Annotated in this window: 50 protein-coding genes; 26 read left to right on the top strand and 24 right to left on the bottom strand. The window is 70.6% G+C overall.

Annotated features, from left to right (window positions below):
* Nucleotides 1-1941 (bottom strand): DUF4347 domain-containing protein (locus tag VED21_RS34795; protein ID WP_324890504.1); only part of this gene is annotated, 1941 nt, incomplete at its 3' end.
* Nucleotides 1942-2264: 323 nt separating this feature from the next.
* Nucleotides 2265-3275, bottom strand: a complete 1011-nt coding sequence (locus tag VED21_RS34790) for a DUF4424 family protein (protein WP_324890503.1) — start codon at nt 3273-3275, stop codon at nt 2265-2267.
* Nucleotides 3276-3443: 168 nt separating this feature from the next.
* On the opposite strand from VED21_RS34790, the gene VED21_RS34785 reads away from it, so the two are divergent.
* The gene (locus VED21_RS34785; protein ID WP_324890502.1) at nt 3444-4397 is read left to right on the top strand and encodes a hypothetical protein; all 954 of its coding nucleotides are present in this window, start codon (nt 3444-3446) and stop codon (nt 4395-4397) included.
* Between the two features lie 7 nt (nt 4398-4404).
* Here VED21_RS34785 and VED21_RS34780 read toward each other — a convergent pair whose 3' ends face one another.
* The 5 genes from VED21_RS34780 to hemC form a co-directional block, all read right to left on the bottom strand.
* Nucleotides 4405-6114: a PAS domain S-box protein gene (locus tag VED21_RS34780; protein WP_324890501.1), complete on the bottom strand. Its 1710-nt coding sequence runs from the start codon at nt 6112-6114 to the stop codon at nt 4405-4407.
* Nucleotides 6115-6260: 146 nt separating this feature from the next.
* On the bottom strand, nt 6261-7622 hold the full coding sequence (locus tag VED21_RS34775) for a heme biosynthesis protein HemY (protein ID WP_324890500.1): 1362 nt from the start codon (nt 7620-7622) through the stop codon (nt 6261-6263).
* On the bottom strand, nt 7619-9247 hold the full coding sequence (locus VED21_RS34770) for a COG4223 family protein (RefSeq protein ID WP_324890499.1): 1629 nt from the start codon (nt 9245-9247) through the stop codon (nt 7619-7621). The genes VED21_RS34775 and VED21_RS34770 overlap by 4 nt, the downstream gene beginning before the upstream one ends.
* Nucleotides 9248-9338: 91 nt before the next feature.
* Nucleotides 9339-10073, bottom strand: coding sequence for a uroporphyrinogen-III synthase (locus tag VED21_RS34765; protein WP_324890498.1), 735 nt, complete (start codon nt 10071-10073; stop codon nt 9339-9341).
* Nucleotides 10070-10996: a hydroxymethylbilane synthase gene (gene hemC, locus VED21_RS34760; protein ID WP_324890497.1), complete on the bottom strand. Its 927-nt coding sequence runs from the start codon at nt 10994-10996 to the stop codon at nt 10070-10072. Before hemC ends, VED21_RS34765 begins: the two co-directional genes overlap by 4 nt.
* A gap of 107 nt (nt 10997-11103) precedes the next feature.
* On the opposite strand from hemC, the gene VED21_RS34755 reads away from it, so the two are divergent.
* The gene (locus VED21_RS34755) at nt 11104-11868 is read left to right on the top strand and encodes an alpha/beta hydrolase (RefSeq protein ID WP_324890496.1); all 765 of its coding nucleotides are present in this window, start codon (nt 11104-11106) and stop codon (nt 11866-11868) included.
* 371 nt (nt 11869-12239) lie between these two features.
* A complete protein-coding gene (locus VED21_RS34750; protein WP_324890495.1) occupies nt 12240-12509 on the top strand; it encodes a hypothetical protein in 270 nt (89 codons plus the stop codon).
* A gap of 71 nt (nt 12510-12580) precedes the next feature.
* Here VED21_RS34750 and VED21_RS34745 read toward each other — a convergent pair whose 3' ends face one another.
* Nucleotides 12581-13426, bottom strand: coding sequence for a class I SAM-dependent methyltransferase (locus VED21_RS34745; protein ID WP_324890494.1), 846 nt, complete (start codon nt 13424-13426; stop codon nt 12581-12583).
* 62 nt (nt 13427-13488) lie between these two features.
* On the opposite strand from VED21_RS34745, the gene tsaD reads away from it, so the two are divergent.
* From tsaD to VED21_RS34715, 6 genes are all read left to right on the top strand, one after another.
* Entirely contained in the window at nt 13489-14562 is a 1074-nt protein-coding gene (gene tsaD / locus VED21_RS34740; protein WP_324890493.1) for a tRNA (adenosine(37)-N6)-threonylcarbamoyltransferase complex transferase subunit TsaD, read from the top strand.
* Nucleotides 14563-14838: 276 nt separating this feature from the next.
* A complete protein-coding gene (locus VED21_RS34735; protein ID WP_324890492.1) occupies nt 14839-15846 on the top strand; it encodes an NAD(P)H-dependent glycerol-3-phosphate dehydrogenase in 1008 nt (335 codons plus the stop codon).
* A complete protein-coding gene (locus tag VED21_RS34730; protein ID WP_324890491.1) occupies nt 15846-16598 on the top strand; it encodes a trypsin-like serine peptidase in 753 nt (250 codons plus the stop codon). Before VED21_RS34735 ends, VED21_RS34730 begins: the two co-directional genes overlap by 1 nt.
* A gap of 64 nt (nt 16599-16662) precedes the next feature.
* Nucleotides 16663-16791, top strand: coding sequence for a hypothetical protein (locus tag VED21_RS34725; protein ID WP_324890490.1), 129 nt, complete (start codon nt 16663-16665; stop codon nt 16789-16791).
* Between the two features lie 161 nt (nt 16792-16952).
* Entirely contained in the window at nt 16953-17237 is a 285-nt protein-coding gene (locus tag VED21_RS34720; protein ID WP_324890489.1) for a YciI family protein, read from the top strand.
* 12 nt (nt 17238-17249) lie between these two features.
* Entirely contained in the window at nt 17250-17663 is a 414-nt protein-coding gene (locus tag VED21_RS34715) for an EVE domain-containing protein (RefSeq protein ID WP_324890488.1), read from the top strand.
* 60 nt (nt 17664-17723) lie between these two features.
* On the opposite strand, the gene VED21_RS34710 is transcribed toward VED21_RS34715, so the two are convergent.
* Entirely contained in the window at nt 17724-17987 is a 264-nt protein-coding gene (locus VED21_RS34710) for a hypothetical protein (protein ID WP_324890487.1), read from the bottom strand.
* 334 nt (nt 17988-18321) lie between these two features.
* Here VED21_RS34710 and acs point away from each other — a divergent pair, with 334 nt between their 5' ends.
* A complete protein-coding gene (gene acs / locus VED21_RS34705) occupies nt 18322-20262 on the top strand; it encodes an acetate--CoA ligase (protein ID WP_324890486.1) in 1941 nt (646 codons plus the stop codon).
* Between the two features lie 101 nt (nt 20263-20363).
* On the opposite strand, the gene VED21_RS34700 is transcribed toward acs, so the two are convergent.
* From VED21_RS34700 to VED21_RS34675, 6 genes are all read right to left on the bottom strand, one after another.
* Complete coding sequence (locus VED21_RS34700; protein WP_324890485.1) at nt 20364-20690, bottom strand: hypothetical protein; 327 nt, start codon at nt 20688-20690, stop codon at nt 20364-20366.
* A 66-nt stretch (nt 20691-20756) separates the two neighbouring features.
* Nucleotides 20757-21077: a hypothetical protein gene (locus VED21_RS34695; protein ID WP_324890484.1), complete on the bottom strand. Its 321-nt coding sequence runs from the start codon at nt 21075-21077 to the stop codon at nt 20757-20759.
* A gap of 9 nt (nt 21078-21086) precedes the next feature.
* Nucleotides 21087-21575, bottom strand: a complete 489-nt coding sequence (locus VED21_RS34690) for a spore coat U domain-containing protein (RefSeq protein ID WP_324890483.1) — start codon at nt 21573-21575, stop codon at nt 21087-21089.
* Nucleotides 21563-23812 (bottom strand): fimbria/pilus outer membrane usher protein, encoded by a 2250-nt coding sequence (locus tag VED21_RS34685; RefSeq protein WP_324890482.1) that lies wholly within the window; start codon nt 23810-23812, stop codon nt 21563-21565. Before VED21_RS34685 ends, VED21_RS34690 begins: the two co-directional genes overlap by 13 nt.
* A gap of 55 nt (nt 23813-23867) precedes the next feature.
* A complete protein-coding gene (locus tag VED21_RS34680) occupies nt 23868-24596 on the bottom strand; it encodes a fimbrial biogenesis chaperone (RefSeq protein WP_324890481.1) in 729 nt (242 codons plus the stop codon).
* An 11-nt stretch (nt 24597-24607) separates the two neighbouring features.
* Complete coding sequence (locus tag VED21_RS34675; protein ID WP_324890480.1) at nt 24608-25051, bottom strand: spore coat U domain-containing protein; 444 nt, start codon at nt 25049-25051, stop codon at nt 24608-24610.
* 251 nt (nt 25052-25302) lie between these two features.
* Here VED21_RS34675 and VED21_RS34670 point away from each other — a divergent pair, with 251 nt between their 5' ends.
* Nucleotides 25303-26124, top strand: a complete 822-nt coding sequence (locus tag VED21_RS34670) for an MBL fold metallo-hydrolase (RefSeq protein WP_324890479.1) — start codon at nt 25303-25305, stop codon at nt 26122-26124.
* 1 nt (nt 26125) lies between these two features.
* Here the strand turns inward: VED21_RS34670 and VED21_RS34665 are convergent, their stop codons facing one another.
* Nucleotides 26126-26587, bottom strand: a complete 462-nt coding sequence (locus VED21_RS34665) for a thermonuclease family protein (RefSeq protein ID WP_324890478.1) — start codon at nt 26585-26587, stop codon at nt 26126-26128.
* Between the two features lie 129 nt (nt 26588-26716).
* Nucleotides 26717-26890, bottom strand: a complete 174-nt coding sequence (locus VED21_RS34660; RefSeq protein ID WP_324890477.1) for a succinate dehydrogenase assembly factor 4 — start codon at nt 26888-26890, stop codon at nt 26717-26719.
* Between the two features lie 128 nt (nt 26891-27018).
* On the opposite strand from VED21_RS34660, the gene htpX reads away from it, so the two are divergent.
* Both htpX and VED21_RS34650 read left to right on the top strand, forming a co-directional pair.
* The gene (htpX, locus tag VED21_RS34655) at nt 27019-27954 is read left to right on the top strand and encodes a zinc metalloprotease HtpX (RefSeq protein WP_324890476.1); all 936 of its coding nucleotides are present in this window, start codon (nt 27019-27021) and stop codon (nt 27952-27954) included.
* A gap of 100 nt (nt 27955-28054) precedes the next feature.
* Nucleotides 28055-28987 carry an exopolyphosphatase gene (locus VED21_RS34650; protein ID WP_324890475.1) on the top strand — a complete coding sequence of 311 codons (933 nt, stop codon included), beginning with the start codon at nt 28055-28057 and terminating at the stop codon, nt 28985-28987.
* Between the two features lie 102 nt (nt 28988-29089).
* On the opposite strand, the gene VED21_RS34645 is transcribed toward VED21_RS34650, so the two are convergent.
* The gene (locus tag VED21_RS34645) at nt 29090-30196 is read right to left on the bottom strand and encodes an alginate O-acetyltransferase AlgX-related protein (protein ID WP_324890474.1); all 1107 of its coding nucleotides are present in this window, start codon (nt 30194-30196) and stop codon (nt 29090-29092) included.
* A 30-nt stretch (nt 30197-30226) separates the two neighbouring features.
* A complete protein-coding gene (locus VED21_RS34640; RefSeq protein WP_324890473.1) occupies nt 30227-31651 on the bottom strand; it encodes an MBOAT family protein in 1425 nt (474 codons plus the stop codon).
* Nucleotides 31652-31797: 146 nt separating this feature from the next.
* Here VED21_RS34640 and VED21_RS34635 point away from each other — a divergent pair, with 146 nt between their 5' ends.
* From VED21_RS34635 to purH, 4 genes are all read left to right on the top strand, one after another.
* Nucleotides 31798-33090 carry an RsmB/NOP family class I SAM-dependent RNA methyltransferase gene (locus VED21_RS34635; RefSeq protein WP_324890472.1) on the top strand — a complete coding sequence of 431 codons (1293 nt, stop codon included), beginning with the start codon at nt 31798-31800 and terminating at the stop codon, nt 33088-33090.
* A gap of 125 nt (nt 33091-33215) precedes the next feature.
* On the top strand, nt 33216-34877 hold the full coding sequence (locus VED21_RS34630) for a heparinase II/III family protein (RefSeq protein WP_324890471.1): 1662 nt from the start codon (nt 33216-33218) through the stop codon (nt 34875-34877).
* Complete coding sequence (locus tag VED21_RS34625) at nt 34874-35122, top strand: hypothetical protein (protein WP_324890470.1); 249 nt, start codon at nt 34874-34876, stop codon at nt 35120-35122. The genes VED21_RS34630 and VED21_RS34625 overlap by 4 nt, the downstream gene beginning before the upstream one ends.
* A 129-nt stretch (nt 35123-35251) precedes the next feature.
* Nucleotides 35252-36829 (top strand): bifunctional phosphoribosylaminoimidazolecarboxamide formyltransferase/IMP cyclohydrolase, encoded by a 1578-nt coding sequence (gene purH, locus VED21_RS34620; protein ID WP_324890469.1) that lies wholly within the window; start codon nt 35252-35254, stop codon nt 36827-36829.
* A gap of 278 nt (nt 36830-37107) precedes the next feature.
* On the opposite strand, the gene VED21_RS34615 is transcribed toward purH, so the two are convergent.
* The 3 genes from VED21_RS34615 to VED21_RS34605 form a co-directional block, all read right to left on the bottom strand.
* Complete coding sequence (locus tag VED21_RS34615) at nt 37108-37380, bottom strand: hypothetical protein (RefSeq protein WP_324890468.1); 273 nt, start codon at nt 37378-37380, stop codon at nt 37108-37110.
* A 95-nt stretch (nt 37381-37475) separates the two neighbouring features.
* Nucleotides 37476-38747, bottom strand: coding sequence for an MFS transporter (locus VED21_RS34610; protein WP_324890467.1), 1272 nt, complete (start codon nt 38745-38747; stop codon nt 37476-37478).
* A 10-nt stretch (nt 38748-38757) separates the two neighbouring features.
* The gene (locus VED21_RS34605) at nt 38758-38991 is read right to left on the bottom strand and encodes a hypothetical protein (RefSeq protein WP_324890466.1); all 234 of its coding nucleotides are present in this window, start codon (nt 38989-38991) and stop codon (nt 38758-38760) included.
* A 120-nt stretch (nt 38992-39111) separates the two neighbouring features.
* On the opposite strand from VED21_RS34605, the gene VED21_RS34600 reads away from it, so the two are divergent.
* The 7 genes from VED21_RS34600 to VED21_RS34570 all read left to right on the top strand — a co-directional run bounded on the left by VED21_RS34600 (nt 39112) and on the right by VED21_RS34570 (nt 45955).
* Complete coding sequence (locus tag VED21_RS34600; RefSeq protein ID WP_324890465.1) at nt 39112-39468, top strand: hypothetical protein; 357 nt, start codon at nt 39112-39114, stop codon at nt 39466-39468.
* A 99-nt stretch (nt 39469-39567) separates the two neighbouring features.
* A complete protein-coding gene (glpK, locus tag VED21_RS34595; RefSeq protein WP_324890464.1) occupies nt 39568-41058 on the top strand; it encodes a glycerol kinase GlpK in 1491 nt (496 codons plus the stop codon).
* A gap of 115 nt (nt 41059-41173) precedes the next feature.
* A complete protein-coding gene (gene ugpB, locus VED21_RS34590) occupies nt 41174-42505 on the top strand; it encodes a sn-glycerol-3-phosphate ABC transporter substrate-binding protein UgpB (RefSeq protein ID WP_324890463.1) in 1332 nt (443 codons plus the stop codon).
* Nucleotides 42506-42654: 149 nt separating this feature from the next.
* Nucleotides 42655-43539, top strand: coding sequence for a sn-glycerol-3-phosphate ABC transporter permease UgpA (gene ugpA / locus VED21_RS34585; RefSeq protein ID WP_324890462.1), 885 nt, complete (start codon nt 42655-42657; stop codon nt 43537-43539).
* Nucleotides 43536-44399 carry a sn-glycerol-3-phosphate ABC transporter permease UgpE gene (gene ugpE / locus VED21_RS34580; protein ID WP_324890461.1) on the top strand — a complete coding sequence of 288 codons (864 nt, stop codon included), beginning with the start codon at nt 43536-43538 and terminating at the stop codon, nt 44397-44399. Before ugpA ends, ugpE begins: the two co-directional genes overlap by 4 nt.
* Nucleotides 44400-44402: 3 nt before the next feature.
* Complete coding sequence (locus tag VED21_RS34575) at nt 44403-45473, top strand: sn-glycerol-3-phosphate import ATP-binding protein UgpC (protein WP_324890460.1); 1071 nt, start codon at nt 44403-44405, stop codon at nt 45471-45473.
* Nucleotides 45474-45529: 56 nt separating this feature from the next.
* On the top strand, nt 45530-45955 hold the full coding sequence (locus VED21_RS34570) for a VOC family protein (protein ID WP_324890459.1): 426 nt from the start codon (nt 45530-45532) through the stop codon (nt 45953-45955).
* 57 nt (nt 45956-46012) lie between these two features.
* Here VED21_RS34570 and VED21_RS34565 read toward each other — a convergent pair whose 3' ends face one another.
* Nucleotides 46013-46540, bottom strand: a complete 528-nt coding sequence (locus tag VED21_RS34565) for a superoxide dismutase family protein (protein WP_324890458.1) — start codon at nt 46538-46540, stop codon at nt 46013-46015.
* A 186-nt stretch (nt 46541-46726) separates the two neighbouring features.
* On the opposite strand from VED21_RS34565, the gene VED21_RS34560 reads away from it, so the two are divergent.
* Both VED21_RS34560 and VED21_RS34555 read left to right on the top strand, forming a co-directional pair.
* The gene (locus tag VED21_RS34560; RefSeq protein WP_324890457.1) at nt 46727-47164 is read left to right on the top strand and encodes a Fur family transcriptional regulator; all 438 of its coding nucleotides are present in this window, start codon (nt 46727-46729) and stop codon (nt 47162-47164) included.
* A gap of 95 nt (nt 47165-47259) precedes the next feature.
* A complete protein-coding gene (locus VED21_RS34555; RefSeq protein WP_324890456.1) occupies nt 47260-47505 on the top strand; it encodes a hypothetical protein in 246 nt (81 codons plus the stop codon).
* Nucleotides 47506-47514: 9 nt separating this feature from the next.
* On the opposite strand, the gene VED21_RS34550 is transcribed toward VED21_RS34555, so the two are convergent.
* The coding region (locus VED21_RS34550) for a DUF1329 domain-containing protein (protein WP_324890455.1) at nt 47515-48771 on the bottom strand (1257 nt) is incomplete at its 5' end.

Below are 48771 nucleotides of genomic sequence, written 5' to 3'. Positions count from 1 at the left end.
GTTGCCGTACAGCGCGTCGTTGGCCATGTTGCCGTAGATCACGTCGGCGTCCTGGCCGCCGAACACCGTGTCGGCGTCCTGCCCGCCGAACAGCGTGTCCATGCCCAGGTTGCCGTACAGCAGGTCGGTCCCCTGGTTGCCGTACAGCACGTCGTCGCCCAGCCCGGCGGTCACGTTGTCGTTGCCAGCGTCGCCGTACAGCACGTCGTTCGCGTCGCTGCCGGTCAGCACGTCGTCACCGGCCCCGCCGCTGATCGCGGCGTTGCCCGGCGGGGGCGTCGTGGTGCCGCCGCCGGTTCCACCGCCGGTGTCCCCCCCACCAGTGCTTCCGCCACCGGTGCTGCCCCCGCCCGTGCTGCCGCCCGTGCCGGTGTCGCCGCCACTGGCGGGCGGGGCGTCATCGTCACGGATGACGGCTTGCGCGCTCGCCACGTCGATGGCCGTGCCGTCGGCCGGGTTGTCCAGCGTGACGGTGAAGCCCTCGTCCGGCTCGCGCGTGGCGTCGCCGGACACCATGACGGTGATGGTGGCGCTGGTTTCGCCGGCGGCGAAGCTGACCGTGCCGCCGGGCAGCGCGCCGCCGAAGTCGGCCGCGTTCGCCGCGTTGGTGCCGCTGCCGGACACCGACCAGGAGGCGGAGGCGGCGTTCAGCGTCAGGCCGCTGCGCGTCACCGTGAAGGTGTAGGCGGTCGTCCCGTTCGACCCTTCCGCCTGTGCGGCGTTCGCCGGAGCGATGGCGAGATGGGCGCGGGCGGTGTGCCCGACGCTGCCGCTGAGGTCGATGTCGCTGCCGTGCACCTGCAACAGCGAGATGTCGATCCACTCGTTCAGGTCGATGACCATGTCGGCGCCGGCCGCGTCGTCCAGGCCGATGTACAGGCGGGTATCCTCGCCGCCCGCCCGGTACTCGGCCTGGATCTGGCCGCGGCCAACGGTGGTCCCGTCGCCCAGCGTCACCGGACCCTGAAGCTCGGCACCGTCGATGCGGATGGTGTCGGTGCCGCGCCGGCCGAAGTTCGCCAGGAAATCCAGGCCCGTTTCATGGCCGGAATAGAGGAACACGTCGTTGCCGAGATAGCCGACGATGACGTCAGAGCCGTCGCCGCCGCGCACCGTGTCGTCACCCTCGCCGGCCTCGATGTAGTCGTGGCCGCGGCTGCCGACGATGTAGTCGGCGTTCTTGGAGGCGACGAGGTGCACCACGTCGACATGCTCCACCGACAGGCCGCTGAGGTCGACGTTGACCGTGGTCTCGGCGCTGAGGGGCTGGATCTCCACGCGGTCGGTGTCGTTCGGCTGCGGCGTCGAGCCGACGAAGTTCAGGGCCCGCGCCTGATCCAGCGTGATGCGGATGGTCGAGGAGCCGTCGAAGGTGCTCTGCACCCCGCCGTAGTTGCTGAGGTCGGTGCCCGTCAGGTCGACGTCCTGGCCGGTGACGACGTAGCGGTCGTTGGGCCCCAGCAGGTGCGGCCACGCCCCGGGCCCGGAGAAGGCGGCGCCGGCAAAGGCCGGCGGGGTGGCGATCGGCGCCGTGGCGGCGTCGAACGCCCAGGTGCCGCCCAGTTCGGCCGCACCCATGGGCTGCGTGGAGGCCGCCACGCGCGCACCGGTTGCGGCGGCGAGGCGGTCGAGGAACAGCCGGCCGGCCTCGCCCTCGGCGACGCGGCAGGCGTGGATCAGGATTTCGGTGCCGGCGGCGTCGGGCCAGGCGCGGTCCAGCAGGGACGCGGCGTCGAGCGGCCGCGCACCCAACAGGACTGCGCCCGGCGTGCCGTGCGCCAGCAGGTGGATGGCCGCCGGGCGCTGCGCCAGGACGTCCGTCAGCACGGCGTGGGCGTCAATGTCGGCGGGAACGGTGATGACGTCGATATCGGGGCGCCGCCGCTCCAGCAGGAGCGCAAGATCGTCGAGTTCGGCAGCGGCAATGATGACTTCAACCAATTCAACCCTCCCTCGGGTTCCGGTTGCCACGCCGTGGGGCAAAGCCGCCCCGTCCGGCCCAATTGATCGGGCCGCGTGCGGGGAGGACAACACAGGGTGGCAAATGCGTGCGGGCTGAAACTCGCCCGTCCCGGGGATGAATTCAACACCGTTGGTGGGGATAATACCACCGATCATGCAAGCAGAAGGTGCGCGCTATCTGCTTGTGTTACTCGCGCGGATTTCGTGGTGCCTGCCGAAGGAGCGAGTAAGCCGAGCGTGTTATCTTTTCAGCGATCGGAGTGTCATCGCCTATTAATGGTAATACTTTTGAGCTCTTCCCATCAATTCTGATCGGGCGGCACGGCGGGGGCGAACAGCACGCGCAGGTCACGGGTGGGGACGAAATCGGTGAATTCCGCGGTGAAGCGCGTCGGCGCGATCTTGCGCAGCCCGTCCATACAGAGCGACACGATGGTGTCCGGCTGTCCCTTGTCGATGGTCAGGCGGAAGCGGCGGATCGGCCCCGCCCAGTTGCGGGCGGTCTTGAGGACATAGGACAGGTCGGCGGCCTGGGCGTGGCCCTGGAAGCCGGGAATCGACATGGCGGCAATGCGCCGCGCCAGCCCGGCGGCCGTCGGCGGGTCGATGCAGAAGGTGGCCGCCGTCTCCGCGTCCGGCTTCTGTGGCAACCAGAAATAGCCGACGAACGGCTTGTAGCGGTGTTCGACCGTCACCGTGCGGCCGGCGGGGAAGGTCTGGCGCCAGTGATAGGCGCTGCGCACGTGCCACAGCGGGATGACCGACACGTGGCGGCCCTTCGCGTCCTCGTACTCGTCCACGTCCGCCGCGCCGGCCGCCTTCAAATCGGCCAGTGCTGCGGCGGGCAATCTGTCCAGGCCGGCGAAGAAATCCGGCGTGAACACCGCCAGCGGAATCCCGTGCTTCGCCAGCAGGGCGGTGACGTCCTTTTCCGGCGGGCCGGGCAGCACGGCGCGGATCTCCAGCGCCGGGGTGACGCGGCGGCCGTCAACGCTGACCTCGAAGTCCAGGAAGTTCTCCCCCTTCCGGCCGGGCACCAGCAGCGGCACGTTGGCGGCCATGGCCGTGTCGATGTCGGGGAACGGGAAGGCCACCACCGCTTCCACGTCGCGCGGCGCCAGCGTGCGGAAGACGTAGGCGACGCGCACCTCCTCGCGGCTGAGGAACAGGTCCTCCTGCTCCATGGCGACGGCGTCTGTCGCCTCCAGCCGCAAGCCGCCGGCCCCGAGCGTGGCGTAGGAGTCGTTGGCCGAGGCCGGCGCGCCGGTGAGAAGGGCCAGAGCCAGGGTGGCGATGTGGCGCACGATCGGCATTCGCATCTTCTTCTCGGGCCTCGTCAGGGGGGCGGCCGGTACGGTACACGTGGTCTCGACAAATTAGCAAAAAGTTAAGCCGCCGGGCGTGTGATGGCAATCGCCCCTTGCGCCTGTCCCCCTGGGCTGCAACGGCACGTTTACCCTGACGATCGGAGGGATGCGGAAATGACGATTTCGGTGACGAATGCTCCCGCTCCCGCCGTCGGTGCCGGTCCGGTGAGTGCGCCGGCAGCCGGCCCCTCACCATCGAAGGCGAAGGCCGAAGCGCCCGGCACGGGTGGCGCCGGGTCGGCGGCGGTCGTCGTCAGCCTCTCCGTCCAGGCGCAGACGATCGTCGCGACGGGCTCCGCCGCGCCGGCGGCGGCAAGCCCCTACGCGCGGTACTTTCCGACGCGCGATGGCGCGCCCGCCTCGGCCCTGGCGACCGCGGTGTCGAATCCCGGCGCGGTGTCCAGCTCGGCGGGGAAGAGCTTCGATCAGGTCGCCAAGGACGCCCGCGCCCGTATGGACGCCGTATACGCGGCCATGGAGAAGAGCGGAAAGCCGTTCGACTACAACAGTCACGAGGGTAAGGACTGGTACAGCCTGATGGGCGACCTCGACCGCCGCTCGCTCTATGCCGTCAGCAGCAACGCCGAGGGCCTGTTCACCAAGCAGGAGCAGGACATGGCCCAATCCATCATGTCGCAGCAGCAGGGCTTGGCGATGGGGCTCTACAACGGGCCGATCAGCCAGGAGGGGACGTTCACCGACCGCTTCCTGGGGAACGACGCCCAGCGCATGAAGGCCGGCGTCGCCTTCCTGGACGGCGTCAGCGACGAGGAGAAGACCTCGATCACCTGGGGTGTGAGCCGGGCGTCGGCCCAGATCTCCTACGAGTGGCTGTCGGAGCGCGACGGCAACCCGCCGGAGGACCTGGACACCGAGAACCCCCTGGCGAAGCTCATCAAGGCGGCCATGAACACCATGAAGGGCAGCGAGGAGCGCGGCTGGACGAAGGGCAACATCAGCACCGCGGAGGAGCTGAAAAGCCAGGCGTGGTTCCAGGGCTTCGAATCGCAGCTCGACGACGCGCTTCGGAAGACGCGGGAGATGGCCACGCGGGGCAGCGGAGCCTAACGCGCGCTCACCGCGATGGCGGGAAGCGCAGCGTCGCCGTGGTACCCTGGCCAGGGCTGCTGGACAGGGCGATGCTGCCGCCGTGCAGCTCGACCAGCGCCTTGGTGACCGTCAGGCCCAGCCCCGCGCCCTCGTGCCGGCGCTTCAGACCGCCGTCGCCTTGGCGGAACGGCTCGAACACGGCGCTGAGCGCGTCCGCCGCCATGCCGACGCCGGTGTCGGCGACGGCGACCACCACGGTGCCGTCCGGCTCCGCTGCGGCGCTGACGCGGGCACTGCCGCCGGGTGGCGTGAACTTCACGGCGTTGGAGAGCAGGTTCAGCAGGATCTTCATGACGGCCCGGCGGTCGCCCCACAGGCCGATGGGCAGGATGCCGGTGTCGTCCACCAGCGTCACCTCCGCCTTCACCGCGCGGTCGCGCATCATGGTTAGGCACGAGCGGACGACCGCGCCCAGGTCGATGGTCTCGCACGACAGGCGGTGCTCGCCCGCCTCGATGCGCGACATGTCCAGCACGTCGTTGATGATGCCCAGCAGGTGGTTGGCGCCTTCGAAGATGTCGGCCGCGAACTCCTGGTACTTGGCGTCGCCCAGCGGGCCCAGCGCCTCGCCCATGATCAGTTCGGAAAAGCCGATGATGGCGTTGAGCGGCGTGCGCAGCTCATGGCTCATGGTGGCCAGGAAGGTGGTTTTGGCCTGCGATGCCGCCTCTGCCTTCGCCTTGGCGTCGATCAGGGCGGCCTCCGCCACCTTGCGGTCGGTGATGTCGCGCAGGTAGGCGGTGAAGAACAGCTCGTCGTAGACGCGCGTGGGCGTCACCGACAGTTCGGCCGGGAACTCGCCGCCGTCGGCGCGCATGGCCGTCACTTCGACGCGCCGGCCGACCATGCCGCCACCCTCGCCGGCCAGATAGCGGGCGAAGCCTTGGCGATGCGCCTCGCGCCCGTCCGGCGGGATGACGAGATCCTCCATGCGCCGCCCCAGCACCTCGGCCCGGCTGTAGCCGAAGGTGCGCTCGGCGGCCGGGTTGAACTCCACCAGCAGGCCCGAGGCGTCGACGGTGAGGATGCAGTCGAGGGCACTCTCCACGATCGCCCGGCGCCGCGCCTCGGAGCGGTGCAACTCGGTGTCGATCTGCGTGCGCTGGATGGTGCCGGCCAGCATGGCGGCGGCCGAGGCCAGCACCTCGACCTCCAACGCACTCCAGGCGCGGGCAGGGGCGGCATCGTCGAAGGCGATATGGCCCCACCAGCGCCCGTCGATCATCACCGGCACGACCAGGGTGGAGCGCACGCCGCAGGGTTCGCCCAGACCGGCGGCGGCACCGTGCACGGGCCGGCCGTGCATCAGCTCGTGCACCCATTCGGTCAGCGTGTGGTCGGCGGTGGAACCCAGCACGGCGACCAGCCGAGCCGGATCGTCGCCGAGTCGCGGCACGCCGGGGGCGGTCCATTCGTGCAGGCAGGCCTGCGCGAAGCCGCCGCTTTCCAGCGCGTGCACCTGGTGCAGGCTGGCGCGGACCACGCCCATGGCGGTGCCCAGGCGGCGCAGCAGCTCCTCCATGCCGCTCAGCCAGTCGCCGTGGCCGATAAAGCGGCCGGCGGCGGCGATCATGGCGTCCAGCATGGCGGCACGGCGCGTCAGGTCACCGTCCGAGCGGGTGGGTGTCGCTTCGGCCAGCAGCAGGCCCACGGGATCCGGCGGCGGAGCGGTCATGGCGAAGCGGTCATGCGGTTTCCCCCGTGCGCACCGATGCGCCGGTCCCTTTGTGTACGGGGGGTAGTGTTGCGAAATCCTTTACCGCACCGCGGGGTGGGCCGGCCGTCCCCTCCCTCGCCCGAAGGCGGGGGAGGGGATCCGGGTCAGCGCGTCGCCTGGGCGAGCGTCGGCAGGTTGGCGTTGGAGGCGGCGTGCTCCGGGCCAGCCAGGTGCAGGGCCAGCGACGGCTGCTTCCAGTCGAAGCTGTCGAAGGCGCCGCAGTTGCCGCAGAGCCCCGCCCACGACGGGGTGACGGCGCCGCAGCTGGTGCAGGTCCAGGCCGGGTCGGCCGGGGCCGACGCCGCCTGGATCAGCCACGCGCGCGCCGCTTCCTCGTTGCCGTGCTCGGCACGCTCCAGGTCCGCCAGCAGCTGGTAGACGCGGCGGGACGGCTGCAGCTCCTGCGCCTTGGTCAGGTGGTTGCGCGCCTCGCCCCACAGTTGCGCGTCCAGCGCGGCGCGGGCCAGGGCCACATGGCTCTCAACGCTGTTGGGCGTGTGGGCGTGCAGCTTCTCGAACAGCTTCACACGGGCCAGCGGCTCGTAATTGTCGAGGATCTCGCGGTAGACCTCGGCCAGCTCCGGGTGCGGCTGCTGGCGCCACGCGCGCTCGACCACCTTGGAGGCCTTCTTGGGATGGCCGCCGCGCAGCTGCAGCCGCGCCACCCGCACCGACGCCGGCACGTAGGCCGGCGCCAGTTCGTACGCCGCCTGGGCGTGGTAGAGCGCCGAGTCGGCGCGGCCGCGCCGCTCCGCCTCGAAGCTGCGCTCCATCAGCAAGGCCGCGCGGTGGCGGCGCCCTTCCTCCTGCGGCACGGCGCCGGCCTGCACGGCCGCCTGCAGCGTGCCCTCCGCCGCCGCCCACTCGCCGGCGCGGGCCTCAAGGTCATAGAGGGTGGCAAGCAGCCACGGCGTGTTGGGCTGCAGCTGCTGGGCACGGCGGGCGAGCGCCAGCGCCTCCACCCGGTCGCCCTGCTTCAGCGCCTGCGTCAGCAGGCCGCGCAGGCCGAGGAAGGCGGTCTCCGGCCGTTCCAGCATGGCGTGGAAGTAGTGGCGGGCCGCCTTGTCGTCACCCATCAGCTGGGCCGCCTGGGCGGACAGCAGCATGGTCAGCGGCGGTTCGTTCAGCAGGCCGTCGGCCTTCTGCGCCATCTTCTTCGCCGTGGCGGCATCGCCCGCGGCGACCGCCACCATGCCCTGGGTCAGCGCCTTGTAGCCGCGCTCACGCCGGCGCGAGCGGCTGTAGCGGCGGAAAGACCCCGGCGCGTTGCGAATGCCGCGCCAGACCTTGTAGAGCACCACGACGACGCCCAGCACCACCAGCAGCCCCAGCACGAACATGGCGATGGAGGTGTTGACGGCATAGCCCAGCCACTCGAAGCTGACGTTGCCGGGGTTGTCGGCGAACCACAGCACGATCGCGATGACGACCGCGACCTTCGCCATGAACCATAGGGCGCGGATCATTGGCTGCCCTCCGGCTTGGCGCCGCCCGCTGCGGTGAGCGCCGCGATGGCGCGGCCGGTCAGCTGCTGCGAGGCCTGGTTGGCGGCAAGGCGCGCCCTGGCGTCGGCCAGCCAGCCGCCGGCGGCTTGCGCGGCCGGACCCTGCAGCTTCGACAGCTCCTCCACCGCGACGGCGAGGTTGCCCTGCTGCATCGCCGCCTCGGCGCGGGCCACGGTGGCCTGCGGCGTGTCGCCGACGATGCCGCCGCCCTGGCGGCGCACGGTCACCAGCGTGGACAGGGTGCCGGTCACCTGGTCGATCCAGTCGGACGCCTCGCCCTTCTGCGCCGCCTTGACGATGTCGTTGGCCAGCGGGTCGAAGCGTTCGGCCAGTTGCGCCTGGGTGGGAATGCCCTTGGGCGCATAGGGCGCAACGGCATCCAGCGAGGCCTTGACCTGCGCGTCACCGCCGGCCAGCGTCTGCACCGCCTGCAGCTCGCCCTGGAAGGGCTGGCTGCCGGCCAGCGCGCCGCGCAGCTGCCCGGCGGCCAGCACCAGCGCCTGTGCGTTGGCGGCGGCGTCGCGCCGGCCCTCCGCCTGCTTGGCGAGGCCGGCGACCTCCTGCTTCAGCGTGCTCACCTCCTGCGCGGCGGCGGCGTTGGCGCCCACCTTCTGCTCCAGTCCGGCGATGCGCTGGGCCAGCTGCTGCGCCTGCTGGGCAGCCTGCTCGCCGCCGGCGGCCTTCTGCTCCAGCGCCGCGAGGCGGTCGGTCAGGGCCTTCACCGCGTCGGTATTGTTGGCCACAGGGGCGGGCGCGCTGGCAACGCGCTGCTCCAGCGCCGTCACCTTGCCGGCCAGTGCCTGCAGGTCGGCCGAGGACGCGCCGTTGGCGGCGGTGCCGTTGGATGCCGCCGGGCGCTGCTCCAGCTTGGCCACGCGGTCGGTGATCTGCTGGATCTGCGCGCGCAACGCGCCGTCGTTGGCCGGGGCGGAAGCCGTCGGGGTGTTTCCGCCCATCACGGTGGGACCCCACCAGGGCTGGGTCAGCGCGGCGGCGCCCACCAGCAGGGCCAGCAGCGACACGGCGGTGGCGAAGCCGGCGCCGCCGGACGTCTTCTCCACCGGGCGCGGCGGCAGGCTGTAGGTGCGGGCGCGCTCGCGCTCCTCGGCTTCCGCGGTGGCGGGGATCTCGGGCGTGGCGGGCGGGGTGATGACCGGCGCCGGCTCCGACGGGGCGGCCGTGGTCTCGGCGGCGTCGGCGACCTTGCTGTCGGGCACCGTGCTGTCGATCACTTTGTCCTGGGCCAGCTTGTCTTCCGGCTTGTCGTCCGGCTTGTGATCGGGGGCCGGGGCGGTGCCGTGGCGGTCTTCGGCCGGGGTGGCGGCTTCCAGGTCGGCCTCGTCCAGGGTGATGCCGTGCTTGACGGCGGCGGCGCGCAGGTCGGCGTGGCGCGACAGCGGGATGGCCCCGCGCTTCTTCCAGCCCTGCACGGTGGTCACCGGCATGTCGAGCTTGTGGGCCATGGGGCGGATGCCGCCGAAGCGTTCGATGATGCGTTCGGTGGCGGTGCCGCTGGGCGAGTGGTCGGACGGGTTCTGGCCGTTCGGGTCCGCCTCGGGAGTGTCGGAGCCTGGACGAGGGGTCATGCGGGTGTGCCTTCTTGGTCGCCTTTTATCGTTCCGGCGCCGTCGGCGGGGGCTCGCCGTGGCGGCGGTGGGGAGCCCCGGTGCGTGCCGTTCAGGGCAGCAGGGCGAGCAGGCTGTCCTGCTCCGGCCGATCGGCCACTCGTACGTGTCGCCAGGGCACCGGACCCATGTCGGACGTACGGACGGCGTCCGCGACCGCGGGGCTGAGGCAGAGCGCGTCGACCGTACGCAGGCGGTCGAGCAGCCCGGCTTCGCGTACCAACCTAACAAACGAACGGGCCGTACGGGGAGAAAAAATCAGCACCGCGTCGATCTGACCTTCGGCGAGCCGGCGTGCCGTATCGCTCCCCAGAACGGTGGAGGGACGGGCCTCGTACATGGCCTCCCGCCGCACGGAAAAGCCTTTCTCCGCCAGCATTCCGCCCAGGTCGCCGGCGACCGTCGTACCTGCGACATGAAGCAGCAGGCCCCCCTGCGGGGCGCAGCGTTCGCCCACCAGCGCCGCCAAGGCGTACACGTCGCCGGACGCACTTTCCACGGATGCGAAACCGGCCTCGCGCGCGGCGCGCGCGGTGGCGTCGCCGACGGCGTATGCCGGACGGTCAGTACGCCCTGTACGTCTGGTGAAAGCCCGTACGCCGTTTGCGCTGGTGAACAGCAGCGCCTGTACGTCGTCAAGCTCAGGCTCCGGCCCGTCGAGCCAGACCATGTCCAGCATCGGCTCGACGGCCGGGGCGTGGCCCAGCGCGGCGAGGCGCCGGGCCAGCGGCTCGGCGTCCTCCGCCGGCCGCGTGATGAGCAGGCGCAGGGACGCCCCGCCCGTCACGGCAGGAAGAAGCCCGGCGGCAGCTGCGCCTTGACCTCCGCCCCGGCGTCGGCGCCCATCGCCGCGGCCTCTGCGGCGGTCCCGGCGCGGCGTGCCGTGAACACCTGCCGGCCGTCCGGCGACAGCACCTTGGCGTCCAGCGTCAGCGCATTCCCGTTCAGGCGCGCCATCGCCGCGATCGGCGTGCGGCAGGAACCGTCGAGCGCGGCCAGCAATGCCCGCTCCGCCGTCACGCGCACCGCCGTCTCGGCGCAGTTCAGCGGCGCCAGCAGCGCGCGGGTACGGTCGTCGCCAGAGCGGATCTCGATGCCGATGGCGCCCTGCGCCACGGCGGGCAGCATCACGTCGGGCTCCAGCACCGCGGTGATGCGCTCGGTCAGGCCCAGGCGACGAAGGCCGGCCAGCGCCAGCAGCGTGGCGTCCACCTCGCCGGCGTCCAGCTTGGCAAGGCGCGTCTGCACGTTGCCGCGCAGCGGCACCACCGTCAGGTCCGGCCGGCGCTCCAGGATCTGCGCCTGCCGGCGCAGGCCGGCGGTGCCGACCACGGACCCGGCGGGCAGGTCGTCCACCCCGTGGCCGGAGCGCGAGAAGAAGGCGTCGCGCACGTCCTCGCGCGGCAGCAGGGTGGAGATCTCCAGCCCGTCCGGCAGCCAGGTGGGCACGTCCTTCATGGAGTGGACGGCAAGGTCGGCGCGGCCGTCCAGCAGCGCCTCCTCCAGCTCCTTGGTGAACAGGCCCTTGCCGCCGGCCTCGGCCAGCGTGCGGTCGAGGATGCGGTCGCCCGTGGTCTTCAGGACCACGATCTCGATGGCGCCGGGGGTCGCCAGATGCGGGTGCGCCGCGGCGAGGCGGTCGCGGGTTTCGTGGGCCTGCGCCAGCGCCAACGGGCTGCCGCGCGTGCCGATGCGAAGCGGTGTCGTCATGGGCCGTTTCTATGCTCTTCGCCCCAGTTTGCAACCCCCAACCGTCCGCGCCTTGACCAAAGTCAGGCGTCGTGCACCTTTGCGCACGGCGGAACAAGGAGCGGACCATGGTTCTGGGGCATGCGGTGCAGGGCGGCGGGGCGGAGCCGGTGATCGTGCTGCACGAATGGCTGGGCGATGGTGCCAACTGGGACCTGATGCGTCCTTACCTGGACGGTGGGCGCTTCACCTGGGTCTTCGCCGATCTGCGCGGCTATGGCCGGTCCAAGGGCATGGAGGGCGCGCACACGGTGACGGAGGCCGCCGCCGACGCGCTGGCCCTGGCCGATGCGCTGGGTTTCCGGCGCTTCCACGTGGTCGGCCATTCCATGTCCGGCATGATCGGCCAGTACCTTGCGCTGACGGCGCCGGAGCGGGTGAAGTCCCTGGTCGCCGTCTGTCCGGTTCCGGCCTCCGGCTTCCCGGCCGACGCGGCGGCGAAGGCGCGCATGGCGGCGGTGCTGGATGATGACGAGGCGCTGCGCGCCGCCATCCGCCTGCGCACCGGCGACCGCTACACGGCCGGCTGGGTGGAGTTCAAGCTGGGCATCGCCCGGCGCGCGGCGACACCGGCCGCGCAGCGCGGCTATCTCGACATGTTCACCGGTACGGACTTTTCGGCCGCGGCGGCGGGGCTCGCCACGCCGATCCTGGCGCTGTTGGGGGCGCACGACCTGCCGCTCTACCAGGAAGCCTCGGTGCGCGAGCGCTTCGGCGCCCTGTACCCGAACCTGGAGGTGGCGGTGTGCCAGGAGGCCGGCCACTACCCCATGCTGGAATGCCCGCCGCTGACCGCCGCGCTGATCGAGCGGTTCGTCGCCGGCCTTGTGTGAGCGGTCGGGCGACCGCTCATAGGGGCGCATGGTGCTGTACTGCGCGTCTCATTGGTTGCGGTGTGTGGACGGCATGGAGAATATATGGACGCCCTTTCCCTTTCCTCTCCGCAAGAGATAGACGAAAAGTCCGGCAAGGCTGTGCCGTCGATACCTGGAGAAGTGTCAGTTGGCGTACGGACGATCGAGATCTGGGAAGTTCCTGGTTCCGGTGTTTCACTGGAGTCTGCTTGGCGAATCCCTTCACGGGCCGCCGAGATCCCGAAAAACCTCTGACATCACGCGGCTTCGCAGCAATCGGTAATTTGCTGTCGCCAGATGTTGCTGTCGTATGCGGAGGTGGAGAAACAAATTTCTAAGGAGTCGCAATCATGTTGCGTGCATCGCTCATCACAATGCTGGGCGCCCTGGCGATTCTGTCCTTCAGCCCGGGCACAACCCTTGCCGTGTCGCCGTCGGAGGAGGAGTGCGCGGGTGAGTTCGACCGCGACCGCGGCGAGGTGACCTGCGAAGAAAACGTCGGCAACAGCGAGAACAGCCAGACGAAGACCGACAGCGGCCAGGGCAACCTGACCAACGAGAAGAAGGTCACCTGTGAAGGGCCGGGTGGCAGCGGCGAAAACTCGGCCCACTGCAAGTAACGGGCAGATGACGGTCCCTTTGATCGCGCGACGGTGCCCGCCCCCGTTTCGCCCGGGGAAGGGGGCGGGTGTCAGCGCCGCTGCACCGTTCGTTGCGCCGTCACCACGATGCGGGCGCTGTCGACGCCCCAGCCGGCGTCCTCGAAGTCGCCGGCGACGCGGGTGGGGGTGAAGCCGGCCTCAGCCAGCATCAGTTCCAGCTCCCAGCGGAAGATCAGCCGCCAGTGGAAGGAGAAGTCGCAGATCGTCTGCTCCCCATCCGGCAGCAACTCGTCGTACCAGCCGTAGACGCGCTGGCGCTGCTGCTCGTCCAGGCGGGTGTTGCGCGAGTTCTTGACGTAGGGATTGCCGGTCAGCGGGTTGCGGCGCGCCTCCGACGGGACCGGCCGGTTGTCGGCCTCCAGCGCCAGCGTCAGTGGGTTCATCACGTCCAGCGCCAGCCGGCCGCCGGGCGCCAGATGCGCCGCCACGCCGGCCAGCGTCCGACGCTCCGCCTCGAAATCGGCGATCAGCATCAGCACGTTGAAGGGCAGCACCGCCAGCGCGAAGTCCCGCCGCGCCAGGGACAGCGCCGCCGCGTCCGCCTGCGCCACCTCGACCCGGTCGCGGATCTCCGCCGGCTCGGCGGCCAGCTTGGCGCGCAGCTGCTCCAGCATGGCGGGGGAGGCGTCGACCGCCGTCACTTTCAGCCCCATGCGGGCCAGCGGGATCGTCAGCCGGCCGGTGCCGCAGCCGATCTCCAGCACCGGGCCGCCGGTCTGCGCCGCCTGCTCCTTATAAAAGGCGACGTCGCCCAGGATGCCGATGCGCGCCAGCCGCGCCACGTCCTCCGCGCGCGCCTCGCCGATCTCCAGCGACGGGTAGTCGCCGTCGTAGTAGAGGATCGAGCCGTCGCGGTCGGGGACATCCCTGTTCATCGCATCTCCCTTGCGGCCCAAGAGTCTATACCGGCGCGACGCGACGGGCTAGTTTGGCGGCCATGATCATCCTTGGAATCGAAACCAGCTGCGACGAGACGGCCGCCGCCGTGGTCACCGACGCGCGCGAGATCCGCGCCGACGTCGTGCTTTCCCAGATCGCCGACCACACGCCCTACGGCGGCGTCGTGCCGGAGGTGGCGGCGCGCGCCCACCTGGAGCATCTGGACGGGCTGATCCGCCGCGCCATGGAGGACGCCGGCATTGGCTTCGCCGACCTGGACGCGGTGGCGGCGACCGGCGGCCCCGGACTGATCGGCGGCGTCATCGTCGGCGTCATGACCGCCAAGGCGATCGCCGCCGCGCGCAACCTGCCCTTCGTCGCCGTCAACCACCTGGAAGGGCACGCGCTGACCGCCCGGCTGACCGACGACGTGGCCTTTCCTTACCTGCTTCTGCTGGTGTCGGGCGGGCACTGCCAGTTGCTGGTGGTGGAAGGTGTGGGGAAGTACCGGCGCCTGGGCACCACCATCGACGACGCGGTGGGCGAGGCGTTCGACAAGACGGCCAAGCTGATCGGCCTCGGCTACCCCGGCGGCCCGCAGGTGGAAAAGGCGGCCGCCGCGGCCACCAACCCGGATCGGTTCGAGTTGCCGCGACCGATGGTCGGCCGGCCGGGCTGCGATTTTTCCTTCTCGGGGCTGAAGGCGGCGGTGCGCCGGCTGGTGGAGGACTTGCCCAAGCCGCTCTCGGAGGCCGATCAGGCGGACCTCGCCGCGGCGTTCCAGAACACCGTGGCTGCCGTGATGGCCGACCGCGTCAAGCGGGCCATCCGCGCCTTCAAGGAGGCGCACCCGGAAGGATCCACGCTGGTGGTGGCCGGCGGCGTGGCGGCGAACAAGGTGCTGCGCGCCCGGCTGGACGCGCTGGCGGCGAAGGAGGGGATGCGGTTCGTGGCGCCGCCCTTGCGGCTGTGCACGGACAACGCGGCGATGATCGCCTGGGCGGGGCTGGAACGGTTCCGGCTGGGCCAAAGCGACGGGCTGGACTTCGCGCCGCGCCCGCGCTGGCCGCTCGACCCCACCGCCAAGCCCGCCATCGGCCGGCCGGACGTGGGGTCGGGGGTAAAGGCGTAAGCGGTTGCTGGAAGGTCAGCGCAGTCCGAGGAAGGACAGGATTGCCAGGACGACCACGATGACGCCGATGATGTAGAAAATATTCATACTGCATCCTCCGGCTTGGCGGAGCGGCATTATTTCGCACGGCCGCCCCTCCACTTGATGGGAGACGGACCAGGAAACGGCCGCCAGCCGGCAAAGGTTCCGGCGGCAAAAGGGGATCGGCCCCGCGCACTTGCGGCTCGCCGCGCGCTGGCCTATCCATTTGCCCGTAACCAAGGCGGAGCGGGATTCATGAGCGGCACCTTCCAACGCATCGGCATCGTCGGCGGCGGCGCCTGGGGCACCGCGGTGGCGCTGGCGGCGTTGCGCGCCGGGCGCCGGGCGGTGCTGTGGGCGCGCGAGCCGGCGGTGGTCGAGGCCATTACGACCACCCGCGAGAACCGCGATTACCTGCCGGGCGTGCCGCTGCCGCCGGAGCTGGAGGCCAGCAGCGACTTGGCGGCGCTGGGCGACTGCGACGCGGTGCTGCTGGTCGCTCCGGCGCAGCATCTGCGCGGCGTCTGCACCCGCCTCGCCCCGCACCTGAAGCCCGGCGCGCCGGCGGTGATCTGCGCCAAGGGCATCGAGATCGAAACCCAGGACCTGATGAGTGATGCCGTGGCGGCGGCGCTGCCGGCCGGCACGCCGGTTGCCGTGCTGTCCGGCCCGACCTTCGCGGCGGAGGTGGCGCGCGGCCTGCCCACGGCGGTGACGCTGGCCTGCGCCGACACGGCGCTGGGCGCCCGGCTGGTCGATGCGCTGGGCAGCCGCACCTTCCGCCCGTACTGGAGCGACGATCTGGTCGGCGCGCAGGTCGGCGGGGCGGTGAAGAACGTGCTGGCCATCGCCTGCGGCGTGGTGGTGGGGCGCCGTCTGGGCGACAACGCGCGCGCTGCGCTGATCACCCGAGGCTTGGCCGAGATCACGCGCCTCGCCCTGCGCCTGGGCGGCCGGGCGGAGACGCTGATGGGCCTGTCGGGGCTGGGCGACCTGACGCTCACCTGCTCCAGCCTGCAGTCGCGCAACATGTCGCTGGGCGCGGCGCTGGGCGAGGGGCGCACGCTGGCCGACGTGCTGGGCGAGCGCCGCTCGGTGGCGGAGGGCGTCTACACCGCGCGCGCCGTGGTGGCCCTGGCCGCGCGCGTCGGCGTGGAGATGCCGATCTGCACGGCGGTGAACGCCATCCTCAACGAAGGGGCCGGCCTGGACGACACCATCCAGGCGCTGCTGGCCCGCCCGTTCCGCGAGGAGGGGCGGTGATGCGCGCGCTGGCACTCACCCTTCTTCTCCTGACCGCCGCCGTTCCGGCGCGCGCGGCGTGGGAGAACCCGGCGGAGCTGCCGGGGCTGGGCACGGTGGACCGCCGGGCACCCGTCGACGTCGGGCAGGACCCCTGGCGTTCGGTCGGCAAGGTGCAGACCAACCTGGGTGCCCGCTGCACCGGCGTGCTGGTCGGGCCGCGGCTGGTGCTGACGGCGGCGCACTGTCTGTTCAACCCGCGCACGCGGGCCATGCTGCCGACGTCGTCGCTGCACGTGCTGTTCGGCTACCACCACGGCGAATACCGCACCCACGCGACGGTTGAGCGCTACACCCACGATCCCGCCTTCGACGGGCGCAAGAACGTCGGCCATCTGCACGGCGACAACGCGCACGTCGACTGGGCGCTGCTGACGCTGGCCTCACAGCCGAAGGTGACGGAGCCGGTGCTGCCGCTGGCCGTCAAGCCGGCGCCGGCCGGCACGCCGCTGGCCCTGGGCGGCTTCAACCAGGACCGCTCGCACCAGCTGCTGGCCGACACCGCCTGCAAGGTGCTGGGCTGGGGGAACTTCCCGAACGGCGCGCCGATGATGCTCCACGACTGCTCCGCCACGCGCGGCACCAGCGGCGGCCCGATCCTGGCCAAGCGCGACGGACGGTGGGAGGTCATCGGCGTCAACGTCGGCGCCTCGCCCAAGGCCAACATAGCCGTGCCCGCCGCCACCTTCGCCGCCGAGGCGGCGAAGCCATAGGCTTGCCGAAGCATCCGCATGCGGATATGTTGGCGGCATCCTTACCCGATCGAGGAGTGCCGTTATGTCCGCCCCTGAGCGCCGCCCGTCGTCCCTGCTGGCGCTGCTGCCCGCCGTCGCCGTCCGCCTGCGCCTGTTCGGCCAGGGCGGCGAACCCGCGGGCCAGGCGGAGGCCAAACGCCGCACGGCCTGAACCGACGCCCCCGCAGAACGCCGTGCCTTTGGCCCGCGTCCCGTTCCTGAGCGTGTACCGGGGCCCTGTGCACCGGAGACGGTGAGCTTCCGGTGCGGTGGCGTTTGCGCTAGGGTCGTCGCGCCCATAGGCCCATGAGCCGACAAGAAGGAGGGGACACCGTGATCTTCATGTTCCACTGCAAGGACAAGCCCGGCTCGGCCGACGTGCGGGCGGCCAACCGCGCCGCGCACCTGGAGCACCTGGAGGGCTTCAAGGACCGCATCGTCGCCGGCGGCCCGCTGCTGAACGACGAGGGCACCGGCATGATCGGCAGCCTGCTGCTGGTCGAATGCGCCGACCGCGCCGACGCCGAGGCCTTCGCCGCCGCCGATCCCTACGCCAAGGCCGGCCTGTTCGAGTCCGTCGAGATCCGGCCGTGGCGCCGGGTGTTCCCGAAGGACTGAGGGGGTCCCGGCATGGCCCGCTGGCTCGTCAAGTCGGAACCCGTCAAGTACTCGTGGGACCGCATGGTCGCCGACGGCCGCACCCACTGGGACGGGGTGCGCAACCATCAGGCGTCGAACAACCTGAAGGCCATGAAGGCGGGCGACCGCGCCTTCTTCTATCACTCCAACGAAGGGCTGGAAGTGGTCGGCGTGGTGGAGGTGGTGAAGGAATATTACCCCGACCCCTCCGACGCCGGCGGTCGCTTCGGCATGGTCGACGTGGCGCCGGTGGTGCCGGTGAAGACGCCGGTCACGCTGAAGCAGATGAAGGCCGATCCGCTGCTGGAGAACATGGCGCTGGTCCGGCAGTCGCGCCTGTCGGTGTGCCCGGTGACCGACGCCGAGTGGGCCCGCGTGTGCGAGCTGGCCGGGATCGAGGCATAGAACGTCCCAAGGATCGTGGCGCCGGGCCGGCGGCAACGCGGCCCGGCGCCGGCCCCTTCGTCACTCCGCCGCTTCCGGCTCCATGATGGTGGCCTGGAAATCCAGCGCCGCCTGACGCATGCGGCGCGCCAGCGCGCGCACCTCGGCCGCCGCTTCGAGATAGCCGGCATCGCAACCGGCGGCGTCCTTGGGCAGGGCGCGGAAGGTGGCGTCGATCACCATCAGGTTGGTGCGGTTGCTCATCTGGCTGAGCCGCCCGACCACGTCCCCGCCACCCGACGCGCCGCCGCCTGACTTGCCGTCCGCATTGGTCGTGCTGGACATGGTTCCCCCGTGGTGCGCTGGAATTCTTACGTGTGGCAACCCTAGTGTCCACGCGGTTAAGGCGGGGTTAAGCACGTGCTGGCCGGCCGCATTGTCAGATGATGCGGCATTCCGCCGCACACGCGGCCCGTCCGCATGCGGCGCGCAAGATCCTGTCGCTGCAACGCAGCAAATCGAACGCTCTCAGCCGTTTGGGTGGGGGTTCCGGGTGCCTGTGTGACTTGTCGAGTTGCCGCCTTGTGTGGATAATGCCCGCCAAACGGGGTGGCGCCCGGCCGCCCCACAACGCCTCTCTAGGGCACGAACCAGAAGTTAGCGGGGGAATCGCAAAAAAATGACGGACAACACCTACTTTCCCGTGAAGCCCGAGGTTGCCAAGGCCGCCTGGGTGGACGAGGCCGCTTACGCTCGCATGTACGAGCAGTCGATCAAGGACCCCGAGGGCTTCTGGGCCGAACACGGCAAGCGCGTTGACTGGATCAAGCCGTACACCAAGGTCAAGGACGTCAGCTACACCGGCGACGTCCACATCAAGTGGTTCTACGACGGCACCCTGAACGTCTCCGCCAACTGCATCGATCGCCATCTGGCCAAGCGCGGCGACCAGACCGCCATCATCTTCGAAGGCGACGACCCCGGCGTCTCGAAGCACATCACCTACAAGGAACTGCACGAGCAGGTCTGCCGCCTCGCCAACGTCCTGAAGAAGAACGGCGTCAAGAAGGGCGACCGCGTCACCATCTACCTGCCGATGATCCCCGAGGCCGCCTACGCCATGCTGGCCTGCGCGCGCGTCGGCGCCGTCCACTCCATCGTGTTCGGCGGCTTCTCGCCGGACAGCCTGAAGGACCGCATCGTCGACTGCGACAGCCACTTCCTCATCACCTCGGACGAGGGCCTGCGCGGCGGCAAGAAGGTTCCGCTGAAGGCCAACGCCGACAAGGCCGTGGCCGCCGCGCCGATGGTCAAGAACGTTCTGGTGGTCAAGCACACCGGCGGCGACGTTGCCTGGACCGCCGGTCGCGACCTCTGGTACCACGAGGAGATGGCTTCGGTTTCCGCCGACTGCCCGCCGGAGGAGATGAGCGCCGAGGATCCGCTGTTCATCCTCTACACCTCGGGTTCGACCGGCAAGCCGAAGGGCGTGCTGCACACCACCGGCGGCTATCTGGTCTACGCGTCGATGACGCACCAGTACGTCTTCGACTACCATGACGGCGACGTCTACTGGTGCACGGCCGACGTGGGCTGGGTCACCGGCCACAGCTACATCGTCTACGGCCCGCTCGCCAACGGCGCCACCACGCTGATGTTCGAAGGCGTGCCGACCTACCCGGACGTCTCGCGCTTCTGGCAGGTGATCGACAAGCACAAGGTCAACATCTTCTACACCGCGCCGACCGCTATCCGTTCGCTGATGCGCGAGGGCGAGGGCCCGGTGAAGAAGACCTCGCGCGCCAGCCTGCGCGTCCTGGGTTCGGTCGGCGAGCCGATCAACCCCGAGGCGTGGCTGTGGTACTACAACGTGGTGGGCGACGGCCGCTGCCCGATCGTCGACACCTGGTGGCAGACGGAGACCGGCGGCATCCTGATCACTCCGCTGATCGGCGCCATCGGCCAGAAGCCGGGTTCGGCGACCAAGCCGTTCTTCGGCGTGAAGCCGATCGTCGTCGACAACGAAGGCCAGATCCTGGAAGGCGAGACCGAGGGCAACCTCTGCATCGCCGAATCCTGGCCGGGCCAGATGCGCACGGTGTTCGGCGACCACGAGCGCTTCGTGCAGACCTACTTCTCGACCTTCGCCGGCTACTACTTCACCGGTGACGGCTGCCGGCGCGATGCCGACGGTTACTACTGGATCACCGGCCGCGTCGACGACGTGATCAACGTGTCCGGCCACCGCATGGGCACGGCCGAGGTGGAGAGCGCGCTGGTGGCGCACCCGAAGGTGGCCGAGGCCGCCGTGGTGGGCTACCCGCACGACCTCAAGGGCCAGGGCATCTACGCCTACGTCACGCTCAACGCCGGCGAAAACCCGTCGGAAGAGCTGCGCAAGGAACTGGTGAACTGGGTCCGCAAGGAGATCGGCCCGATCGCCTCGCCGGACCTCATCCAGTGGGCGCCGGGCCTGCCGAAGACCCGTTCGGGCAAGATCATGCGCCGCATCCTGCGCAAGATCGCCGCGAACGAGCATGAAGCGCTGGGCGACACCTCGACGCTCGCCGACCCGACGGTCGTCACCGAGCTGGTCGAGAACCGCATGAACCGCAGCTGATCCTGCCGGTCAGGCGTGTAAGCTACGGACCAGGGGCCTTCGGGCCCCTGGTTTCGTTTCGGGGTGTATTCTCTCCCTCACTCGCCCTTCGTAGGGGGAAGTTACTCCTTCTTCTCTCCATCGCTCCTGCCGCTGAGCGGTTCGCCCTTCAGGCCCGTTTCGCCTTTGGATGCGTCCGGGATGGTGCCGGAGCGTCCTTCCTTGGCGGTCTCGATGGCGTTCAACTGCTTGTCGGTGCGGCGCTCGCCCATGGTGGGGTCCTGGGCGCCGGTGCTGCCCAGCCAGGATTCGCCCTGGATCGCCGGCTTCTCGCCCAGATCGCTTTTTCCGGGGGCGCTTTTGTCCTTCTCCTCGGCCAGCGCCGTGGCGGCCAGGGAACCCAGAACCACCGCGGCGGCGATCAGTCCGCCCTGCCAGACGTTGCGCATGCGCTCTCCCTCCTCATCCGACGTGTGGCGGAGGAACGCGGCGCACGGCACCGGCGTTCCCCGGCATCAGAAATCCACCTGGAACAGCGCCGGGGTGCGGCCGGCCACCGGCGGCGCCATGCGCGCGTCGAGTCGGCAGCGGTCGAGCGCCGCCGCCGGCAGCGGCTCGGCGTCCAGCGGGCCGAAGCCCACGGCGCAGCCGGACGTGGTGCGCAGGCAGTCCAGCGACAGGCGGACGGCGGGGACGGCGGCGGCCTCGATCCGCGCCGCGACGGCGCAGCCGCCCAGCACGAAGGCGCTCACCGTCAGGCCGGCGTCCACCTCCGCAGCCGGCACCGGCGACGGCGCCGCCAGGGTGATCAGCAGGAGCGCCAACGGGACGCGCATGCCCCCTCCTCAATAGGACACGGTGACGACGATGCTGTCGGTATAGCGGCCGGGGGCCGGGTACTGGCGGGCGAAGATCCGGCCGTAGACGTCGCTCTGCACCCAGGTGCCCAGCAGCGCCGTGCCGTAGGATACCGTCACCTGGGAACTGCTGCCGGCCTCGCCCCACACCTGGGTGCGGGCGGCGTCGCTGTAGAGGTTGTAGAGCAGCCGCTCGCCGTCCAGGCGCATCTCGCGCGGATTGGTGCTGCCGGAACTGCCGGCCGACAGGCCGATGTCGTAGCTGACCAGGACGGGCAGCACGCCGGTGCCGGCCAGCGAACAGCGGACGCGCACGGTCGCCACGTCGTCCAGCGGCGCCGCGGACAGCGGGTTGTAGTTGCCGAAGTTCAGGTTGCCGGTGTTGGCCGTGCAGACGCACAGCAGGCAGTCGGCCGCCGCCGGGACGGGGGAGAGGGCGGCCAATAGCAACAGCGTCAGCATCCTTAGGGCGTGCATGCGTGTTCCCCCACATCCGGCATCGGGTCGGGCATCGCCTGGTTCGGGTCGATGCGGCCCAGCGTCACCGTGCAGCGCAGCCCGTCCCATTCCACCGCCAGAATGGTCCCGGTTCGCGCGCCGGGCACGAAGACACGGCCCTCTTCCCCGGCGATCAGCGCGCCGTCCGGCTGGCGAGCCGCCAGACGCACGCCGGCCGGCAACGGCCGCCCGTCGGGCAGGCGGACGGTGACGAAGGCGCCGCCGCCGTCGCGCACGGCGAATTCCACCAGCGCCGTGCCGCGGTAGGCCGGCACCGCCATCACGTGGTCGCCCTGCACGGCGGCGGTCAGCGGCAGCTCGTCCACGTTGATGGAGATGCGGTTCTCCTGGTAGGGCAGCAGGTCGGCGACCAGCGCCGTCCCATCGGCATCCAGCGTGCCCGCCGGGCGGTTGTGCGCGTACACCGTCAGCCCCTCGCGGCCGGGGATGCGCACGATGGCGCGGCCGGCGCGGCTCTTGCGGGCGGCATACAGCCCGTCTTCCACCGCCACGAGGCTGCCGGCGGCACCCAAACGCGCGGCGCTGCCGCCCGGCGTGCGCTCGGCGTCCAGCGTGGCGCCGCCGCGCGTCCCGTCCCAGGTCAGCCCGGCGCGCATCCGGCGGTCGGCGCCGGCCTCCACGCTGGCGTGGGCGCCCAGGCCGTATCCGTCGGCCGGGCGGTGCTGCGCCGACGCCACGGTGGTGACGCCCTGCCGGGTGCGCCGCACCTCCGCCCCGGCCAGCGTGTCGGGGCCCAGCGGCACGGTGAGGAACAGCGCCAGCGTGGTGTCGCGCCCCTGCAGGTCGCGCAACGCCGTGGTGCTGAGGAAGGCGCCGTCGAACAGCGGCACGCCATAGGTGAGGGAGGCGACGCTCGATCGGTCCCCCGCCGCGAAGCGCACGGACGCCAGGGAGGCGGCGACGCTGCCCCACCCGTCACCCAAGCCCAGCGATGCGGTGGCGGCGATGCGCTGCACGATGGGATTCGCGGTGCTGCGGCCCAGCTGGGCGAAGTTCCGGCTGCTGCGCTCGAACCCCACGCTGGCGCTGAAGCGCCCGCGGACGTAGCGGTAGCTGCCCGCCGCCAGCCAGCCGGTCGCCCCCTTGCCCCAGCTGCCGGCACCCGACAGCTCCACCTCGCCCAGGGGTGCCACGGCGGCGGCGACGCTGGCCCCGGCGGTGCGCCAGCCGCGCGCCGCCTCGCCCGCCAGTTCCACCGTGGTGCCGCCGCCGGTGCCGTAGCGCCAGTGACCGGCCGCGAAGGGTTCGCCATAGGAAAAGCTGCGACGCGCGTAGTCCCGGCGCAGCAGGCCGGCCTGGAAGGCGAAGTCGCTGGCCCCGTCCGGCAGCACGCGGGGCGAGACCAGGAAGGGGGCGGACACCGCCGTCTGCCGTCCCAGCGCGTCGCGTACGATGACCTGCGCCTCGCCCGCCCCGGTGATCAGCGGCACGCCGTCCAGCGCGAAGGGGCCGGGCTCCACCCGCGTGCGGTAGCGCAGCACGTTGTCGACATAGACCTCCACCGTCGACGGCAGCTCGGCCCGGCCCTGCAGCAGCGGGCCGGCGAAGCGCACGGCGTTGGGCTGCAGGCTGTAGTCGCGACCGACCTGCACGCCGCCGAAGCGCGCCGGGCGGCCCCACGACGGGGGCCGGGCGATGGCGTCGCCAACGACCCACCGTGTCGGCCCGTCCGGATCGTCGTGCACGAAGGCGCTCTCCAGCCGCACCGGCGCCCGGCCGGAGCGGTAGAGTGCCGACGTCGACAGCACACCCCAATCGCCGGACACCCCGGCGTCGAACAAGCCACCCAGCGTGCGCGTGCCGCGGTAAGCCTCGGCCACCACGTCGTAGTCGAGGAAGGCGGAGAACACCTGCCGGCTCAGCACCGGCGCACCGCCGGTGGCCGCCACCCGGCGGCGCTCCAGCCCGTCGTCGGTGACGTCCAGCAGCAGGCGCTGCCCCGGCCGGTCGATGCGCGCCGTCACGCCCGACGCACCGCTCAGCACCGCATAGGCCTTGCCCTGCCGCTCCGCACGGGCCAGCCGGGCGGTGTCCAGGCGCAGGTCGCCCAGTTCGTGCAGGGGTGCCAGAATCCGGCCGCCGTCCTCCTCGACGAGGAGGACGGCGCCGGTGTCGTAGCCGTTGAGGACCACGGCAAGGAGTTGCTCTTCCGCCGCGGCCGGGTGTGCGGATGCCAGGAAGGCCAGCGCGGCCACCCCGCTCAGAAGGGGGATCGCGCTGCACCGTCCGGCGCGCCGTCTTCGGGCGCGCTCAGCGGATGGGCACCGTCTCCCGGCTGGGTCCATGGCTGGTCTGCGCCTCGATGTCGATGGTCCGGGTGGATCCCGGAACGCGGTTGGCCTGCACCACGAAACGGCGGGTGGCGCCCGGCAGGACGTAGCCGCCCAGCCCCTCCAGCGGGCGCGGCGGCGCCCCGGCGGAAGCGACGGACAGGGCATGGATGCGCGCGTGCGCGGTGCCGGTGTTGCGCGCCTCCAGCACCAGGGCACCGCCCTCGCGCCGCGCCGCCCAGCCCAGCGCCGGGGCGGCGCCGCCGGCCGTGTTGACGAACACCGGCACGCCGACGCGCAGCAGCGTGCGCACCGCCTCGCCGCGGTGGGCCGCCGGCTCCGGCAGTTCCTGGAGGAAGATCCGGTAGGCGCCCTCGACGCCGCCGGCCGTGCGCCCGCCCGCCGTGTGTTCAACGAGGCCGACGCGCACCACCTGCTCGGCGCCCGGCGGCAGTTCGAACACCGGCGGCGAGGCCAGCACGGCGCGCGTCGGCTGGTAGGCATCGGCGCCGCCGTCCTGTGCCCAGGCGGCGGTGCGCACCTCCACCGTCATGCGCTCGGCCCCGGTGTTGCGCACCTTCATGGTGGCCGATGGACGCTCGGCCGCCAGGTCGATGCGCACGGGGTAGAGTTCCATCGACCCGGCCAGCGCGGGTGCTGCGTTGAAGAAGGCGACCAGGAGCGCAAAAGCCGTCATTCGCCGACGCATGCCCGCCTCCCTCAATAGGTCACGGTGACTTGGACGGTGTCGGTGTAGGCGCCGGCCGGCACGCTCTGTCCCGTGGGGATGCGGCCGTAGACGGTCAGCGTCTGGGCGGCACCGTTGCCGGTGCCGGCGACCGGCGCCGCGGCGTTCCACACGGTGGTCCGGCCGGAGTCCGAATAGAGCTCGTAGGCGAGGTAGTTGGACCCGTTCGCCATGCGCCGCGTGCTGCCCGACGCGTTGGCGCCGTCGTTCAGCGCCACGGAATAGCTGGTGCCGTTGCCGCAGGTGACGGTGACGGTGGTGGTCTGGTCGGTGTTGCCGGTGCCCGTGTAGCTTCCGAAGGCGAGGTTGGACGCCGACACGCTGCACGTCGCCACCACGGTGGCGGAAACGGTGAAGGTGGTGCTGGTGTTGGCCGCCCCGGCCGGCACGGCGGCCAGCCCGGCGAGACACGCCATACAGACGGATAAGGACGCTTTCCTCATCGCTCAGCCCCGCTCGCAATGGAGATGTCAGGCTCGTAACCACCAATGTGAGCGAAGGTGCCGCGGAAGATAACCCGAGAGATCGGAGTAGTGCCGTTAACAATGGGCAACCCCTTAGGCGCGCAGCCCCTTTTACCGAGGGCGTATGACCGGCGAGGGTTGCCGCTTTTCCGTGCGATCGCCGCTCAGCAACTGTTGTGGCCGAAAGCATACGGGGGCGTGCGATGCGTATCCATCACATCAATTGCGGCACCATGTGTCCGGTCGGCGGCCGGCTGTTCGATGGCTACAGCCATGGCCTGACGGCGCACCTCGTGTGCCACTGCCTGCTGATCGAGACGGCGCGGGGGTTGGTCCTGGTCGACACCGGATTCGGCCTGCGCGATGTCCACCGGCCGCGCCCGCGCCTCAGCCCGTTCTTCCGGGCGCTGAACAACATCCAGCTGCGCGAGGAGGACACGGCGCGCCGGGCCGTCGAACGCCTGGGCTTCAAGGCCGAGGACGTGCGGCACATCGTCGTCACCCACCTGGACTTCGACCACGCCGGCGGCATCGAGGATTTCCCCAACGCCACGGTGCACCTCTATGCCCGCGAATTGCAGGCCGCGCGCGACGAGCGCACAGGCTTCATCGCCCGCAACCGCTATCGCCCCCGGCAGTGGGACGAGGGGGTGCGCTGGCATACCTACGAACCGGGCGGGGAGCCGTGGTTCGGCTTCGCCGCGGTGCGCGACCTGGAAGGGCTGCCGCCGGAGATCCTGCTGGTGCCGCTGGTCGGCCACACCTGGGGCCACTGCGGGGTGGCGGTGCAGGACGCCGGGGGCTGGCTGCTGCTGGCCGGTGACGCCTACTTCTTCCACGGCGAGATGGACCCGGCCCGCCCGCACTGCCCGCCGGGTCTGCGCGCCTACCAGCGGATGATGGAGGTGGACCGCGCCGCCCGCCTCGCCAACCAGGACCGCCTGCGCGACCTCGTCCGCCAGCACGCGGGCGCGGTGCGCGTGGTGTGCTCACACGACAAGGTGGAGCTGGAGCGGTGCGGCTGACCTATCGCAACGCCGCCACGTCGCACCAGGACTGGCGGCGTTCGCCGTGGTAGCGGCGGGCGAGGCCGGCGGTGAGCAGCGCCTCGGCCACGTCGGCGCCGGCGGCGGTGAGCACGCGGGCGCGCACGCGGCCGCCGTATTTGTCGTTCTGCACGTCCAGCAGGGTCACCCGGCCGTCGGCGACCAGGGCGCGCAGACGCTCGTGCGCGGCCTCGGCCAGCTGCTTTTCCTGCGGGCACTGGGCGCGCCGCTCCGGCGTGTCGATGCCCTCCAGACGCACGCGTGTCTCCACCGAATGGCCCAGCCAGACGGTGGCGCGCACCGCCAGCGTGTCGCCGTCCACCACCTCCAGCACGTCCGCCGGGATCGGGCCGGGCAGCACGGGGCGCTCGGCCAGGGCCGGCGCGGAGGCGATCATCACGACAGCGGCAAGCAGGGCCTTGGCAGGCAGGATGGGGCGCACGCGGGTCCCTCCACGCGGCGGGCAACAGCCCGGTTCACGCTTGGGATCCTATCCCTGCAACGGGAACGCATCAAGTAAGAAATAGGTAAAAGGTCCTGCATGCGTATGTGTGCAGGGCCTATGGTCCTATCAAAAGTCGGTGCAGCGGCCCTTGTTCTCCCAGTCGCCGAAGCGCGTCGGCTCGGGACCCTGCGGGCCGCCGATCTCGCCGGGCATCTGCTCCGGCCCCTTCAGGCCGGGCTGGGGCTCGGCCTTGCCGGTCTTGCGGTCTTCCGTCTCGGGAAGGATCTTCGTCTCGCTCATGGGTGCGTCCTCACGCCAGCGCAAGCGGCGCCGTGTCCTCTTGAACGGCGCGCGCGGGCAAGCCCATATCACCACCGATGCCCGGCGGGAAGCCCCGTCGGGGCACCCCACTCGGATGAACACGGGCTATGACCAGCTATCTGAAGACCTCCATCCTGCTTGCCGGGCTCACCGCGCTGTTCGCCGGCATGGGCTACCTGCTGGGTGGGCAGGGCGGCATGATGATCGCCTTCCTGATGGCGCTGGGCATGAACGTCTTCGCCTACTGGAACTCCGGCAACATGGTGCTGTCCATGTACGGCGCCCAGGAGGTGGACGCTTACACCGCGCCCGACTACTACGGCATCGTCCAGCAGCTGGCGCAACGCGCCGGCCTGCCCATGCCGCGCGTCTACGTCATCCAATCCGACCAGCCCAACGCCTTCGCCACCGGCCGCAACCCGGAGAACGCGGCGGTCGCCGCCACCACCGGCCTCTTGAACATGCTGAGTGCCGAGGAGGTCGCCGGCGTCATGGCGCACGAGTTGGCGCATGTGAAGAACCGCGACACGCTGATCATGACGATCACCGCCACGGTGGCCGGCGCCATCTCCATGCTTGCCAACTTCGGCATGTTCTTCGGCGGTTCGCACGGCTCCAACGAGGAAGGGCGGGGCGGCAGCCCGCTGGGCTGGGTGGGCGCGCTGCTGGTGGCGATCGTGGCGCCGATGGCGGCCATGGTCGTGCAGATGGCCATCAGCCGCACCCGCGAGTACGAGGCCGACCGCATCGGCGCCGAGATCTGCGGCCAGCCGCTGTGGCTGGCCAGCGCCTTGGAGCGCATCCACCAGGGCGTTGCCCACTACCGCGACCCGCAGGCCGAGGCGCACCCGGCCACCGCGCACCTGTTCATCGTCAACCCCCTGCACGGCGGCGGCATGGACAACCTGTTCTCCACGCACCCGAACGTGGAGAACCGCGTGGCGGCACTCCAGCAAATGGCCGGTTACGGCGGCTATGGCGGCGGCTACCACCAGCCGCCGGCCAGCCCGTGGGGCGCCCCGCCGCGCGGTCCCTGGAACTGAGGGGCTCCGCGTCCAACCGTCGCCCCTCCCGGCGGTTGCAGCAGCGGACGGTTGCGACTACGCTCGCGTCTCCCGCCGGAAGGGGCGTATTGGGGGTCGAATGAGCGAGAACGCGAAGTACCGTCTGGTCACCCGGTCCGATTTCGACGGGCTGGTCTGCGCCGTGCTGCTGAAGGAACTGGACCTCGTGGACGACATCAAGTTCGTCCACCCGAAGGACATGCAGGACGGCAAGGTGGAGATCACCGGCCGCGACATCACCACCAACCTGCCCTACGTGGAAGGTGCGCACCTCGTCTTCGACCACCATTTGTCGGAAACGATCCGCGTCGGCAAGAAGCCCAACCACATCATCCATCCCGACGCACCGTCCGCGGCGCGCGTGGTCTACGACCACTTCGGCGGCGCGGCGCGCTTCCCGCGCGTGTCGGACGAGATGATGCGCGCCGTCGACCAGGCGGACAGCGCCCAGTACGGCCGCGACGACATCCTGGAACCGACCGGCTGGACGCTGCTGAACTTCCTGATGGACGCGCGCACGGGGCTGGGCCGCTTCCGCGACTTCCGCGTGTCGAACTACCAGCTGATGATGGAGCTGATCGACTACTGCCGGCAGCACACTATCGACCAGATCCTGGCGCTCCCCGACGTGAAGGAACGCGTCGACCTCTACATGCAGCACCGCGAGCCGTTCGTGGACCAGCTGAAGCGCTGCGCCACCGTGCACGGCAACGTCGTGGTGCTGGACCTGCGCAACGAGGAGACGATCTTCGCCGGCAACCGCTTCATGATCTACGCGCTGTTCCCGGAGACGAACGTGTCCATCCACGTTCTGTGGGGGCTGAAGCAGCAGAACACGGTGCTGGCCTGCGGCAAGTCGATCCTGAACCGCTCCTCCAAGACCAACATCGGCGCGCTCATGCTGGAACACGGCGGCGGCGGCCACCACGCCGCCGGCACCTGCCAAGTCGACAACGACAAGGCGGAGGCGGTGCTGGCCGGCATCGTGGCGCGGATGCGGGCGGACGGGTAAGCGTTCCGGCGTTGGGTTTTCGCTGCGCTCAACCCAACCTACAGGGGGCACGTCCCCGTAGGTTGGGTTGAGGCCGAAGCCGAAAACCCAACGTTCACCGCGTCAGCTCTGCGGTGCCGGCCAGGGCACCTCGATGAAGAAGTGGTCGAGGTAGCGTTCCACGCGCATCTCGATCACCACATCCGGCTTCTCCTGCAGGATGACGGCCGGGTTGACGGCGCCGCGGTCGAAGACGGCTTCGCGGAAGTGCTGGGCCAGGAACGGCACCATCGCGTCCATGAAGGAATCGTGGAACACCACCGCCTTGGGCAGGCGCCCGTCGTCGCGGCGGGTGCGGTAGAGCTGGCCGATCTGCATCGGCGGACAGGCGCTGGCCTGCACCGTCAGCAGCGCCGCCCCGGTGGCGCAGCGCGCCGGGAACTCCTCCGTCCCGAACAGGCGCGGGGCCGCGTTCTCGATCAGCGGGACGGAGGCGATGGCGGACATGTCGCCGTAGTAGGGGCCGCGCACCTCCTTCAGCCGGGCACGCTCGATGGGTCCCACGCCGGGCAGCAGGGCGGCCAGACGCTCGGCCAGCACGCGGTAGCCGACGAAGGCGCCGGTGGGCGACCAGTGGGTGTCCGTCTTGAAGTAGATCTGCGACTCCGTACGCGCCGCGCGCAGGGCCGGCGTCAGGTCGATCGGCAGACCGGGGTCGAGGTGCGCCAGCGCCTGCTCCAGCCGCGTCGGGCCGGCGCGGTGCGCCGGCACCCCGTCGGGCAGAAGGTCGGGGTAGACCGTCTGCTTGTTGGGGGCGACGGCCGCGACGTAGCGGATGCCGCGCCGCTCCATCTCCGCCGCGCGGGCGCGCAGGATGGTCCGCCAGCGCTCCAGCGTCGCGGCGTCGACGCGCAGCTGGCCCATGGCGTCGTCGATGCCCGGCCCGTCCTTGGCCTTCTCCGAGCGGTAGAAGAACCAGCCGTCCTTGCCCTGCAGGACCGACGGCACCAGCGCGCCGAAGGCCGTCCAGCGCACCTGGTTGTAGGCGTCGCGCAGGCGCTGGCGCCAGGCGAACTGTTCCTCGAAGCGCTTGTCGATGTCGGCGAAGGGGCGCAGGCGGCCATTGTCCAGCACCACGTCCGGCACGATGGCATGCTGGCGCGCCATGGGCAGCCACAGCCCGCCCAGGAAGACGGCGGCGAGCGCGGCGGCGAAGACCTTGCGTGTCATAGGGGGACGGGGCAGGGGCGCGGCCATGGGTCAGAACCGGAAGTAGATGAAGGGGTTGAAGCTGCCGGCGGTGAGCGACGCCGTGCTGGCCAGCATGATGGCGCCCAGCCCCGCCAGCCGCAGCGCCAGCCAGGGCGACAGCAGCAGCGGACGTTCCGCCGTCGCACGCTCGATCCAGGCGTAGGCGCGCTCGGCCACGCGCAGGGAGGCGAGCGAGCCGACGGCGATCACCGCCAGCACCTCCGGGCTCACCGTGTCGATCGGCCACGCGAGGCCGGCCGGCGCGCTGCCCAGCCCGGCCATGGCGCGCAGGTAATCCAGCGCGTGCCCCAGGCTGTCGGCCCGGAAGAACACCCAGCCGGCCAGCACCAGCGCCAGCGCGTAGGCGTGCTGCGCCACCCGCGGCAGCGCCGCCACCAGCGCACCCAGTCCCCAGCGCTCGGCCGCCAGGAAGAAGCCGTGCCACAGGCCCCAGACGATGAAGGTCCAGGCCGCGCCGTGCCAGAAGCCGCACAGCAGGAACACCACGAACAGGTTGAACGCCGTGCGCACCGGCCCGCCGCGGCTGCCGCCCAGCGGGATGTAGAGGTAGTCGCGGAACCATGACGACAGCGAGATGTGCCAGCGCCGCCAGAAGTCCTGAAGGCTGGTCGCCGCGTAGGGGAAGTTGAAGTTTTCCAGGAAGTGGAAGCCCAGGATCCGCCCGATGCCGATCGCCATGTCGGAATAGGCGGAGAAGTCGAAGTAGATCTGCAGCGCGTAGCACACCGCCCCGTACCACGCGAGGCCGGGGGTGAGCTGGTCCGCCGGCAGGGCGAACACCGCGTCGGCCGGCCCGGCGACGACGTTGGCGATCAGCACCTTCTTGCCCAGCCCCACCACGAAGCGCCCGATGCCCGACGCGATGTCGTCCAGCCGCGTGGCGCGCCGCCCGACTTCGCCCGCCACGTCGCGGTAGCGCACGATGGGGCCGGCGATCAGCTGCGGGAACAGCGACTTGTACATGCCGTAGGCGACGAAGCCCCGCTGCGCCTGCACGTCGCCGCGCGCGATGTCGACCACGTAGGAGATGGCCTGGAAGGTGAAGAAGGAGATGCCGATGGGCAGGTGGATGGGGTCCAGGTGCAGGATGCTGCCGCCCAAGGCCGCGTTCAGGTTGTCGGTCAGGAAGTTGGCGTACTTGAACCACAAGAGCGCGCCGAGGTTCGCCACCACCGCCCCGCCCAGCAGCCAGCGCCGCGCCGATCCAGACGCCCCCTGGATGAACAGCCCCGCCGCCCAGTTGAAGGCGATGGAGCCCAGCATGACCAGCACGTACCAGGTCTCGCCCCAGGCGTAGAACAGGATGCTGGCGGCGAAGAGGAAGCCGTTGCGCAGCACCCGCGGCAGCAGGAAGTACCCGGCCAGCACCAGCGGCAGGTAGAAATAGAGAAACGGCAGCGAACTGAAGACCATCCCCGCACCCCCAGGCGCCCGGCCCCCGGGCGTGCGCGGCGACACTACCGGGCCGGGCGGCGCGGTTCAACGGGGGTGTGCGAACAGAAGGGGCGTCGCGCCGCTTCCCCATCGACACCGCCGGCCCGCCGCGCTACATCCCCCGCATGACCGACGCTTCCCTGGCCGCCCGCGCGGTGGCGCTCGACCTCGTGCGCGAGGTGCTCCGCAAGTCCGTCCCGCTCGACGACGCGTTCGACGCGCACCCCGACCTGGGCGCGCTGGAGCCGCGCGACCGCGGCTTCGTGCGCCTGCTGGTCTCCACCGTGCTGCGCCGGCTGGGGCAGATCGACGCGCTGATCGAGGGCAGCCTCGCCAAGCCCGGCCTGCCCAAGGCCGTGGTGCACGACGTGCTGCGCCTGGGCACCGCGCAGCTGGTCTTCCTTGGCACCCCGGCGCACGCGGCGGTCGACACCTCGGTCGAGCTGGCGGCGGCACGCGGGGCGGCCCCCTACAAGGGGCTGATCAACGCCGTGCTGCGCCGCCTGTCGCGCGAGGGGGCGGAACTGGCCAAGGCGCAGGACGCCGGCCGCCTCAACGCGCCGGACTGGCTGTGGCTGGCGTGGCGGCAGGCCTACGGTACCGCCCGCGCCCGCGGCATCGTCGAGGCGCACCTGACCGAGGCGCCGCTGGACGTCACCGTCAAGGAGAACCCGGCCGCCTGGGCGGCACCCTTGGAGGCGACGCCGCTGCCCACCGGCACGCTGCGCCGCCCCGCCGGCGGCGCCATCACCGAACTGCCGGGCTTTGCCGAGGGTGCGTGGTGGGTGCAGGACCTCGCCGCCTCGCTGCCCGCCAAGCTGATGGGCGACGTCAGGGGCAAGCGCGTCTACGACCTGTGCGCCGCGCCGGGCGGCAAGACGGCGCAGCTCTGCGCCATGGGTGCCGACGTGGTGGCGGTCGACCGTTCGGCCCGGCGGCTGGAGCGGGTGAAGGAGAATCTCGCCCGCCTGCACTTGACGGCGGAACTGCTGGCCGCCGACGTCGCCACCTGGGACGCCGGCGCGCCGGCCGACGCCATCCTGCTGGACGCGCCCTGCACCGCCACCGGCGCCATCCGCCGCCACCCCGACGTGCAGCGCCTGAAGCAGCCCGACGACGTGGCCAAGCTGGCGCGCGCGCAGGGGCGCCTGCTGGCGCACGCGGTGGACCTGCTGAAGCCGGGCGGCACGCTGGTCTACTGCACCTGCTCCATCCAGCCGGAGGAGGGCGAGGCGCAGATCGACCGGCTGATCACCAGGGATGATCGGGTGGAGCGTGTGCCCGTCACCCCGGACGAGCTGGACGGGTTGGCCGAGCTGATCAACGAGCGGGGCGAGGTGCGCTCCCTGCCCGGCATGCTGGCCGACCGGGGCGGCATCGACGGCTTCTTTGTGGCAAGACTGCGACGCCTGCCCTAAAGGTTTACCGCTCGCTTGCGGTGGGCGCGCCGAATTGTTACGAACGGGTATGTCCCTGATCGCCCGCGCCCTCACCGCTTTCCGTTGCCCGGCCGGCCTTGCCCGCCGCGGGGCGAGGTAGGCCCATGTCCGGCGTGCGCGACACCTTCGGGCGCTTCCGCGATGGCGTCGCCCAGATCGCCTTCGGCAACCCCATCTATTCCCTGACGCTGGGCGGCCGCGCGCCGACCGCGCTGTCCGTGGTGCCGCCCGATCCCTGGCCGGGCAACGCGGAGGCCGGGGCGGCGCTGATGGCCGGCGTCTACCGCTTCGCCGGAACCGCGGTGAACGGCGATCCGAACGGCGAGGCGCCCTGGCACCCCGTCGGCGCATCGGCCGCCTGGATGGACGCGCTGCACGGCTTCGAATGGATGCGCGACCTGCGCACGGCCGGCGGCGACAACGCCCGGCGGCGCGCGCGCGCCCTGGTCCTGTCCTGGCTGGAGCGCAACGGCACCTGGAACGCGCAGACCTGGGCGCCGGACGTGCTGGGCGCCCGCGTCTCCACCTGGATCGGCCTGCACGACTTCTTCTGCGCCAGCGCCGACGACGAGTTCCGCGCCCGCGTGTTCGACAGCCTGGCCCGGCAGACGCGCCATCTGGCCCGCGTCACCCCCGGCACGCTGGAAGGGGCGGCGCTGCTGGCCGCCATCAAGGGCCTGCTCTACGGCGGCCTGTGCCTGCCCGGCAGCGAGCGGGTGGTGGGCGACGCCCTGCGCCTCCTGGAACGCGAGCTGCCCCGCCAGATCCTGCCCGACGGCGGCCATGTGGAGCGCAGCCCGTCGGTGCAGATGCAGGTGCTGCGCCACCTGATCGACATCCGCGCCGTGCTGCGCGCCGCCCGTGCCGAGACGCCGGAGGCGCTGCAGCACGCCATCGACCGCATGACCCCGGCCCTGCGCTTCTTCCGCCACGGCGACGGCGGGCTGGCGCTGTTCAACGGCGGGCACGAGGAGGAGGCGGCCTTCGTCGACACCGTGCTGGCCCAGGCCGACGCCCGCGGCCGGCCGCTGAAGAGCGCGCCGCACACCGGCTTCGAGCGGCTGATCGCCGGCCGCACGCTGGTGCTGATGGACACCGGATCGCCGCCGCCGTCCGGCCTGGACGCGCGCGCCCACGCCGGCACGCTGGCCTTGGAGGTGTCGGTCGGCAAGGAGCGGCTGATCGTCAACTGCGGCAGCCACGCGTCGGGCAGCGGCCCGTGGCGCGCCGCGCTGGCCGCCACCGCCGCCCACTCCACCGTCGTCCTGGCTGAGACCAACTCGGCCGAGGTGCTGGAGGACGGCGGCCTCGGCCGCCGCCCCGGCCACGTCGGCTGCGAGCGGCAGGAGGTCGAGGGTGCGGTCCTGGTGGTGGCGACGCACAACGGCTACGCCCGCGGTTTCGGCTACCTGCACCGCCGCCGCGTCTACCTGGCCGAGAACGGCGAGGACCTGCGCGGCGAGGACACGCTGGAGCCGGTGTTGGGCGCCAACCCGGCGGCGCAGCCCTTCGTCGTGCGCTTCCACCTGCACCCGCAGGTTCAGGCCTCGGTGATCCACAACGGCCAGCAGGTGCTGCTGCGCCTGCCCAGCGGCGCCGGTTGGCGCCTGCACGCGGCCGGCGGGTTGCTGGAACTGGCCGAGAGCATCTATGTCGGCAACGGCGACGAGCCGCGCCGCACCATGCAGATCGTGGTGACCGGCCATGCCGACGCCAACGGCGCCACCGTCAAATGGGCCCTGCGCCGCGAACGCAAGAGCGGATGAGGCGGCTCTACTGGGCCGCCTGCGCCATCCTGCTGTGCGCCGGGCTGGCCGGGGCCGTCCTGGTCGTCCTGTTTCCGCCTGAACGCTACGACCAGGATGGTCACCTGATCGCCGAGATGCCGCAGGCGTTCGGCGCCGCCCTTGGGCTTGCCGCGCTGGGGGCGGCCGGCCTGCTGGCTGGCGGGCTCGTGTGGGCGATGGTGCGGTTCCGGCGGTGGGGCCGCGGGACGCGCCCGCCGCGGTAACGTGAGAGCAGCCACGCGCACATGGCCCTTGCGCCGCATGGGCAAGGGGGCGTAAATCCCCGCGCAATCCGGGTTTTCGAGAAACATTACCCCTCTTTTGGAGAGGGGGCACAGATGGAGCTTGGCCACATGACCCCCGACACCGTCCGCATCACCCGCGCCCTCATCTCCGTGTCCGACAAGACGGGGCTCGTGGCGCTTGGACAGGCGCTGGCGGCGCGTGGAGTGGAGATCCTGTCCACCGGCGGCTCGGCCCAGCGCCTCGCCGAGGCCGGCGTGCCGGTCAAGGAGGTCTCCGACCACACCGGCTTCCCGGAGATCATGGACGGCCGCGTCAAGACGCTGCACCCGCGCATCCACGGCGGCATCCTGGCCCGCCGCGACGTGCACGCCGACGCCATGGCCAAGCACGACATCCCGCCCATCGACCTCGTGGTCGTCAACCTCTACCCGTTCGAGGCGACGGTGGCGAAGGGTGCGGGCTTCGAGGACTGCGTCGAGAACATCGACATCGGCGGCCCCGGCATGATCCGCGCCGCCGCCAAGAACCACGACTTCGTCGCCGTGGTCACCGATCCCGAGGATTATGAGGAGCTGCTGGGCGAGCTGGAGCGCAACGACGGCGCCACCACGCTGGGCCTGCGCCGCACGCTGGCGCAGCGCGCCTACGCCCGCACCGCGGCCTACGACGCCGCCATCTCCGCCTGGTTCGCCGGGCAGCTGGGCGAGACCTTCCCGCCCCGCTACAGCCTCTCGGGCCAGCTCAGCCAGACCCTGCGCTACGGCGAGAACCCGCACCAGCAGGCCGCCTTCTACGTCACCGGCGAGAAGCGCCCGGGTGTGGCCACCGCCATCCAGCTTCAGGGCAAGGAGCTGTCGTACAACAACCTGAACGACACCGACGCCGCCTTCGAGCTGGTCGCCGAGTTCGAGCGCCCGGCCGTCGCCATCATCAAGCACGCCAACCCCTGCGGCGTCGCCGAGGGAGAGAGCCTGCTGGACGCCTACGCGCTGGCGCTACGCTGCGATCCGGTCAGCGCCTTCGGCGGCATCATCGCGCTGAACCGCCCGCTGGACGCCGCGACGGCCGAGGAGATCTCCAAGCTGTTCGCCGAGGTGGTCATCGCCCCGGACGCCGACGACGCGGCGCGGGCCGTGCTGGCGACCAAGAAGAACCTGCGCGTGCTGCTGACCAAGGACATGCCCGACCCGGCCGCGCCGGGGATGATGATCAAGGCGCTGTCCGGCGGGTTCCTGCTGCAGAACCGCGACTCGGGCCGCGTGGCGGCGGCGGAGCTGAAGGTCGTCACCAAGCGCGCCCCCAGCGAGCAGGAGCTGAAGGACCTGCTGTTCGCCTTCCGCGTCGCCAAGCACGTGAAGTCGAACGCCATCGTCTACGCCAAGGATGGTGCGACCGCCGGCATCGGCGCCGGTCAGATGAGCCGCGTCGACTCGGCCCGCATCGCCGCCATCAAGGCCGCGGAGGCGTCGAAGGCCGCCGGCATCGCGGAGCCGCTGACCAAGGGTTCGGTGGTGGCGTCGGACGCCTTCTTCCCGTTCGCCGACGGCCTGCTGGCGGCGGCCGAGGCCGGCGTGACGGCGGTGATCCAGCCCGGCGGCTCGATCCGCGACAACGAGGTGATCGCCGCCGCCGACGAGAAGGGCCTCGCCATGGTCTTCACCGGCATGCGCCACTTCCGCCATTGACGTGTGGATCCCTCCCCTGCCTCCGACGCTACGTGATGCACACATCTTGGCGGGAACTGAAAAGCCCTTCTCCCCTTGAGGGAGAAGGGTTGGGATGAGGGGGCATTACCGCCGGTAGGCGGGACAAAGAGTCTTGTTCTCCGGCCATTCGGCCGTAATCACCCTCACCCCAACCCCTCTCCCCTCAAGGGAGAGGGGCTTTCGAACGGTTTCATCCCGCCGCGGGTCGGCCCGTCAGCGCCGGTTGGAACTCAACCCAACCTACGCACTCCCGTCATTCACCGCCGGCCGAAGAACATCCGGGTGAACAGCGTCGCCATGTTCGGCGCGCGCGACGGCACGAGGTCGAAGTCGTAGCCCGCACCGCCCAACGTGTCGGCGCCCTCGCTCTCCTCCTCGCGCTCCTTGGCGGGGAAGGGCACCACCTGTCCCGACGCGGCGCGCCGCGTGTGCGGCGGCGTGGCGGGCGCGTTCTTGGACGCGCTTTTGGAATTGCGGGCCAGCGCCTCGTTGATGGAGGCGAACGCCTCGATGTCCTTGATGTGGAGCATGGCCCTTATCCTGCGCAGGTAACCCGGCGTCACGGTAGAGACTACCTATGTTGCACCGCAGCAAGGAATTGTCCAGTGGGAATAGGTGATCCGCACTACCGCGTAGGGCGTAGCGGGTCGCGAACGCCCAGCATCAGCACGAACCCCACGGCGAAGAACACGAGGATGGAGGCCATGCCGGCGCGCTGGCTGGCGAACGCCTCGGTGGCGAAGCCCAGCGCCAGCGGGCCGAAGAAGCCCACCACCCGGCCGGACAGGCCATAGAGGCCGAACATCTCGCCCTGCATGTGCTCCGGCGACAGGCGCGCCATCATCGACCGCCCGGCCGCCTGCGCCGGCCCGAAGAACAGCCCCAGCCCCAGCGCCAGCACCCAGAACGCCGTCTTGTCGGTGGCCAGGATCAGCGGCACGCCCGACACGATCAGCCCGGCCACGCTGATCAGGATGGTGCGCCGCGCGCCGAACCAATCGTCGATCCAGGCGAAGCCGACCGCACCCAGCCCCGCCACCACGTTCAGCACGATGGCGAACAGCACGATCTCCTCGAAGCTCATGCCGAAGGTGCCGGCTGCGTAGATGCCGCCGAAGGCGGTGATCGTGTTGATGGCGTCGCGGTAGAAGGCCGACGCGATCAGGAAGCGGCCGATCTGCCTGTACTGGCGCGCGTGGCCGATGGTGCGCCACAGCGTCGCCAAGCCCTCACGCACCGCCCGGCCCAGCGGCTTGGCCGGTCCCGGCTCGTCCGGCACCCACAAAAACAGCGGCAGGGAGAACAGCCCGAACCACGCCGCCACCAGCAGCGCCGTGGCGCGCACGTTCTCCTGGTCCGTGGTGGAGAACAGGCCGAAGACGGGTGCCTCGTTGTTCACGAAGCCGAACAGCGCCACGATCAGGCAGGCCAGCCCGCCGAAATACCCCGTGCCCCAGCCCCAGCCCGACACCCGCCCGAACATGGACGGCGGCGCCACGGCCGGCAGGCTGGCGTTGTAGAAGACGTTGGCCAGCTCGAACGCGATGGTGCCCAGCGCCACGCAGACCAGGGCCAGCGCCATCGACGACGGGTCCGGCTTCACCCACCACAGCGCCGTGGTGAAGGCGACGGTGAGTGCTGTGAACAGCGCCAGCCACGGCTTGCGCCGTCCGGTGTGGTCGGCCACCGCCCCCAGCACCGGGCTGAGGATGGCGACGGCCAGCCCGGCGGCGGCCATGGCGCGGCTCCACGCCGCCGTCCCCAGCACCTCGTCCCGTGCCACGGCGCGGGTGAAGTAGACGGCGAAGACGAAGGTGGTGATGACCGTGTTGTAGGCCGAGTTGGCCCAGTCGTAGAGGCACCACGCGGCGATGGCGCGGCGGTCGGGGGCGATCATGCGGTGGCGGTCATTCTGCGGCGGGCGGGACCGCGGCGATCCGCGTGGGGATGAGCGCGTTGATGGTCGCGCGCTGCTCGTCCAGGCGCCCGTCGATGCGCGCCAGCATCTGAAGAACCTGCGTGAGGGTGTTCATCATATCGGCCTGTCCCTTCTTCAGGGCGGCGATATCGTCCTTCATGGCCGTGACGTCGCTGGTCAGCGTGTTGACGTCGCGCTCGATCCGGCCGAGGCGTTCTTCCATGCGGGCCTCCTGGTATCGGAGGTAGTCTAACCGATCGGGGATGCGCTTCCAACCGCATCCGTCCATGGCACGTGTTTGCGCGGTATAGTCTCAGGGCGAACGCCGCCGGAGGTCATCCCCATGCCCAAAGCCATCCTCTTTGCCCTGTCCGCCCTGCTGCTTGCGTCATGCATGGAGAGCCGGGCGCAGACGCCGCTGACGGCGGCGCCACCGCCCGCCCCGTCGTCCGCGCCGGACACCGAGGCCGCCTGCGCGCAGGCCGGCGGTCGCTGGGGGAAGGGCGGCATGCGCGGCCTGCCGATGTGCTTCCAGGACTACGCCGACGCGGGCGAGACCTGCACCTCGGCCGCCGACTGCCAGGGCCGCTGCATCATCCAGGCCGACGGCAGCGGCCAATGCCAGAAGACGCGGCCGCAGTTCGGCTGCTTCCGCTATCTCGACCAGCAGGGGCGGGTCATCGGCCTTTGCGCCGATTGACCTCTGCGCCGATTGACCTCTGCGCCGATTGACCTCTGCGCCGATTGACAGGTGCATTTCCCTCCCGCACGCTCAGGCAAAAATAGGGAGGGGAACGCCATGCAGACGGCGTCGCACGTGCTCGCCATCGACCAGGGCACGACGTCTACCCGCGCCATCCTGTTCGACCGCGACGCGCGGCCGGTCGCCTCGGCGCAGCGGGAACTGCGCCAGTTCTACCCGGCCGACGGCTGGGTGGAGCACGACGCCGAGGACATCTGGAACGACACCGTCGCCGTCATGCGCGCCGCGCTGGAGAAGGCCGGGCTGGGCGCGCACGCCGTCGCCGCCATCGGCATCACCAACCAGCGCGAGACCACCGTCCTGTGGGACCGCCGCACGGGCGAGCCGGTGCACAACGCCATCGTCTGGCAGGACCGCCGCACCGCCGATCTCTGCCGCCGCCTGACCGCCGACGGGGCGGAGCCGATGGTGTGCGAGCGCACCGGCCTGCTGATCGATCCTTACTTCTCCGCCACCAAGCTGCGCTGGCTGCTCGACACCGTGCCCGGCGCGCGGGATCGGGCGGAGCGTGGCGAGCTGGCCTTCGGCACGGTGGACTGCTTCCTGCTGTGGCGCCTGACCGGTGGCCGGGTGCACGCCACCGATGCCAGCAACGCCTCGCGCACCCTGCTGTTCGACATCCGCAAACAGGATTGGGACGACGACCTGCTGCGCCTGTTCGGCGTGCCGCGTTCCGTCCTGCCGCACGTCCTGGACAACGCCGCCGACTTCGGCGTCGCGGAAGCCGCGGTGCTGGGTGCCCGCATCCCCGTCACCGGCATGGCCGGCGACCAGCAGGCGGCCACGGTGGGGCAGGCGTGCTTCCAGCCGGGCATGATCAAGTCCACCTATGGCACCGGCTGCTTCGCGCTGCTCAACGTCGGCGACACCTTCGTGCCGTCGAAGCACCGCATGCTGACCACCGTTGCCTACCGCTTCGGCGGCAAGCCGACCTACGCCATCGAAGGGTCGATCTTCGTGGCCGGCGCGGCGGTGCAGTGGCTGCGCGACGGGCTGCGCCTGATTCCCGACGCCGCCAGCAGCGAGTACCACGCGCGCGAGCTGCCGGACACCGGCGGCGTCTATCTGGTGCCGGCCTTCACCGGCCTGGGCGCGCCGCACTGGGATCCGGACGCGCGCGGCGCCATCCTGGGCCTGACGCGCGACAGCGGGCTGGCGCACGTGGTGCGCGCGGCACTCGAGTCGGTGGGCTACCAGACCCGCGACCTGATGGAGGCGATGAGCACCGACGGCGGCACCGCGCCGGAGGCGCTGCGCGTCGACGGCGGCATGGTGGTCAACGACTGGGTCTGCCAGTTCCTGGCCGACATCCTGGGCGTGGCGGTGGAGCGCCCCGACGTCACGGAGACGACGGCGCTGGGTGCCGCCTACCTCGCCGGCATGCAGGCGGGCGTGTACGGCGGGCTGGACGCGATATCCGCCGCATGGCGCTGCCAGCGGCGGTTCGAACCGCGCATGGACGCCGCCGTGCGCGACCGGCTCTACGCCGGTTGGCGGGCGGCGCTGGCGCGCGTACGCTCGCGTTGACGCTTCGTTACCAAAGCTTCACGCAAGCGACACACCCGCGAAACCGGAGCCGGCTAGGGGATCCACCGGACCTGGAACACAGAGCTGGGCACAAAGAAGCAGGGAGATGGGACCGATGAGCAGCATGCGCATTCTGGCCGCCGGCACGGCGGTGGCGCTCGTGGCCGCCGCGAGCGCGGCGCACGCCCAGCAGAAGACGGTGGTGGAGTTCTGGCACGGCCTGCCGCAGCCGCTGGGCGGCCAGCTGGAGCAGCTGGTCCAGGACTTCAACAAAAGCCAGGACAAGGTGCAGGTCAACCCGACCTTCAAGGGCTCCTACCCCGAGACGATGCAGGCCGCCATCGCCGCCTTCCGCGCCGGCAACGCGCCGCACATCGTGCAGATGTTCGAGGTGGGCACCGCCACCATGATGGCCGCCGGCCCGGCCATCAAGCCGGTCTACAAGCTCCTGGAGGAGACGGGCACGGCGCTGGACCCCAGCGCCTACCTGCCGGCGGTGCGCGGCTACTACTCCACCGCCGACGGCAAGATGATGGCGCTGCCGTTCAACAGCTCCACCGCCGTCATGTTCTACAACAAGGACGCCTTCCAGAAGGCCGGCCTGGACCCGAACGCCCCGCCGCAGACTTGGCCGGCGCTGGTCGACGCCGCGCGCAAGCTGAAGGCGGCCGGCATCGCCTGCCCCTACACCACCTCCTGGCCGACGTGGGTGCAGTTCGAGCAGTTCTCGGCCATCCACGACCTGCCGCTGGCCACGCAGGAGAACGGCTTCAAGGGCCTGAACGCCGAACTGAAGATCAACAGCCCGTTGCACGTGAAACATCTGCAGACGCTGATCGACATGCACAAGGAGGGGCTGTTCAAGTACGCCGGCCGCGACACGGCGGCGGACGCCCTGTTCCCGTCGGGCGAATGCGCCATGCAGACGGCGTCTTCGGGGCTGCGCCTGCGCATCTCGCGCGAGGCGAAGTTCGCCTGGGCCGCGGCCATGCTGCCCTACTGGCCGGAGGCCGCGGGCGCCCCGAAGAACGGCGTGATCGGCGGTGCGGCGTTCTGGGTGATGACCTCGCCCAAGCGCACGGCGGATGAGTACAAGGCGGTGGCCGAGTTCTTCAGGCATCTCGCCCAGCCGTCGGTGGACGCCAAGTGGCACATGGACACCGGCTATCTCCCCGTCACCTTCCAGGGATTCGAGCAGGCCAAGGCGGCCGGCTTCTACGAGAAGAACCCGGGGGCCGACGTGCCCTACCAGCAGATCACCCGCTCGGCCGTGACGGTGAACTCCCGCGGGTTCCGCCTGGGCAACCTGCCGGAGATCCGCAACATCATCCAGGAGGAGATGGAGAAGGCCTTCCAGGGCCAGCAGTCGGCCCAGCAGGCCCTCGACGCCGCCGTCCAGCGCGGCAACGCCGTGCTCCGCACCTTCGAGCGCGCCAACAGGGGGTGAGAAATTACCCTCTCCCGCCTCGGGAGAGGGTGGCCGCGAAGCGGCCGGGTGAGGGTATAGTCAAGGATCCTTGCGCTTACCCTCACCCTCCCGCCCTCTGGGCGGGCCCCTCCCTCTCCCGGGGCGGGAGAGGGAAGAAAAGGATCCCCATGCAGCGCCGCGTCGTGTTCGGCAACCGCATCCTTCCTTACCTGCTGCTGGCGCCGCAGGTGGCGGTGACGCTCGTCTTCTTCCACTGGCCGGCGGCGCAGGCGGTGGAACAGTCCATGCTGCTGCAGGATGCCTTCGGCCTGCGCCGGCAGTTCGTCTGGTTCGAGAACTTCGAGCTGGTGCTGGCCGATCCCAACTACCGGCACACGGTGTGGGTCACCGTGATCTTCAGCGCCGCGGTCACCGTGCTGTCCATGACGCTGGCGCTGCTGTTCGCCGCTCTCGCCGACGCCGGCATCCGCGGGCGCAACCTCTACAAGACGCTGCTGATCTGGCCCTACGCGCTGGCTCCGGCGGTGGCGGCGGTGCTGTGGGTGTTCATCGTCCACCCGGACATCGGCGTGCTGGGGCGGGCGCTGAACGCGTGGGGCGTCGCCTGGGACTACCGGCTGAACGACAACCAGGCGCTGCTGATGGTCATCCTGGCGGCGGCGTGGAAGCAGGTGTCGTACAACTTCATCTTCTTCCTGGCCGGGCTGCAGGCGATCCCGCGCTCGCTCTTGGAGGCGGCGGCCATCGACGGGGCGGGGGCGGGGCGGCGGTTCTGGACCATCACCTTCCCGCTGCTGTCGCCGACCACCTTCTTCCTGCTGGTGGTCAACGTCGTCTACGCCTTCTTCGAGACGTTCGGCGTCATCCACGCCATGACCAGGGGCGGACCGGGCAAGGCGACGGAGACGCTGATCTACCGCGTCTACGTCGACGGCGTGATCAACAACGATCTCGGCGGCTCCTCGGCGCAATCGGTGATCCTGATGCTGGTGGTGGTGGCGCTGACGGCCCTGCAGTTCCGCTTCATCGAGCGCAAGGTGCACTACGCATGACGGCCCATGAAAAGCCCTGGCGCCGCATCATCGACCTTGTGCCGCACCTCGTGCTGATCCTGGGCGTGCTGGTCTTCGCCTTTCCCATCTACATGACGCTGATCGGCTCCACCTGGGACGCGGCGACCATCGCGCGCGGCAACCTGCCGCTGACGCCGGGCGGCGAGGCGGCGGCCAACTACGCGGCGGCGTGGAGCGAGGGGCGGGGCGAGCGCGTCACCGGCACGCCGGTCCGCATCATGATGGTCAACAGCCTGATCATGGCGCTGAGCATTGCGGTGGGGAAGATCGCCATTTCCATCCTGTCGGCCTACGCGGTGGCGTTCTTCCGCTTCCCGGGCCGCATGCTGTTCTTCTGGATAATCTTTGTCACGCTGATGCTGCCGGTGGAGGTGCGCATCATCCCCACCTACAAGGTGGTGGCGGACTTAGGCTTGATCGACACCTACGCCGGGCTGACCATCCCGCTGATCGCGTCGGCCACCGCCACGCTGCTGTTCCGCCAGTTCTTCCTGACCATCCCGGACGAGCTGGTGGAGGCCGCCAAGATCGACGGGGCCGGGCCGGTGCGCTTCTTCTTCGACGTGCTGCTGCCCCTGTCGCGCACCAACATCGCCGCACTCTTCGTCATCCTGTTCATCTACGGCTGGAACCAGTACCTGTGGCCGCTGCTGGTCACCTCCAGCCGCGAGATGCAGACCATGGTCATCGGCATCACGCAGATGATCGGCACCGGCGAGAGCGCTACCGACTGGAACATCATCATGGCGACCACGGTGCTGGCGCTGCTGCCGCCGGTGGCGGTGGTGGTGGCGATGCAGCGCTGGTTCGTCAAAGGCCTCGTGGACAGCGAGAAGTAATCCATGGCGACGGTCGATCTGCGCGGCGTGCGCAAGTCCTACGGCAACGTGCAGGCGATCAGGGGGATCGACCTCGCGGTGGCGGACGGGGAGTTCCTGGTGATGCTGGGCCCCTCCGGCTGCGGCAAATCCACGCTGCTGCGCATGGTGGCGGGGCTGGAGGCGATCACCGGGGGCGAGGTCGCCATCGGCGGGCGCGTGGTCAACGGCCTGGAGCCCAAGGACCGCGACATCGCCATGGTGTTCCAGAACTACGCGCTCTACCCGCATATGAGCGTGTACGACAACATGGCTTACGGCCTGAAGATCCGCGGGCTGGCGAAGGCGGAGATCCGCGCGCGCGTCGACAAGGCCGCCGAAATCCTGGAACTGGGCGCCTTGCTGGAGCGCCGGCCCAGCCAGCTCTCGGGCGGGCAGCGCCAGCGCGTCGCCATGGGCCGCGCCATCGTGCGCGAGCCGGCCGTCTTCCTGTTCGACGAGCCGCTGTCCAACCTGGACGCCAAGCTGCGCACGCAGATGCGCGTGGAAATCAAGCGCCTGCAGGACCGCCTGCGCATCACCAGCCTCTACGTCACCCATGACCAGGTGGAGGCGATGACGCTGGCCGACCGCATCATGGTGATGAACCACGGCGTGGCCGAGCAGGTCGGCACGCCGCTGGAGGTCTACCAGCGCCCGGCCAGCCTGTTCGTCGCCGGCTTCATCGGCGCCCCGCCGATGAACGTGGTGGACGCCCGCGTGGCGGACGACGGTGCGGGCGTGGTGCTGCCCGGCGGCGAGCGCCTCGCCCTGCCGCGCCCGTATGCGGACCACGCCGGCCGCCCGGTGAAGCTGGGCGTGCGGCCGGAGCACCTGCGGCCGGCGCCGGACGGCCCCCTATCCTTACACGTGGAACTGGTCGAGGCGCTGGGCGCCGACACGGTGGTGCACGGACGGCTATCCGGCGGCGCCGTGCTGCTGGCCCGCCTGCCCGGCCTGCCGACCTGCCGGGCGGGCGACACGGTCGCCCTGGCGGCCGAGCCGGACGCGCTGCACCTGTTCGAGGTGGAGAGCGGGCGACGGATCGACTCGTAGACGGCTGATTCTCGCAGTAGAATGGTCGGAAATCCCGGAGGGAGAGACCGACGACCATGACCACGAATCCGATTCCCCCCTTCCACCTCGCCTTCCCCGTCCGCGACAAGGAGGAGGCGCGGGCGTTCTACGCCGGGCTTCTGGGCTGTCCGGTCGGGCGGGAAAGCGACCGCTGGATCGACTTCAACCTGTACGGCCACCAGATCGTCGCCCACGTCTCCGAGGAGGCGGGGGCCAATGCCACCAACCCGGTGGACGGCGAGGACGTGCCGGCCAGCCACTTCGGCGTCATCCTCGGCTGGGACGATTGGCACCGGCTTGCCGATTCGCTGAAGGCGGCGGGGCTCAAGTTCCTGATCGAGCCGCAGATCCGCTTCAAGGGTCAGGTCGGCGAGCAGGCGACCATGTTCTTCCTCGACCCCAGCGGCAATGCGCTGGAGTTTAAGAGCTTCCAGGACATGAGCCAGATCTTCGCGCGGTAGGGCCGTGCCCCCACCCCGGCCCTCCCCCTGCGGAGCAGGGGGAGGGGGAGGGAGCGATCACTTCGCGATCACGCCGCAGGCGATGCGGTTGCCGGAGTTGCCGGCGGGGTCGGTGGCGTAGTCGTCGACGCCGGCGTGCACGATCAGGGACGCGCCGTCGGCGTCGAACACGTTGCTCGGGCCGTCGGTCAGGGACACCCGGTGGGTCATCATCTCGAACCGCGCGTGGCCGCGCTCGTCCACGAAGAAGTTCGGCAGGTCGCCGGCGTGCATCTCGGTCGCGCCCATGCCGTGCTTGGCGTTGGTCGGGTTGAAGTGGCCGCCGGCGGCGGCGAAGTCGGGCTCGCACTTGCCGACGGCGTGGATGTGGACGGCGTGCCAGCCGGGGGCGACGTTGTCCAACTCGCCGCGAATCACCACGCCGTGCGGGTGCTGCTGCAGGGTGACGGTGCCCAGCGCCTTGCCCTGCGCGTCCTTCATGGCGGCCTTGGCGGTCGCGGGCGTCTGCGCCGAAGCGGCGCCGATGCCCAGCAGGAGGACGGCGGCCGCTGCGGCGGTGGCACAGGCGGTAATGGTGCGTGTCATGATGGCTCACTCCCTGACGTGCGCCGCGTCGTTGCGCGGTTCCGCAACAGTCGGCTACGGAAATCGTGGCGCGTCAACGTCGCTCATGGATATAGATGCGGCATTCGGCCGCGTGATCGCTGGACAGGGATGCGCCCGGTTTGCACTATGATCGGCCATGATAAAGACAAAGGGAGTGTGACGGGCATGGCATCGCGGCTTGAGACGCTGTGTCAGGAAAAGGGACTGAAGATGACCGGCCAGCGCCGCGTCATTTCCAAGGTCCTGTCGGAGGCCGAGGATCACCTCGACGTGGAGGAGGTGCACCGGCGCGCCGTGCGAATCGACCCGCGGATCTCCATCGCCACCGTCTACCGCACCATGCGCCTCTTGGAGGACGCGGACGTGGTTGAGAAGGTGGACTTCGGCGACGGGCGCGCCCGGTACGAGGAAAAGCGCGGCATCCACCACGACCACCTGATCGACACCAGCACCGGCCGGGTGATCGAGTTCACCAACCCCGAGCTGGAGGCCATGAAGGAGCGGATCGCCCGCGAACTCGGCTACCGCATCGTCGGCCACCGGCTGGAAATCTACGGCGTACCCCTGCGCGACGACGACAAGGGCGAGGGCAAAGGGGTATGACATCCTCCGCCGCGCTTGCGCCCCTGGCTCCTTCGGGGTTAGATTAGCGTCTAAACGAAGCTGCCGCGTTTGGCGGCATGGTGTGGACGGCCATCATGATCGCGGAGAAGCTGCTTCAGGCGGCCAGCGCGTTGGAGGATGCGGGCGTCCCCCAGGACGTGCTGGGCCGGCTGTACGAATCCTTCGCGCAAGCCGCGCTGATCCAGGCCGGCGTGTCGGTCGACCTGATGGGGCTGTGCGGCTTCGACAACCCGGCGGCCCATTTTCCGCCGCAGGGCGTCGGCCGCTGGCGCCGCGCGCCGGGGCAGGCGTTGCGCCTGGGCTTCTCGGACGACTCGTAGGCTTCAGGCTCAACGCTTCGTCACGCGCTCCAGCAGGTATTCGGCGGAGAACTCCTCCACCTTCATCGGGCGGTCGAACTGCGGCGGCTTCTCGGTGTTGTCGATGCCGCTGGCCATATAGCGCCCGCCGGGAATGTCGAAGGTGAACTCCATGGTCGGCAGGAACGCCGGCACGTGGGACATCTGGATGCCGTGCGCCTCGGCGTAGCGCACCAGTTCGCCCGCGTCGTTGTAATGGTCGGCCATGACGATCTGCCAGGAATCCTCGTCGATGTAGTAGACCCGGCGCGGCAGGCCGTGGCGCAGGCCGCGCTTCAGCGTCGCCTCCACCACCCACACGCGGTGCAGCTCGTAACGCAGGAAGGCCGGGTTGGGGTGCGACGCCCACAACAGGTCGGGCAGCACGAGTCCCGCGCCGTTCAGCCGGTAGGCGTTGTAGGGCACGTACATCTCGCGCCGGCCGGCCAGGTTGAAGTCGAACCGGTCCATCATGCCGCTGAACATGTCGCGCATATCGGCGGTGCGGATGCCGCTCGTCGCCGGGTCCAGCGTGTCGTAGGCGTAGTCGGGTGCCCGCAGCACGCGCGGCTCCCCCGGCGGGCGGTACCAGCCGGCGAAGGGACGGCGAAGCGGGTCCAGCGACAGGTGCAGCAGCAGCGTGCCGCCCGCCACCTCGCGCGGCTTCACCCCGACCCGGCGGTAGTAGCGGCCGATGGCGTCGCCCATGCCGGCGGCATAGGGCGACAGCGTCTCCTCCCGGTACATGGTGACGGTGGCGTTGCCGTGCTCGTCCGGCACGGCGATGCCGTCGAAGCGGGTCAGCGTGTCGCCGCGCCAGCGCAGCACGTGGTTCCACATCGCCTGCGCGCCGTTCTTCGGGATGGGGAAGGGGATGCCGACGCGGGCGTCGCGCACCCCCAGCCCGTTCTCGGCCAGCGCGGCGCGGCCGCTGTTGGCGATGGTCTCGTCGTAGACGCGCTGCGGCAGGGCGGCGGTGCGGCGCGTCAGGTAGACCGGCACCTCGAACGAACCGGGGTACTTGCGCAGCAGCGCCTTCAGCCCGCCGGACAGACGGATGGCGAAGCGGTCCAGTTCCTGCGCCTGCACGGTGAACCAGCGCGTGTCGTCGACGAAGGGGTCGGGGTGCGGCTGGCCGGGCACGTAGTCCTTGGGCGGCACCGTCAGGCCGCCGGTCCAGGCCGGGATGGTGCGCGGCCCGTTGGCGGCGCGGATGGCGCCCAGCGGCGTCAGCTCCCCCTCCAGCGG

Origin of the sequence: Azospirillum sp., assembly GCF_035627195.1 — a bacterium.
Taxonomy (GTDB): domain Bacteria; phylum Pseudomonadota; class Alphaproteobacteria; order Azospirillales; family Azospirillaceae; genus Azospirillum.
The sequence above is the reverse complement of the archived record's forward strand: the minus strand, read 5'-3'. Positions and strand labels throughout refer to the sequence as shown.

Excerpts from the sequence above, each read along its gene's own strand:
- VED21_RS34575 (WP_324890460.1), top strand. The coding sequence starts at position 44,403 with ATGGCGACGGTCGATCTGCGCGGCGTGCGCAAGTCCTACGGCAACGTG.
- acs (WP_324890486.1), top strand. The coding sequence starts at position 18,322 with ATGACGGACAACACCTACTTTCCCGTGAAGCCCGAGGTTGCCAAGGCC.
- VED21_RS34780 (WP_324890501.1), bottom strand. The coding sequence starts at position 6,114 with ATGACCGCTCCGCCGCCGGATCCCGTGGGCCTGCTGCTGGCCGAAGCG.
- purH (WP_324890469.1), top strand. The coding sequence starts at position 35,252 with ATGACCCCCGACACCGTCCGCATCACCCGCGCCCTCATCTCCGTGTCC.
- ugpB (WP_324890463.1), top strand. The coding sequence starts at position 41,174 with ATGAGCAGCATGCGCATTCTGGCCGCCGGCACGGCGGTGGCGCTCGTG.
- VED21_RS34630 (WP_324890471.1), top strand. The coding sequence starts at position 33,216 with ATGTCCGGCGTGCGCGACACCTTCGGGCGCTTCCGCGATGGCGTCGCC.
- VED21_RS34695 (WP_324890484.1), bottom strand. The coding sequence starts at position 21,077 with ATGCGCGTCCCGTTGGCGCTCCTGCTGATCACCCTGGCGGCGCCGTCG.
- VED21_RS34570 (WP_324890459.1), top strand. The coding sequence starts at position 45,530 with ATGACCACGAATCCGATTCCCCCCTTCCACCTCGCCTTCCCCGTCCGC.
- VED21_RS34675 (WP_324890480.1), bottom strand. The coding sequence starts at position 25,051 with ATGGCGTGTCTCGCCGGGCTGGCCGCCGTGCCGGCCGGGGCGGCCAAC.
- VED21_RS34715 (WP_324890488.1), top strand. The coding sequence starts at position 17,250 with ATGGCCCGCTGGCTCGTCAAGTCGGAACCCGTCAAGTACTCGTGGGAC.
- VED21_RS34755 (WP_324890496.1), top strand. The coding sequence starts at position 11,104 with ATGGTTCTGGGGCATGCGGTGCAGGGCGGCGGGGCGGAGCCGGTGATC.
- VED21_RS34670 (WP_324890479.1), top strand. The coding sequence starts at position 25,303 with ATGCGTATCCATCACATCAATTGCGGCACCATGTGTCCGGTCGGCGGC.
- VED21_RS34625 (WP_324890470.1), top strand. The coding sequence starts at position 34,874 with ATGAGGCGGCTCTACTGGGCCGCCTGCGCCATCCTGCTGTGCGCCGGG.
- VED21_RS34560 (WP_324890457.1), top strand. The coding sequence starts at position 46,727 with ATGGCATCGCGGCTTGAGACGCTGTGTCAGGAAAAGGGACTGAAGATG.
- ugpA (WP_324890462.1), top strand. The coding sequence starts at position 42,655 with ATGCAGCGCCGCGTCGTGTTCGGCAACCGCATCCTTCCTTACCTGCTG.
- VED21_RS34605 (WP_324890466.1), bottom strand. The coding sequence starts at position 38,991 with ATGGAAGAACGCCTCGGCCGGATCGAGCGCGACGTCAACACGCTGACC.
- VED21_RS34635 (WP_324890472.1), top strand. The coding sequence starts at position 31,798 with ATGACCGACGCTTCCCTGGCCGCCCGCGCGGTGGCGCTCGACCTCGTG.
- VED21_RS34725 (WP_324890490.1), top strand. The coding sequence starts at position 16,663 with ATGTCCGCCCCTGAGCGCCGCCCGTCGTCCCTGCTGGCGCTGCTGCCC.
- VED21_RS34735 (WP_324890492.1), top strand. The coding sequence starts at position 14,839 with ATGAGCGGCACCTTCCAACGCATCGGCATCGTCGGCGGCGGCGCCTGG.
- htpX (WP_324890476.1), top strand. The coding sequence starts at position 27,019 with ATGACCAGCTATCTGAAGACCTCCATCCTGCTTGCCGGGCTCACCGCG.
- VED21_RS34640 (WP_324890473.1), bottom strand. The coding sequence starts at position 31,651 with ATGGTCTTCAGTTCGCTGCCGTTTCTCTATTTCTACCTGCCGCTGGTG.
- tsaD (WP_324890493.1), top strand. The coding sequence starts at position 13,489 with ATGATCATCCTTGGAATCGAAACCAGCTGCGACGAGACGGCCGCCGCC.
- hemC (WP_324890497.1), bottom strand. The coding sequence starts at position 10,996 with ATGACGACACCGCTTCGCATCGGCACGCGCGGCAGCCCGTTGGCGCTG.
- VED21_RS34700 (WP_324890485.1), bottom strand. The coding sequence starts at position 20,690 with ATGCGCAACGTCTGGCAGGGCGGACTGATCGCCGCCGCGGTGGTTCTG.
- glpK (WP_324890464.1), top strand. The coding sequence starts at position 39,568 with ATGCAGACGGCGTCGCACGTGCTCGCCATCGACCAGGGCACGACGTCT.
- VED21_RS34745 (WP_324890494.1), bottom strand. The coding sequence starts at position 13,426 with ATGAACAGGGATGTCCCCGACCGCGACGGCTCGATCCTCTACTACGAC.
- VED21_RS34660 (WP_324890477.1), bottom strand. The coding sequence starts at position 26,890 with ATGAGCGAGACGAAGATCCTTCCCGAGACGGAAGACCGCAAGACCGGC.
- VED21_RS34730 (WP_324890491.1), top strand. The coding sequence starts at position 15,846 with ATGCGCGCGCTGGCACTCACCCTTCTTCTCCTGACCGCCGCCGTTCCG.
- VED21_RS34555 (WP_324890456.1), top strand. The coding sequence starts at position 47,260 with ATGATCGCGGAGAAGCTGCTTCAGGCGGCCAGCGCGTTGGAGGATGCG.
- VED21_RS34650 (WP_324890475.1), top strand. The coding sequence starts at position 28,055 with ATGAGCGAGAACGCGAAGTACCGTCTGGTCACCCGGTCCGATTTCGAC.
- VED21_RS34710 (WP_324890487.1), bottom strand. The coding sequence starts at position 17,987 with ATGTCCAGCACGACCAATGCGGACGGCAAGTCAGGCGGCGGCGCGTCG.
- VED21_RS34600 (WP_324890465.1), top strand. The coding sequence starts at position 39,112 with ATGCCCAAAGCCATCCTCTTTGCCCTGTCCGCCCTGCTGCTTGCGTCA.
- VED21_RS34790 (WP_324890503.1), bottom strand. The coding sequence starts at position 3,275 with ATGCCGATCGTGCGCCACATCGCCACCCTGGCTCTGGCCCTTCTCACC.
- VED21_RS34785 (WP_324890502.1), top strand. The coding sequence starts at position 3,444 with ATGACGATTTCGGTGACGAATGCTCCCGCTCCCGCCGTCGGTGCCGGT.
- VED21_RS34565 (WP_324890458.1), bottom strand. The coding sequence starts at position 46,540 with ATGACACGCACCATTACCGCCTGTGCCACCGCCGCAGCGGCCGCCGTC.
- VED21_RS34645 (WP_324890474.1), bottom strand. The coding sequence starts at position 30,196 with ATGACACGCAAGGTCTTCGCCGCCGCGCTCGCCGCCGTCTTCCTGGGC.
- ugpE (WP_324890461.1), top strand. The coding sequence starts at position 43,536 with ATGACGGCCCATGAAAAGCCCTGGCGCCGCATCATCGACCTTGTGCCG.
- VED21_RS34680 (WP_324890481.1), bottom strand. The coding sequence starts at position 24,596 with ATGCGTCGGCGAATGACGGCTTTTGCGCTCCTGGTCGCCTTCTTCAAC.
- VED21_RS34770 (WP_324890499.1), bottom strand. The coding sequence starts at position 9,247 with ATGACCCCTCGTCCAGGCTCCGACACTCCCGAGGCGGACCCGAACGGC.
- VED21_RS34615 (WP_324890468.1), bottom strand. The coding sequence starts at position 37,380 with ATGCTCCACATCAAGGACATCGAGGCGTTCGCCTCCATCAACGAGGCG.
- VED21_RS34775 (WP_324890500.1), bottom strand. The coding sequence starts at position 7,622 with ATGATCCGCGCCCTATGGTTCATGGCGAAGGTCGCGGTCGTCATCGCG.
- VED21_RS34610 (WP_324890467.1), bottom strand. The coding sequence starts at position 38,747 with ATGATCGCCCCCGACCGCCGCGCCATCGCCGCGTGGTGCCTCTACGAC.
- VED21_RS34750 (WP_324890495.1), top strand. The coding sequence starts at position 12,240 with ATGTTGCGTGCATCGCTCATCACAATGCTGGGCGCCCTGGCGATTCTG.
- VED21_RS34690 (WP_324890483.1), bottom strand. The coding sequence starts at position 21,575 with ATGCACGCCCTAAGGATGCTGACGCTGTTGCTATTGGCCGCCCTCTCC.